Origin of the sequence: Pseudomonas syringae KCTC 12500, assembly GCF_000507185.2 — a bacterium.
Taxonomy (GTDB): Bacteria; Pseudomonadota; Gammaproteobacteria; order Pseudomonadales; family Pseudomonadaceae; genus Aquipseudomonas; species Aquipseudomonas syringae.
The window spans coordinates 950612-1007760 of sequence record NZ_AYTM02000002.1 but is presented as its reverse complement, the minus strand read 5'-3'; the positions used below and the strand labels follow the sequence as shown (position 1 = coordinate 1007760).

The following is a 57149-nucleotide window of genomic DNA, read 5'->3' as shown; positions in this document are numbered from 1 at the left end:
AGATAACTCGTCCCTCAGGGCTTGCGCCCCACGATCACCGCACGCATGGGGGCAGGCAGGCCCTCGACTGTCTTGCTGTGGTCGGTGGGGTCCAGATAATCGCTCAGGGACTGGAAGCGCATCCACTCGGTGCTGCGTTGTTCGTCGACCGTCGTGTGGCTGACGTCGACGCAACGCACATCGGTGAAGCCGGCACGGCGCATCCACAACTCCAGAGCAGGCACTGAAGGCAGGAACCAGACGTTGCGCATCTGCGCATAACGATCTTCCGGGACCAGCACCTGATGGACATCACCCGGCACTACCAGGGTTTCCATCACCAGCTCGCCGCCTTTTACCAGACAGTCTTTCAAGGCCAGCAGGTGGTCGATGGGGGATTTGCGGTGATACAGCACGCCCATCGAAAACACCGTGTCGAAACCTTCCAGGTTGGCGGGCAGGTCTTCCAGCGCGAACGGCAGGTGCCAGGCGGGCAGATCAGGCAGATAGCGCTGCATGGCCTGGAACTGACAGAAGAACAGCCAGTTGGGGTCGACCCCGATCACGCTATTGGCCCCGGCGCCAAGCATGCGCCATTGGTAATAACCGTTGCCGCAACCCACATCCAGAACGCGTTTGCCCTTCAGGTCCAGGTGTGGCGAAACCCGCGACCACTTCCAGTCCGAACGCCATTCAGTGTCGATATGCACGCCGAACACATTGAACGGCCCCTTGCGCCACGGTGACAGGCCCAGCAATGCCTTACGCAGGACGGTGCGGGTCTCGCCGTTGCAGTCGGCTTCCAGGGTAAAACTGTCGATCAGATCGATTCGCTCGGGCTGCAGGTCGGGCAAGGCATCCAGCGCACTTTGCCAGCGCTGCAGATCACCGTGACCCTTGGCCATCTTGGTATCGAGCTGGGCCTGCAGGCCATTGGCCCAATCGGCCAGAGGGGTTCCCGCCAGACGACGGACGAGGGGGGCGAGATCAATCATGGCAGGGCAATCAACGAGGTGAAGTTAAGGCATTGAAACCACGGCACCACCTTGGAAAAACCTGCGGCAAGCAAGCGTTGGCGGTGTTCTTCGAGGCTGTCGGGTTTCATGACGTTTTCGATGGCGCTGCGCTTTTGGGCAATTTCCAGGTCGCTGTAGCCGTTGGCGCGTTTGAAGGCGATGTGCAGGTCCGTCAACAGCGCATGTTCCTGCGGGTCGTCGAAGCGCAGTTTTTCCGAGAGGATCAGCGCGCCGCCGGGCACCAGTGCGTCACGAATGCGCCCGAGCAATGCCAGGCGCTGGTCGGGGGCGATGAATTGCAGGGTGAAGTTCAGCGCCACCACCGAGGCGGGTTTGAACGTCAGGGCGAGGATATCGCCTTCGAGGACCTGCACCGGCAACAACTCCTGAAACATGGAGTCCTGCGCGTTGAGGTATTCACGGCAACGCTCGACCATGGCACTGGAGTTGTCTATCGCGATGACCTCACAACCCTCGCCGCGTACATGACGGCGCAGGGCCTGGGTAACAGCGCCCAGAGAACTGCCAAGGTCATAGAGCACAGTATTGGGTTGCGCAAATTGCGCGGCCAGCACACCGAGGTTTTCGACAATCGTCGGATAGCCGGGCACCGAGCGTTTGATCATGTCCGGGAATACCCGCACCACGTCTTCGTTGAAGGCGAAGTCAGGCACCTGGGTCAGCGGCTGGGCGAAAATGCGGTCGGTTTCTTTGCTCACGGCGGTTCCGGCGAAGGCTTTGAAAAGCGGGCATTCTAGCCAACTTGCCGCCGGGATGCATGATGCAGTACGTGCAGTCGGACAAGCCGTGCGCAACGCCTCATTTCACGCTGATGGCGCACTCGAAGGTCTGCTCCGGGGCGACTTCGGGTGCCCAGGGTTGCTGATAGACCATCATCAGCCGGCCGGTCCCGGCATCGGTGGCCTTGAAGCGCCAGACCGATTGCCCGCCGTTGCCGACCATTTCCTTGCTCTCGGCGTTGGCATACACCTCAGGCCCCAGGCTGCGCAGGATATTCTGGGCCGGGTTCTGGGTCAGCCAGCGAAAGCCGGTGGTCGGGTTGCTGGGCAGTGTCAGGATCAGCGTCTGCCCGGACGTGAGTGTCAGCGGGCAATCGCTTTGCGTGTCGATGGATACAATGTTTTTCGGCGTCTGAGCGCACGCCGTCAGCAGCGCAAGGCTCAGCGGGGCAATGAAACGGGCAGGGGTCATGGCAAGTTCCGGTATCGCGATACGAAGCGCAAGGATAACTGATCGGAGTTTTGTGGGGGAGTACGACAGGTGTCGCGCTCTGGATCGGACGCAGAGCGTCCAGAACTGCATCCCCACGCTGGAGCGTGCGGCACGAGAGGCGCCCGATAGAACACCTCTTGTGCCCATTCAGCGTGGGGGCATGCGCAGTATCAAGCTCTAGAACAACACCTTCACCACGTCCGCAAAGCGTTTGGCGAAGTGCACGGTAATGCCTTCCTTCAGATAGTCCGGCAGCTCTTCGAAGTTGCCACGGTTAGGCTCCGGCAGGATCAGTTCGTGGATTTTCTGGCGCCGCGCGGCAATGACTTTTTCGCGGACGCCGCCGATAGGCAGTACATGCCCGGTCAGGGTCAGTTCGCCGGTCATGGCGACGCCTTTTTTCGGCGGCTGGTTGCGGGCCAGGGACAGCAAGGCGCTGGCCATGGTCACACCCGCACTCGGGCCGTCTTTCGGGGTGGCACCTTCGGGAACGTGTACGTGCACGAACGCCTCATCGAAGAACTTCGCGTCACCACCAAATTTCGACAGATTGGCGCTGACGTAGCTGTAGGCAATTTCGGCCGACTCCTTCATCACATCGCCCAATTGGCCGGTCAGCTTGAAGCCGCGATTAAGGGTATGAATGCGCGTCGCCTCGATCGGCAGGGTAGCGCCGCCCATACTGGTCCAGGCCAGACCGGTGATCACGCCAGTGCCGGACAGCACCTGCTCGCTGCGGAACACCGGCATGCCCAGCGACGCTTCGAGGTCTTTCGGTCCGATCTTGATCACCGAATCGGGCGCATCCAGCAGTTTGACCACCGCCTTGCGCACCAGCTTGCCAAGTTGCTTCTCCAGATGCCGCACACCGGCTTCGCGAGCGTAGCCCTCGATGACGGCGCGCAGGGCGCTGTCACTGATGCTCAGCTTGTTTTTCGCAACGCCGGCTTTCGCCAACTGCTTGGGCCACAAATGCCGCTTGGCAATCGCCAGTTTCTCTTCGGTGATATAGCCGGACAGGCGAATCACTTCCATCCGGTCAAGCAGCGGGCCGGGGATCGAGTCCAGCGTGTTGGCCGTGCACACGAACAGGACCTTGGAGAGGTCCAGACGCAAGTCCAGGTAGTGATCGAGAAACTCGACGTTCTGTTCCGGGTCCAGGGTTTCCAGCAGCGCGGATGCCGGGTCGCCCTGATAGCTCTGGCCCATCTTGTCGATTTCATCGAGCATGATGACCGGGTTCATGACTTCAACGTCTTTCAGCGCCTGCACCAGTTTGCCCGGTTGCGCACCGATGTAGGTACGGCGGTGGCCCTTGATTTCGGCCTCGTCGCGCATGCCGCCCACGCTCAGGCGATAGAACGGTCGCCCCAGCGACTCGGCAATCGAGCGCCCGACGCTGGTCTTGCCCACCCCCGGCGGACCGACCAGCAGCACGATCGAGCCGCTGATTTCACCTTTGTAGGCACCGACGGCGAGGAATTCCAGAATCCGCGCCTTGATGTCGTCAAGCCCGGCATGGTGCTGATCGAGCACCTTGCGCGCGTGTTTGAGGTCCAGCTTGTCGGCACCGTAGATGCCCCACGGCAGCGAGCTGGTCCAATCCAGGTAATTGCGAGTCACAGCGTATTCGGGCGAGCCGGTTTCCAGCACCTTGAGCTTGCCGATTTCTTCGTCGAACTTCTTGCGCGCCTGTGGCGGCAGGGTCTTGCCTTCCAGACGCTGCTCGAACTGTTCGATGTCGGCGCTGCGATCGTCCTTGCTCAGGCCCAGTTCCTGCTGAATGACCTTGAGCTGTTCCTTGAGGAAGAACTGCCGCTGATGCTCGCCGATCTTGCGGTTCACCTCGGCAGAGATTTCCTTCTGCAGGCGTGCAACCTCGACTTCCTTGCGCAGCATCGGCAGGACCTTCTCCATGCGCCTGAGCATCGGCACACAATCGAGTACTTCCTGCAATTCGACGCCGGTGGCGGAGGTCAGGGCAGCGGCAAAGTCGGTGAGCGGCGAGGGGTCATTGGGGCTGAAACGGTTGAGATAATTCTTCAGCTCTTCGCTGTACAGCGGGTTGAGCGGCAGCAGTTCCTTGATCGCGTTGATCAGGGCCATGCCGTAGGCCTTCACTTCATCGGTCGGCTCATTGGGCTGCTGCGGGTATTCAACTTCTACCAGATACGGCGGGCGATGATGCTTGAGCCAAGTACGGATGCGCACCCGGCTCAGGCCCTGCGCGACGAACTGTAAACGACCATTTTCACGACTGGCGTGGTGAACCTTGACCAGAGTGCCATACTCGGGGAGTGCGTCAGTCTTGAAGTGGCGTGGATCTTCCTGCGGAGTGTCCATGAAGAACAGCGCCAGCGAATGATGCTCTGACTTGCTGACCAGCTCCAGCGTTTCGGCCCACGGCTCTTCATTGACGATGACAGGCAGCACCTGCGCCGGAAAGAACGGACGGTTGTGGATCGGAATGATGTAAACCTTGTCGGGCAGGTTCTGGCCGGGCAAGGCAAGCGAGGTGCTGTCGGAACTCAGAGACACATCGTGCTCGTCTGCGTCGTTGGGCAAATCTGGCGAGTCTGTCTGCTGGTCGTTCATGGGGCACCTGAGAAGTTGAACATGGCTCTTAGATGGGGCGGTGGCTCTCAGGTTTCAATAGTCTTGGTCGATAGTCTGTAAAGCGATTGGAAAACCGCTATTTATGAGTGGTGGAGCCTGTCAGGTAGAAAAGAGCGGGCTTATTTCATTTACGGCGCTGCCGTTATGGGTTGAATCAGGTATGACCAACGTATTTATATCGGCATTACTGGCCGGACTGTGCGTAGCCTCGGCTGCGAGCGCATCGGCTTCTACCTTTACCGCGCAGGTGATGGACAAGGAGGGCAAGCCCCTTGCGGATGCGGTGGTCACCCTCAAAGGGCCGCCCGATCCGTCACCCGTTGCGTTGAAGGCATCAATGGACCAGCGTGATCAGGAATTCGCGCCACATGTACTGGCCATCCACACCGGCACTCAGGTCAAGTTTCCCAACAGCGACAACATCCGCCATCAGGTCTACTCCTTTTCGCCGGCCAAGCGCTTCGAGTTGCGACTTTACGAGGGCACGCCCTCGGATCCGCTGTTGTTCGACAAACCCGGCGTGGTGGTGCTGGGCTGCAACATCCACGACTGGATGGTCGGTTACATCTACGTCACCGACGATTCATGGTTCGGCGTGACCGACAGCAACGGCCAGCTCAAGCTCGATCAGATGCCTGCCGGGCACTACAATGCCACCCTCTGGCACCCGCAGATCGCGGACATGCAGCCGGTATCGGGCGGCGAGTTCGAGGTGCCTGCCGCCGGCCTTACCCAGCGTTTCAACCTCGCGGTTGAAATGCAAGCTGATGACAAACCCGGCAAGCCCGCACCAGGCGGCTTCGGTGACGCTTTCCACAAGGCCACGCATTAATGAAATTTAAAGCCAGCTTTCAGGCGCGCATCGCCGGGGTGCTGATTGTTCTGTTGCTGATTGTCGTGAGTGCGGTCTATCTCGCCGTCAAGGTTGCAACAGAGGAGGCGGTACGCACTCAGGCTCAGGCGCAACTGGAGGTGGGCAGTCGTGTGTTCGAACGGCTGATCGATCTGCGCGGCAAACGTCTGCGTGACACCGTGCAATTGGTTGCAGCCGATTTCGGCTTTCGCGACGCGGTGGCCAGTGCCGACTCCTCGACCATTCGCTCGGTGTTGCTCAACCATGGCAAACGCATCAATGCCAGCGACATGTTCCTGTTGGGCATGGATGGCACAGTGATTGCCAGCACCGTACAGAAAGTTCCCGAGGGTTCCAGGTTTGTCTATGACCAGGCCTTGCGCAACGCCAAACGTGCCGGTCAGTCAGTGCTCATCGTGCCCGGCAGCGGAGACCCGCATTTGCTGGTGGAGAGCACCGTTCTCGCGCCATTGCCGATCGGCCGCGTGGTCATGGGCTTTACCATCGACAGCGATATCGCCGAAGAGCTGCGTTCGCTCAGCGGCCTGGAAGTGTCTTTTCTCACTGTAGAAGACGGCAAGAACGGCGATCTGATCAGTACCCAGCCGGAGGCCCTGCACGTGGGCCTGATCGAGCTGATGCGCAGTTCCTCGGAAGGCCAGATGCTGCTCACCGAGCAATCGAACCTTAACTTTCTCAGCCAGACGCTGATGCTCGCCAACACCAGCAATGGCGGCGACGGGCAGGTCATCGCGCTGTTGCAGAGCCCTCTGGACAAGGCCTATCAGGCATTCGCGCCACTGAATCAAAAGATCTTCTGGATTTCCATGGCCGCCCTGGTGGCTTCGCTGATCGGCACCCTGGCGCTGGCGCGAAGCGTCTCGCTGCCGGTTCAGGTCCTGGCCACGGCGGCCAAGCGTATTGGTGATGGCGACTATAAAACCCCGGTCACCTTGGTCCGCAGTGATGAACTGGGCATGCTCGCCGACGCGATCAACACCATGCAGCAAGGCATTGCGGTGCGCGAGGGACAATTGGCCCACAACGCTTTGCACGACAACCTGACCGGGCTGCCCAACCGGGCGCTGGTGATGGAGCGTCTGGGCAGTTCGATTGCCGCAGATCGTGCAGTTGCCCTGCTATCTCTGAGTGTCGAGAACCTCGCCACGATCAGCGAAAGCGTGAGCGCTGAAGGCTTGGACCAGTTGTTGCGACAGGTGGGCCAGCGCCTGCAAAGTAATCTGCGCGCTGGCGATACCGTGGCGCGACTGGGGGCCAATGAGTTTCTGCTGTTGCTGGACAACACGGCCAGCGCTGGCGCGGTGGGCATGGCTGACGCTGTGCAGCGGCTGCTGAGTGAGCCGCAGCGTATCGACAATCATGAGCTGGAGCTTGAATGCTGCATTGGTATCACGGTGTACCCGGAGCACGGTGACTCCGCCCAGGAATTGCTCAACCGTGCGGTAATTGCCCGCAAGGACGCCGCGTTCCTCCCCGGTCGCCTGCAGATCTATCAGGATGGCCGCGACCTGGCTCACCAGCGACAGATCACGCTTATTCGTGACCTGCGCAAGGCCGCGCAGAATGGCGAATTGATGCTGCATTACCAGCCCAAGCTGGATATCCGCCAGGGCTATGTGCGTCAGGCCGAAGCGCTATTGCGCTGGGCTCATCCGCAGTTCGGCAGTGTCTCGCCCGCCGAATTCATCGTCCTCGCCGAGCGCACCGGGAGCATTTACCTGCTGACCAACTGGGTGATCGAAGAGGCGATGCGCCAACTGGCCGAATGGCGTAAGCGCGGGCTGGTCCTGCAGGTGTCGGTAAACATTTCTGCTGACGACCTGCTAGGTGATGATCTGGTCGGCTATGTCGTGAAACTGCTCAAGCAATACGCCGTACCTGCCGAACAACTGTTATTCGAGATCACCGAAAGCGCCGTCATGAGCGAACCGGAAAAGGCACTGATCGTCCTGCATCGCCTGCGCGATTGCGGCATCAGCCTGTCGATCGACGATTTCGGCACCGGTTACTCGTCACTGGCTCACTTGAAGCGTCTGCCCGTGCAGGAGCTGAAGATCGATCAGTCTTTTGTGCGCAACCTGGATGAAACCAGTGAAGACGCAGTGATCGTGCGGTCGACCATTGAAATGAGCCACAACCTTGGATTGAAGGTGGTGGCAGAAGGTGTCGAGTATCAACACAGCCTGGACCTGCTCCGGCGTTGGCACTGCGATACGGCCCAGGGTTACCTGATCAGCCGACCGCTGACCGCATCGGCGTTCGAGGCATGGATTGCCACGTACCAGGCCTCACCCGGTCTTATGGTGAATTAGCACATGTTGCATAAAACATCGCTGCTGTTGGGGTCTTTGCTGGTGGGCATGGCGGGCGCTGCTCCGACGTCCGCTCTGGGCGACAACGGCCGGTTGATTGCCACGGGCGGCGCGACCAGCATTGAAGGCAGCGCCGGCGGTGGCATAACCCCGTGGGCGGTGATCACCGGGTACAGCGAGCAAGGCGAGTGGGGCGCTACCACCTTCGCCACGCACGTGAATCTGCCGGACTACAACCTCGATGTGGCAGGCCTGGCGTTCGCCTATGGCAATCGCGTGGAGTTGTCCTACGCCCATCAGCGTTTCGATATCAGCAACCTGCAGCACAGGCTCAGCCTGCCTGACGATAACCTCAGTCAGGACGTGTTCGGCGTCAAAGTGCGGCTGTTCGGCGACCTGATTTACGAAAGCCTGCCGCAGGTTTCTCTGGGTGTGCAGTACAAGCATCAGAACGATTTCCTGATTCCCAGCCTGGTCGGCGCCCGGCGTGACTCGGATGTCGAAGGCTACCTGACGGCCAGTCGGTTGTTCATGGGCGCGGCGTTCGGCTACAACGTCGTGGTCAACGGCGGCGTGCGTTACAGCCGCGCCAACGAAACCGGACTGTTGGGGTTCGGCGGCGATCGGCGCGACAGCCGCAGCCTGCTCAAGGAGGGTTCGGTAGCCGTGCTGTTCAATCCGCGCTGGGCGCTGGGCGTCGAATATCGCGAGAAGCCGGACAACCTTTCGTTTGCGGGCGAAAGTGACTGGGCCGATGTTTTTCTCGGCTATTTCCCCAACAAGCACGTGTCCGTGGTCCTGGCTTACGCCCGCCTTGGTGAAATCGCCACCCTGGACAACCAGAACGGCACCTATCTGTCTGTGCAGGGGAGTTTTTGATGAGGCGTCTGCTGATAGCCATGATGCTGACGCTGCTGGCCGGTTGCGCGCAGCAGCAACAGCCACCCAAGGATGACAGCCTCTACCACGACCTGGGCCAGCGTGCCGGTATCCAGCGCATCGTCGAAGGCATGCTGATAAACGTGGCCAAGGATCAGCGGATCGTCGAGCACTTCAAGAAAGTGGACATCGTGCGTCTGCGCGACAAGCTGGTCGAACAACTCTGCGTCGAGTCCGGCGGCCCGTGTCGCTATAGCGGCGACAGCATGGCCGAGGCGCACAAGGGGCAGAACCTGACCCCCAGCGATTTTAACGCGCTGGTCGAAGACCTCATCGCCTCGATGGACACCGAAAAGGTCCCGGTCCCCGTACAAAACCGCCTCATCGCCCGCCTGGCACCGATGCGTGGCGAAGTGATCGGCAAGTAAGTCGTAGCCTGGATCTTAAGAAATAGAACGCTCGTGTAGGAGCGAACTTGTTCGCGAAGAGGGCGTTTGGGCAGCAGAAATGTTGTGAATGTACAGGCCCTTTCGCGGACAAGTCCGCTCCTACAGAAACCGGGTTTCACACCGAGTGCGAGTTGACTCGTTTATATAGCGTGGCAGCGAGAGTGATCCAGCCCATCTCAACTCAACCGCGTCAGATACCCCGGCACTTCCTGCTCCGGCAATACCGACAGGACTTTCAGGCGTTGCAGCATGCGCTGCCGGGCGCGTAGCAGGTGTTCCTTGAGGTTCAGGGCAGCAGCGTCGAAGGCACCGTGCAGCAGCAATTCGATGATCAGCCGGTGTTCGGCCAGCATCGCTTCATCGGCGCCAATGCTCAGCAGGCGGTAGAAAATCCGGTTGATGATCATCGGGCTCTGCGCCTGGCTGATCAGCGTGGCGATCTTGCGGTTTTGCAGGCCGCCCAGGCATTGCTGATGCAGATCATCCTCAAGGCGCTCGATTTCCTCAAGGCTGCACTGTTCGGCGTCTTGCGCCTCGATGACCCTGGCCAGCATTGCTTCGAGGGTTTCGCGGCTCAGCTGTGGCGCAGTCTGGCGCAAGGCTTCGGGCTCGAGGCAGGCACGCAGTTCGTAGTCTTCAGTGATTTCCCGGGCCGTCAGCGGCCCCGCCAGCCATTGCGAGTAAGGCTCTTTTTCCACCAGGCCGCGATCGCGCAGACGCATCAGCGCCTCACGAACCACTGCGCGGCTTACTCCATAATGCTGCGCGGCGCTTTGCTCATCGAGCCGGTAGTGACCAAAGGCGATACAGGCCGACAGTGCCGCACCGATCTCGTCATGAATACGTTCGCCGAGCGGGCGGGTGTCGACCAGTTCTTCACTGCTGTCCAGCCCGAACTGCTTGTGGCTCAGGCTCAGGCGCAGCGGCTCGACTTCCCGCGCGTCAGGATTGACCAGATAGCCCCGGCCGTCGAAGCGGCTGATCAAGCCTTCTTCATGCAGCAGGTTGAGCGCCTTGCGCACCGGCACCCGGCTGGTGCCGAACAGTTCTGCCAGCGGTGCTTCAAGCAGCACCAGTCCGTTGGCGGCCGCGCCCGAGACGATAGCGTTACGCAACACCTCGCGGATCATGGCGTAGCGCGACGCGGTGCGCGAGTCCTCTTCTGACATCGGTTTCATACACTTCTGGCGGTTGACGGACGATTCTCGCACAGAAGCGTTGTTGTCACCTTGGCACACGTCCTTATGCTCGCTCATGGGGCCACCGTTACTTTTTTGCACCGAAATGTACCTTTTATAAAAGATACATTATTTCTTTATGACGATCTTGTGAGCTGGCGAAGCGTTGTCGCAACTGACTGATGCCTTTGCAAAAAGGTTTCTAGCACGGCTGTTCCAGCGCTAAAGGGCTATCAGCCCGATCGGGTCAGGGCGTCGCGACGTGCAGATTGGCATGGAACCTGCCTTTATTAAATGTACATTTTATTAATAAGTACATTTTTTAAGGGTGTGATGTCCATGACCGATACCGGGAGTCACAGCGTTACCCGTGATGCCTGCGCACTGGCCGAGGATTTTGCTCAGGGGTGCAGCGACCCTGTGCAGGCTCTGGACAAGGCTCTGCAACAGGCAGAAACCGCCGATCATGTGTTTATTTCCATGAGTATCGAACGGGCACGCCGGGAAGCCGAAGCGTCTGCGGCCCGCTGGCAACAAGGGCAGCCATTGAGCCCTTTCGACGGCGTGCCTATCGCCTGGAAAGATCTCTTCGACGTGGCAGGCAGCGTCACAACCGCGGGTGCCGCGGTGCGCACCAGCCTTTCGCCGGCGCTGCTGGATGCGCCGACTGTCGGGCTGCTGGCACGGTCCGGGATGGTCAGCCTGGGCAAGACCAACCTCAGTGAATTCGCTTATTCAGGGCTGGGCCTGAACCCGCATTTCGGCACGCCGGTCAACCCCAGTAGCGACAGCTCGCCACGCGTTCCTGGCGGCTCCTCTTCGGGTTCGGCAGTCGCCGTAGCCAACGGAACCGTACCAATCGCGATGGGCACCGATACCGCCGGTTCTATTCGTGTGCCGGCAGCGCTCAACGGTCTGGTGGGGTTTCGAAGCACCAGCCGCCGCTATAGCCGCGACGGCGTTTTCCCGCTGGCGCTGACGCTGGACAGCGTCGGGCCGCTGACCCGCAGCGTGCGTGACGCTCTGGTGATCGACGATCTGCTCTGTGCGCGCAGCAAACCGTCATCGTTGATACCACGCAGCCTGGCCGGTCAACGTTTTCTGCTCGATCAGGCGGTGCTGGAAGACGAGCGCGTCACGCCGGCCGTTCGCGACAACCTGTTGCGTGCCGTCGAAGCCCTGCGTGCAAGTGGTGCGCTGATCGAGGTCAAGCTTTGCCAGGCATTTCAGGCCACCTTGCTGTTGATCCAGCAACAGGGCTGGCTTGGTGCAGCCGAAGCGTTCGCGCTGCATCAGGCGTTGCTCGACAGCAACGCCGCCAGCCAGCTTGACCCCAGAGTTCGCAAGCGCCTGGAGGCAGCCCGTTCCATGCCGGCCAGCCTGCTGGTCAATCTGTATGCCGCGCGCGAGCGCCTGCAGGAGCAGTTGACCCTCGAACTGGACGGCGCGCTGCTGATTACCCCGACCGTGGCCCATGTGGCGCCGCCGCTTGCACCGCTGCTGACGGACGACGATCTGTTCGTTCAAACCAACCTCGCCACGCTGCGCCTGACCATGCCCGGCAGCCTGCTGAACATGCCCGGCGTGTCACTGCCCAGCGGCCGCGATGCCTCGGGCTTGCCCACCGGGCTGTTGCTCAGTGCACCGGCAGGCGAAGACGCACGGCTGCTGCGTGCGGCGCTGGCTGTGGAGTCACTGATCGCAGCCCCTTGAACACGTTTTGCAGTGCCAACCGGCCCGCGTGCCGTACAGCGCGAAGCCGATCTGATTAACCCGTGGGAGAACAACGATGGCCAAAGAAATTCTGTGTGCGTTTGGTGTGGATGTGGATGCCGTTGCCGGCTGGCTGGGCTCCTATGGTGGCGAGGATTCGCCGGACGACATTTCCCGCGGCCTGTTCGCCGGTGAAGTCGGCGCGCCACGTCTGCTCAAGTTGTTCGAGCGTTACGGTCTGCGCACCACCTGGTTCATCCCGGGGCACTCCATGGAGACCTTTCCCGAGCAGATGAAAGCCGTGGCGGATGCCGGGCATGAAATCGGTGTGCATGGTTACAGCCATGAAAACCCGATTGCCATGACCCCGGAGCAAGAGGAGATCGTCCTCGACAAGTCCATCGACCTGATCACCCAAATGACCGGCAAACGTCCGACCGGCTATGTCGCGCCATGGTGGGAGTTCAGCAACGTCACCAACGAGCTGCTGCTCAAGAAAGGCATCAAGTACGACCACAGCCTCATGCACAACGACTTCCACCCTTACTACGTTCGGGTGGGCGACAAGTGGACCAAAATCGATTACAGCCAGCACCCGGATACCTGGATGAAGCCTCTGGTGCGTGGCGAAGAAACCGATCTGGTGGAAATCCCGGCCAACTGGTACCTGGACGATCTGCCGCCAATGATGTTCATCAAGAAGGCGCCGAACAGCCACGGTTTCGTCAACCCTCGGCACCTGGAAGAAATGTGGCGCGACCAGTTCGACTGGGTCTATCGCGAACACGAACACGCTGTATTCACCATGACCATTCACCCGGACGTGTCTGGTCGCCCGCAAGTGCTGCTGATGCTGGAGCGCTTGATCGAGCACATTCAAAGCCATGCTGGCGTCAAGTTCGTCACTTTCGACGAGATTGCCGACGACTTCGTGCGTCGCAACCCCCGTACCCGCTGATTCATTGCCCTGTCCGAGGCGTCACTCATGTCCATTTACAATAAGCTCGACCTGACCGGCTGGAAACCTGAGCAACTGACTCCGGAGCAAGTACGGTTCGCCACATGGATTGCGTTTTTCGCGTGGGTGTTTGCGGTATATGACTTCATTCTGTTTGGCACGCTGTTACCGGAAATCGGTCGGCATTTCAGCTGGAGTGAGGTCGAACAGGCCGAAATCGCGACCTGGGTCGCGGTCGGCACCGCGGTGGTGGCTCTGGCCATCGGCCCGCTGGTAGATCGCCTGGGACGGCGCGTGGGTATCATTTTCACCGTGAGTGGCTCGGCGATCTGCTCGGCGCTCACGGCCATCGGCGGAGCGTGGGGCAAGTCGCCCCTGATCCTCATTCGTTCGCTGGGCGGTCTGGGTTATGCAGAGGAAACGGTCAACGCGACCTATCTGAGCGAAATCTACGCTGCGTCCGACGACCCGCGACTGACCAAGCGCCGTGGCTTCATCTATAGCCTGGTGCAAGGCGGCTGGCCGGTCGGTGCGCTGATCGCGGCCGGTTTGACGGCGGTGCTGTTGCCGGTTATCGGCTGGCAGGGTTGTTTCGTGTTTGCAGCGATCCCGGCCATCGTCATCGCGATCCTGGCGCGCAAGCTCAAGGAAAGTCCGCAGTTTCAGATCCACCAGCGCATTACCCAATTGCGCAAAAAGGGCGACCTCAGCCAGGCGAAGGCCGTGGCGCAGACGTACGGGGTGGATTACGAAGAACACAGCAAGGCCGGTATCGGCGCTGCTTTTCGCGGTTCTTCGCGCCGCGCGACCCTGGTGATCGGTGCTGCGATCCTGCTCAACTGGGCGGCCATTCAGGTGTTCAGTGTGCTGGGTACGACGGTGATCGTCAGCGTCCACCACATCTCGTTCGAGAACTCGCTGATCATTCTGGTGCTGTCCAACCTGGTGGGCTATTGCGGCTACCTGTGTCACGGCTGGATGGGTGACCGGATCGGTCGCCGCAATGTCATCGGCCTTGGCTGGATGCTCGGCGGCCTGGCGTTTGCCGGCATGCTTTACGGGCCAAGCAACATGGTGACGGTGGTCGGCTTGTACAGCCTGGGGCTGTTCTTCCTGATCGGCCCGTACTCGGCGGCATTATTCTTCATCAGCGAAAGCTTCCCGACCAGCATTCGTGCCACGGGCGGCGCAATCATCCATGCCATGGGCCCGCTCGGTGCCGTGGTCGCAGGCTTCGGTGCCACATCGGTACTGAGCGCAGGCGGCGACTGGCAGACCTCGGCGTTGTACTTTGGCGCAGTGCCTTGCTTCCTGTCGGGTGCGCTGATGTTCGCCGCTAAACACGTGCGACCTGAAACGGTGAAATGAGGAGCAGCACATGACGCGTAAAGTTGCAGTGATAACCGGTGCCGCCAGCGGCATCGGTCAGGCCCTGGCAGTGGCTTTTGCCCGCCAGGGTGTGGCGGTGGCAGGGGGGTTCTATCCGGCTGACCCGCATGATCCGGACGAAACCCGCAGGCTGGTGGCGGAGGCGGGCGGCGAATGCCTGATGCTGCCACTGGACGTGACCTTCACCGAGTCGGTCGATGACCTGGCCGCGCAGGCGGTCAAGTTGTTCGGCCGCATCGACTACGCAGTCGCCAATGCCGGGCTGTTGCGCCGCGCGCCGTTGCTGGAAATGACCGACGAGCGCTGGAACGAGATGCTCGACGTCGACCTGACCGGCGTAATGCGTACCTTCCGCGCCGCCGTCCGGCATATGGGTGAGGGCGGGGCGCTGGTGGCGATTTCCTCGATTGCCGGTGGTGTGTATGGCTGGCAGGACCATTCCCATTACGCAGCGGCCAAGGCCGGCGTACCAGGGCTGTGTCGGTCACTGGCGGTGGAGCTCGCCCCGAAGGGCATACGTTGCAACGCGGTGATTCCCGGCCTGATCGAGACGCCGCAATCGCTGGACAGCAAGAACTCGCTGGGGCCCGAAGGTTTGGCGCAGGCGGCCAAAGCGATCCCCTTGGGCCGGGTCGGCCGAGCGGATGAAGTCGCTGCGCTGGTGCGTTTTCTGTGCAGCGATGATGCTAGTTACCTGACCGGGCAAAGCATCGTGATCGACGGCGGCCTGACCGTGCGCTGGCCCGAGTAGATCGATTCGGATCGGCAGCGAGCCTGCTCGCGAAGCGTTCAGTGCAGGCGCGTGCCAGTGCCTGAGCGTTCGCGAGCCATACGCCGTGATCCCCAAATCAACCAAGGAATCCGACCCATGCAGCAACTCAAACAAAAGCGGGCAGTGATCACCGGAGCAGGCAGTGGCATTGGCGCAGCCATCGCCCGTGCCTATGCGGCTGAAGGCGCGCGTCTGGTGCTGGGCGACCGAGACGCCGACAGCCTGGCGAAGATCGCTGCAGAGTGCCGCCAACTGGGCGCGCAGGTTCAGGAGTGCGTGGCCGATGTCGGCAGTGTCGACGGCGCGCAAGCCAGCGTCGATGCCTGTGTCGAGCAGTTCGGTGGCATCGACATTCTGGTCAACAACGCGGGCATGCTGACCCAGGCGCGTTGCGTCGACCTGACCCTCGACATGTGGAACGACATGCTGCGCATTGACCTGACCAGCGTGTTCGTGGCCAGTCAGCGGGCATTGCCGCACATGATTGCCCAGCGCTGGGGGCGCATCATCAATGTCGCTTCGCAACTGGGCATCAAGGGCGGTGCCGAACTGACCCATTACGCCGCCGCCAAGGCCGGGGTGATCGGTTTCAGCAAGTCCCTGGCGCTGGAAGTCGCCAAGGACAACGTGCTGGTCAACGCCATCGCGCCCGGTCCTATCGAAACCCCATTGGTCGCCGGGATCAGCAGCGCCTGGAAAGCCGCCAAGGCTGCCGAGTTGCCACTGGGCCGCTTCGGTCTGGCCGAGGAGGTTGCCCCGGTGGCGGTGCTACTGGCCAGCGAGCCGGGTGGCAACCTGTTCGTCGGTCAGACACTGGGCCCCAATTCCGGCGACGTCATGCCATGAGCAAACAGCTGGAGAACGCCTGATGTGTGGATTGTGCGGGCTGTTGGGTGAAGACGTGCACTGGAGCGATCCGCTGGCTGCAGAACTGCCCCGGCGGCGTGAGCGCTTGCGGCGTATTGCTGCAATCAATAAGGTGGTCGCGCCGTTTCGTCTGAAGGTCGAAGATTTTCAAGGCGTTTCCTACCTCCTGCTCGGAGCCACCGGCAAGCAGGAGCTGGCGACCGGGCTGGAGCAGCTCTGGCAGAAAGCCGAGTTGCTGATCGGCCGGCCGCTGGACCCGCTTGATTCAGGTCTGCTCGATCATCTGCAGAGGTCATCATGAGCATTGCCCTGAACGTGATTACCGGCTTCCTCGGCAGCGGCAAGACCACGCTGCTCAAACGCCTGCTGGCCGATGAAAACATGGGCGACACCGCGCTGCTGATCAACGAATTCGGCGACGTGGGTATCGATCATCTGCTGGTTGAAGAGGTCGCACCGGATACCGTGCTGCTGCCCAGCGGTTGTGTCTGCTGCACCGTCCGCGGTGAGTTGAAAGACGCGCTGCTCGGTCTTCTGGAGCGGCGTAATCGAGGTGAAATTCCTGCGTTTCGGCGGGTGATTCTGGAGACCACCGGCCTGGCCGATCCGGCACCGATTCTCACCACGCTGAGCAATGACCCGCAACTTCGTGGGCGTTTTCATATCGGTCTGATCGTCACGCTGGTGGATGCCTGTCACGCGACGCTGCAGGAGCGTCTGCATCCGGAGTGGCTGGCGCAGGTCGCGGCGGCGGACCGGCTGCTGTTGAGCAAGACCGATCTGGTCGACGAGTCGGTGCTGGATGGCCTGCGCGAGCATCTGCAAGCGCTGAATTTTTCTGCGCCACTGCTGGATACGGCGGATGTCCACAGCGGCGATCAGTTGCTGCTGGGCGAGGGTATGCGCAGCGAAGAACCGGCCGCTGAAGTGACCCGCTGGCAACTGCATCGTGTGCTGTCGACTTCCGCGCGGCATGGTGATGCGCAGGTCTGTTGCCTGACGTTCGAGCGGCCTCTGGACTGGGTCGGCTTCGGGGTGTGGCTGTCGATGCTGTTAAGATGCCACGGCGAACGAATCCTCCGCGTCAAAGGGCTGCTCAACGTGAACGACAATCAGGCTCCCATCGTGATTCATGGTGTGCAGCATTGCCTGCATGCGCCGCTGCACCTTGCCGCCTGGCCAGGCGAGGATCGCACCTCGCGGCTGGTGTTCATCCTGCGCGGTCTCGATCCCGATCTGCTGCGTCGTTCGTTCGAAGTCTTCTCCAGCAGTTTCGCGCCTCCGCTCAACGAGTCCGCAGCATGACCATCACCTTGCGCGTACTGGGCACCTCCGTGACCCTGCTGGAGTCTTTGCGTGAGCGGGCCGAGCAGGAACTGGGGATCAAACTGGTCTACCAGATTCATGACGTGCAAACCGCGCAACGTATCGCGGTCATGCAACCAGACAGCTACGACCTCTACGACCAGTGGTTTCATAACGTCGATTTCGTCTGGCCAGCCCGGGCGATTCAACCCATCGACACGCGGCGCATTGCGCTGTGGCACGAAATCAACGACTTGCCCAAGCAGGGCCGGCTGCGGCCTACCGACCAGCCAGGCAGCGGCAGTGTGCCGAGCGAGCGTTTGTTCGTGCAGCACGATGGCAGCCTGGGCAGCGCGGTGACCGAGCGCATCAGCATGCTGCCGCTGACCCATAACGCCGACAGCTTCGCCTATCGCCCCGAGCGCTTGCCGGAGGGCTTGAGCTCTGCGGACGAAAGCTGGGGATGGTTACTCGACCCTGTCTGGGGCGGGCGCATCGCCTTGCAGAGTGACGCGGCCATCGGCGCACTGGATGCCGCGCTGGCGGTGCAGGGGGCAGGGCTGGCGAGCTTCAAGGACATCGGCAACATGAGCATCGAAGAGATCGATCGGCTCGCTGATGTGCTGGTGCGTAAACAGCAGCAAGGGCATTTTGCTGCGTTCTGGTCAGGCGACGAAGAAGCCGCCGAACTGATGCTCAGCCCTGACATCGACATTCAGAGCCTCTGGTCACCGACCCTGGTCAGGCTGCACCGTGCCGGTGTGAAGTATCGCGTCGCGGTGCCCAAAGAGGGCTATCGCGGCTGGTTTGGCGGGCTTTCCCTGTCACGCCACGCCAAGGGGCCGGTGCTGGATGCGGCCTATGCGTACCTGAACTGGTGGCTGTCGGGCTGGCCCGGCGCAGTGATGGCGCGGCAGGGCTATTACATCGGTAATCCGGCACGCAGCCGTGATCACCTCAGCGCTGCCGAATGGGATTACTGGTACGCCGGCCTGCCTGCCCGCGAACAACTGCTCGGCAGCGACGGCTTGCCGCTGATCGACGCCGGGGAAGTCCGTGACGGCGGCGCTTACGAAGAACGCATGGGCCATATTGCCGTGTGGAACTCGGTCATGAACGAGCACAACTACCTGGTCCGCCGCTGGAACGACATCCTGCGCGCCAGTGACAAAAGCAGCGCCAAAGCGCGCTAGTCATTCGCACTGATAGAAGCCCTCAAGAGAGGACGCAGAGCGTCCAGAACGGCGTTCACACGCTGGAGCGTAAGGAACGATAATCGTCTGGCAGCGCTCACAGATCCGCAGCCCTGCCCGGTAACTAGATCAACCGGGATCCGGCTTCAGTGGCGACAAAAAAAAGCGGCTACCTCTCGGTAGCCGCTTTTCATTGACCTCAGCAACGCCTTACTTCGGCAGTTTGAACGCCATCACGTAGTCACCCTGTTTGGTGCCCAGTGAGCCGTGACCGCCCGCAACGACCAGCACGTATTGCTGACCGTCCTTGCCGGTGTAGGTCATCGGGGTGGTTTGCGCACCTGCTGGCAGGCGGGCTTCCCACAACTGCTTGCCGTTACGCACGTCATAAGCACGCAGGTACTGGTCAAGCGTAGCGCTCATGAACGCCAGGCCGCTGGCGGTGGTGAACGTACCACCCAGACTTGGAACACCCATGGTCAGCGGGAGCGGGATCGGCGAGCTGTCGCGTACAGTGCCGTTCTTGTGCATCCAGATGGTTTTTTGCGTGGTCAGGTCGACCGCCGCTACGTAACCCCATGCTGGCGCCTGGCAAGGCAGGCCCATCGGCGACAGCAGTGCTTCCAGGATCACACCATAAGGCGCGCCCTTGTTCGGCTGTACGCCTTCGGTTTCGCTCTTGCGACCCGGGCCGCCTTCAACTTCGGCAGACGGTACCAGCTTCGAACGGAAAGCCATGTAGTTAGGATTGACGAAGGCGATCTGACGCACCGGGTCGACGGAAATACCGCCCCAGTCGAACACACCGAAGTTACCCGGATAAACGATCGAACCTTGCAGCGAAGGTGGCGTGAACGGACCATCGTAGCGCAGCGACTTGAAGTCGATCCGGCACATCATCTGGTCAAACGGCGTCACGCCCCACATGTCGCGCTCCTTGAGCGGCGGCGGCATGAAGTTCAGGTCGGACTTGGGCTGGGTTGGCGAGGTGTGATCGCCAGCGACAGCACCTTGCGGAACCGGTACTTCATTGATCGGCACGATCGGTTTGCCGGTGCTGCGATCCAGCACGTAGATGCTGCCCTGCTTGGTCGATGCCAGCACTGCAGGCTTGACGCCATCGGCTGTTTTCATGTCCAGCAGCGTCGGCTGACCACCGACGTCCATGTCCCACAGGTCATGGTGAGTGAACTGGAAGTCCCAGCGTACACGACCGGTCGCGATGTCCAGTGCAACTAGGCCCGCGCTGTACTTCTCGGACTCTGGCGTACGGTCGCCGCCCCACTGGTCCGGCGTCTGGTTGCCCATCGGCAGGTAGATCAAGCCGAGCTTTTCATCGACGCTGAACATGGACCACATGTTCGGCGAGTTGCGCGTGTAGATCTTGCCTTCGGCAATCGGCGCAGTCTCTTCCGGATTGCCGCTGTCCCAGTTCCACACCAGACGGCCGGTGTGCACGTCATAGGCACGGATCACGCCGGACGGCTCGTCCATGGAGACGTTGTCAGTAACGTGACCACCGATAATCACCAGGTCCTTGGTGACCGCGGGTGGCGACGTGGAGTAGTAGCCGCCCGGAGCGAAGGTGCCCATGTTGGCGGTCAGGTCGACCGAACCCTTGTTGCCGAAGTCTTCGCACATCTTGCCGGTGTCGGCGTTCAGCGCGATCAGACGAGTGTCGGCAGTCGGCAGGAAGATTCTGCGCGGGCAGGCAGCACTGGCAGTGGCAGTACCGTCAGCAGCCGGGACCGTCGGGCTTTGCGCCGGGGCACTGGCGGCGTAGGCAGCGTCGTCATGATAGGTGACGCCACGGCAGGTCATGTGCGCCCAACCCTTGAAGTTGGCAGCGTTCTGAGTGCTGAGCTTCGGGTCGAAGCGCCAGATTTCCTTGCCCGAATCCGGGTCAAGTGCGATCACCTGACTGTGCGGCGTGCACACGTAGAGCATGCCGTTGACCTTGAGCGGGGTGTTCTCGGCAGTGGTTTCACCCGGGTCATTCGGCCCCGGAATGTCACCGGTGCGATAGGTCCAGGCCGGCTCCAGCTTGTTGACGTTTTCCGGCGTGATCTGCGCCAGTGGCGAGTAGCGGTCACCGAAGGCGGTGCGGCCGTAGGACTGCCAGTCGCCGTCAGGCATGGCCGGGGCGGTGTTGGTCGTGCCAGCCGTCTCGCGGTCCAGCTGGCCTTCGATACGGCCCGGGTTGGTGAACTGGCTTGCCAGCGCGGTCAGGCCGGCCAGCACCACAGCGATGCTCAGTGCACCGGTGCCCATGCGTGCCGGACCGTTGCGCAGCAGCGGCTTGCGGAACCATGGCAGCAGCAACACGATACCCAGTGCGAACCACAGCGCCAGGCGTGGCACCAATTGCCACCAATCAAGGCCGACTTCCCACAACGACCACACGGTGCTCGCGAACAGCAGCAGTGCATAAAGGCCCAGCGCAGCCGCACGACCCGTGATCAGCAGCACGCCAGTTACGGCGAAGCCGATACCGGCCAGCAGGTAATACAGCGAGCCATCCAGTTGCAGCAGTCGGGCACCACCGACCAGCAAGGCCAGCCCCATCAACAGGATCACCAGCCCGAGCAGGGTCGGTAACAGGCGATTTCTATTTGAAGCACCGTCAGTGCTCATAATGCGAATCTCCGCGAGAAGTAAGTAATTGACATCTTGTTTTAAGCATCGCCTGCCTTGGCGCCATTCCTTGAAGCTGCTTGTTGAGACGAATCGCCGACGGTGGAATTAAACCGTCAGGCAGAGCGCGGTTGCACGTTTGGTCGTCGCGGTCATTGAGTCGTAGACCATCACCGCCCGAATTCGTGCATAGGCTTTTGTCCGAAGGAACATCTGCAGAAGGGGGAATCTTCAATCCTTAACCCGGCAATGATAGGGCGCTAACAATTTTTCTAAAAGCGAAAAACCTGACATGGATCATTGCGAGGCCGGCAACAGTGCTGCAGGTCGACGGTGTTTTATCAAGGCGTGGGGCTTACAATGGCAGACTTTCGGGAAGTACCTGCTTACTCCAGAGATCCGTTCAGGTTCGTCTCCTCTTCATCCGTTGCAAGGCTCATCATGACAACACCCAACTCCGACCCATTGCACGGCGTCACGCTGGAGCAGATCCTCAGGGCGCTGGTCGAACATTACGAATGGTCCGGCCTTGCCGAGCGCGTCGATATTCGCTGCTTCAAAAGCGATCCGAGCATCAAGTCCAGTCTGACCTTCCTGCGCAAGACCCCTTGGGCGCGGGAAAAGATCGAAGCGCTGTATGTGAAATTGCATCGCAGCAAGGGCTGGTAACAGGCTCGCCAGAATAGCTCGGCATGGAGGCCGGCACTCAAGGATACCGATTGATGCTCAGCGAACATCTACAACCTGCGCAGGGACAGCGCTATTACGCCCTCGTGGCCGCTTGCCTCGGCTGGTCTGGACTGGTGATTCAGCTTTACCTGATCCTGATTGGCCGTTATTCCGATCACGCCAGTCTGCTGGGCGGGCTGGTACGGTTTTCAAGTTTCTTCACTGTACTGACCAACATGCTTGTAGCGGTCGCGCTGAGTTGCGCGCTGACGACACAGCAGTCGGCAGGCCACCGGTTCTTCCGCCATCCAGTCGTGTGTGGCGGCATTGCGGTGAGCATTGCGCTGGTGGGCATCGCCTACAACATCCTGTTGCGCCACTTGTGGCACCCGGAAGGCTGGCAGTGGGTGGCCGATGAACTGCTGCACGACATAATGCCGCTGGCGTTCGTGCTTTATTGGTGGTTGTACGTGCCCAAGGGCACGCTGCGTCTGAGCCATATACCGCTCTGGGCGATCTATCCGCTTGTCTACTTCGCCTATGTCCTGCTGCGTGGCCACATGTTCGGTGATTACCTGTACCCGTTCATCGATGTCGGCACGCTCGGTTTTCCGAAGGCATTCATCAACGCGCTGGGCGTGCTGCTGGGTTTCGTGCTGATCGCATTGGTGCTGCTGGGAGTCGATAAACGGGCGTCTCGTCGTTCGCGGTGAGTCGCCCGGTCCTGCTCATTCTGCAGTGCTGTCCAGCTTCCAGTAACCGGCGGCCTTGACGAAGTCTTCTTCCAGGCCGAACTCGTCGAGCAGCACACGACGTAGCTTGCGTGACAGCGCGGATTCAGTCGCGACCCAGGCGTACAGCTTGCCCTCGGGCATCTCCAGGCGACGCGTGACGTCCAGCAGATTCTGTTCGCCGCGTACGATCCAGATCAAGTCGACCTGCGCGGCGCTATCGAACACCTGCTGTTCCTGCGGGTTGGCCACTTCGACCACCACCAGCGCAGCACGGTTGGCGGGCAGCGATTCGAGGCGTCGGGCGATGGCGGGAATGGCTGTTTCGTCGCCGATCAGCAGGTAGCTGTCGAACATGTCCGGCACCACCATCGAACCCTTCGGCCCTGCGATGTGCAGAAATTGCCCGGGCGCTGCCTGAGCGGCCCAGGTGGCCGCCGGGCCTTCGCCGTGCAGAACGAAATCGATATCCAGTTCCCCGGTTTTTTCGTCGTAGCGACGCGGCGTGTAATCGCGCATCGGCGGTCGCGGCGTGTCCTTGTCGCCGGCAGGGTTGAGGTTTTCCAAGGCTGCCTGTTCTTCTGCCGTTTGCGGGAAGAACAGTTTGACGTGGTCGTCGGTGCCCAGGCTGATGAAACCCGCCAGCTCCGGGCCCTGCAAGGTAATGCGGCGCATCAGGGGCGTCAGTTCCGTGACCCTCACCACCCGCAGCTTGCGTCGCTTGATTTCATGCATGACGCGATGGATTGACTGGGGCGAATTCATACCGACTCCTCTGAGGCAGGTTGAGGCCCATCGACGACAGCCTTGGCCGTGCTATTGAGTAGTTCGCTGACGCGCAGAATCTCTTCCGGACTCCAGCGGCCATGGTGCATCTGCAGCGCGTGGCGCAGATTGTGCACCGCTTCATGGATTTCCGGCGGACGATCATGGCCGCGCAATGAGCGCTTGCTGACATCGATGCGCATGCGCACACCTTCCAGTGCCACGGCCTGATCTTCCAAGGATTGGCGACCCGCATCGGTGACGGTGTAGAGCTTCTTGCCGGCCTGTGCATCGCCGACCACCATTTCGCTTTCTTCAAGGAACGTCAGGGTGGGGTAGATCACGCCGGGGCTGGGGCAGTACGCACCCTCGAACAGACCTTCGATCTTGCGGATCAGGTCGTAACCGTGGGCAGGCTGTTCGGCGATCAACGCCAGCAACAGCAATTTCAGATCGCCAGGGGCGAAAACCCGAGGGCCACGTCCACCGCGTTCGCGGCCTGGGCGTTTTTCAAAACCGTCGCGATCTTTACCTGCTTCACGAAGATGCGGCGGACGGTGGTGGGGTGGGTGTTTATCTTCACGCATGTTTTTGCTCTCTGGTTACAAGTTAGATATAACTTAAGATATATCTTATTGTAATCACAGAGCTGGCAGACGAGCGGTCATTGCCGGTCAGACCCCCTTGGGCGCATCGGCAAGCGGGGCGTTGCACATAGCTTGTCCGTGGTTTTCCAGGTACGGCGTCAGAATCGGCGCCATGCCTTTGAGCACCTGCACCGGCAACGCCGAGGTGAAGCGAAAGCCCTCGGCAGCGCGTCCCGGCACGAACGCCGTCAGCGCGCCGAAGTGGTTGTCGCCGATATAAAACACAAAAGTCGCCGTGCGGTTGATCGCCCTTGAACTGAGAATGCGCCCGCCGGCACCGACGCTTTCGATCCTGTTGTCGCCGGTGCCGGTCTTGCCACCCATCGCCAGCACACTGCCGTCCTGCATCTTGAAAGTGCCTTGCACGCGTTTGGCCGTGCCGCCGTCCACCACTTGCGACAAGGCCTCGCGCATTGCCGCTGCGACTTCCGATGGCAACACACGCTTGCCCAGCTCCGGGTTGATGCTCAGTTGGGTGTCATAAGGCGTATCGGCGGCAAAATGCAGACTGTCGATGCGCACCGCAGGCAGGCGGATCCCATCGTTCTGGATGATGCCGATCAGCTCGGCAAGCGCCGCGGGACGATCTCCCGAACTGCCGATAGCCGTCGCCAGCGAAGGCACCAGGTGGTCGAACGGATAACCCACACGCTGCCAGCGTTGCTCAATGTCCAGAAACGCTTCGACCTCCATCATGGTCCGCACCCGGCTGTCGCGAGCGCCTTTGTGGCGACTCTTGAACAGCCAGCCATAGACTTCCTGACGCTCGAAACGGCTGGCGGCCACTGCGTCCTTGAACTGTGCTTCCGGGTGCTTGAGCAGGTAGCCCACCAGCCACAGTTCCAGCGGATGGACGCGGGCGATGTAGCCTTGATCGGGCAGGTCATAACTGCCCGGACCGTAACTCTGGTACAGATCGGCAAGACGTTTGTCGGTGAGTTTCGCGCTTGCCCTGGGCTCGTCGAGGTGGGCGCGGATGAACGCATTGAAGGTGCCCTGATCAGCGCCCGGCAGCAGATAACGGTGCACCGCAGCGAGGCGAATAGCCGTCGGGTGAATGCCGTCCAGAAAGGTGTCGAGTCGCTCTTGGGTGGTCTTTTCCTTGTAGCGCTTCCAGAAGCGCAGCAGGAATACCGTGCCTTCGCGGTCGGCAAACTGCGCCAGGTATTCCTGACGGCGCGGGTTGTCGTCATCCTTGAGCAGCTCGGCGCTGTTGTTGGGCGCCTGATAGGTGCTGTAGCGCACGACATCGCGCATCAGACGAATGAACGGCAGGTTGATCGACTCACGCAGCGACTGGCGCAGGGTCGGAATCCGCGCGTTGTCCTCGCGCCGGAAATTATTGAAACGGTGCATGCCGCCACCGGTGAAGAACGCTTCTGCGGGGCTGGCCGAATAGGTGCGGTCGAGTGCGGCCGAAAGCATCTTCGCCAGGTCACGGTCCTTGTTGATCAGCAGATAATCCACTGCCCAGCGGGTCAGCCGATCCGGTTCCTCGACAGGGACTTTGCGCAATTGCGCAGGGCTCAAGCCTGCATAGCGCCCATGCAGCTCGGCGATGATCTCCAGATACGTCGTCAGCACGCGCATCTTCGCCGTCGAGCCCAGCTCCAGTTTGCTGCCTTCGTTGATGTCGAAAGGCTGATCGGTGCTGTCGGTCTGGACCCTGACCCGCGAGCCATCCACGCCGCGTTCAAACAGCGTGAAGCTGTAGCGCACCTGCGTTGTGCTGGCCGGGGTCAACAGGCGCTCGCCCATCAAACCGGTCTTTGCCGCAAATTCAGGGTTGGCCAGGTCACGCAGGTACTGGCTGACGCTGCGCTGCAATTCGCCATGCAGAGTGCTGGTGGCGGACAGGTCAAGACGGTCCAGGTCATAAAGCGGGCGGTTGAGCAGATTCGACAGGCGAGTGCGCGCGACACTGATGCCCTTGTTGGTTTCGATGGGCTGCAGGGTCGGTTGCTGCGCCCAGTCGCGGTAGGTGACCTGGGCTGCCAGCGCGGCCTCGGCCAGCGGTCGGTCGATGACGTTGGCCTGGGCCAGCAAGCGAATGTGGCTGTCGGTCAACTCGGCGAGTTCAGAGCGGCCCTTGGCAAGATAGTGCGACGGACGACGTTGGGCGATCACCAGTGAGAGCACTTCACGCAGCGCCAGCGCCTTGTCGGCCAGCGCCTGTTTATTGCCTGGATTCGACGCCAGTATCTCGTTGGTTTTGGCGAAGTCTGCGCCGAACCATACCCTCAGTCCTTCAGCCAGACCATGCACCTCGCCATGCCCCGGCACCGCAGACAGCGGCACGCTGTTCAGGTAGTCACGCACCACTCGCTGGCGCACGGCGAGTGTCTCGGTCCCCGGCTGATAGGCGCGAACGCTGGCGGAAATCATCTGCCGCAGCTTTTCCGAACCCGACAGCGTCAGCCCGTCTGGGGAATGACGGTATTTTTCCAGCTGAGTAGCCAGCGTGCTGCCCCCAGCCGACTGGCCGGGGAGGGCAAACATCTTCGCCAGTTGCGACCAGGCGGCTTTGACAAAACGTGGCCAGTCCACCGCAGGGTTGGCCATGGGCTGCTGCGGATCGAGCAGGTCGCGGTTTTCGATAAACAGCAGGCTGTTCACCAGCATCGGCGGAATGGCAGCAAAGGTCGGGTAAAACTGCTGCGGGTACTTGAACTCGTACAGCGGCTCGTTCCGGCAATCGGTGATCGACAGCCCGGCCTGGGTCTTTTCCTCGTAAGGCACGAAAAAACCATGCCGGACGTAACGCAGCAGTTCCGGGGAAAACCGGGTCTGGCGCGTAATCACATAATCGCGCTTGAGCAGGCGCGACAGGAATTCATCCATGGATGAATAGCCCAGGCGTCTGTCGAACGGCCCGTCACCGGGATACACCACGTCATGACTCGGCCCAGGCTGCATTGAATAACCCAGGCTCGCGGCAAAGCGGCTTAATTCCCGCGCCTGAAGCCTGGAGGTTCTGCTCTCCACGGCCACCGCCGCGCCCAATGCAACCCCTGCCAACACCACCACGACCCAGAACACCCGCCATCCGTATCGCTTGCGACGCGGATATTTGGGCGTACGAGGATCATCCTCACGATCAGCGGATAGCGTCTCTTGCTTGCTATCGGAATGCCGAAATGCGCCCATAGTCGATTGTCCGGTCATCCTGTCAAAGCACCTGACCCAAGCTTAGACGCTGGATGGGATTGTGGGAGGGAATTGTCTGGAGGTTTTCGAGGGCGGAAGGCGCGCAGTGGGGACGAGCGTCATGAACTAATCCCACTGCAGCTACACATGAACTGCAGTGGCGCTGGCTTGATCAGACGTGAAGATCAACCAACGGTTTGCGCTCTTCTTCACGCTTCGGCGCATTGCGCTCGATCTGGTAAATGATCGTGTCCATGAAGTTGCCAATGTGATTACGACTGAAGACCTGCCCGTAGTCGATAACCTTGCTGTAATTCTCAAGGTTGAGTGTGTGCTGGTTGCCGAATTTCTCCGTGTAGTGATCGAGTAACGTCATCACAATTTTTGCGTGCGCACGCAGATCCTCCTTCAGTTGTTGACGTTCGTTCAGCTTCTCGGTCAGGTACGCGAACTCTGCCGGGGTGAGCACATCGTCTGGGTCGGTCACCTGGATTTCCTGATTAAAACCCAGCGTGAAGCCGAAGTGCTTATTTGACAGCTCCGTATTAAGGTAAAAAAGCTGCTGCTTGAAATCGTGAAAATTGTCGTACATACGGCATAGGGTCTTATCAAAATCTTTAGTTAAGTCACCCAGGTATGTACTTCGGAGTAGGTTCGATATCTCTTCAGACATACTGTCCAGCATAACCCGTCCTGCCGCCGACGTTTTGTAGTCGGATAGCCAGGGTGTTTCCTCGGTGGTATAGAACTCAGCGTTCGGATCACGCACGTTATCACGCGCCTGAGGAATTTTGATTGGCGGAGCAGCAGGTGAGGTGAGGGAACTCGAGCCCGAGAGAGTGCGCTGTTGATTTTGTGATGCAGAAGCTAAAGGGTTGATATGCATGCTAAGCGCTCTTTGGTGTCAATGATAGCTATCTAGCGGCAGACCTTCGCAAAACTTTGCCTGATAAGTGTGTAGGATCTTTCCTAGGCTGTAGTGGTGGTTATTTTTTGTAGGAAGTTTCCTTGATTTTAATGTGAGGGTTGACTCGGCGCTTAACTTTCTATTGCGTCAATTTTGTCAGTGGCAACCTGCCTCTGCATAATCTGCGAGATTACCTATGAATACTTATGGAAGAAAATGTGTTGGTTTTTGCTTGTTGTCTATTTTCGTGATAATGGCATCGGCTTCCGGCGCTCATGCCAATACAGGTGCCGAGGACCCGGTCGGTGTATCAAGTCATGAAACCAACGAAGCCGTTGCGGCTGACGCTGTGCAAGAAATTTCCGAGCCAAGATTTACCGTCATGCTGGATAAACTACATTCGGTGGTCGATGTGTTGACAGATAAACACCCCGTTCACTACTACGGCTTTGTCTCGCATCGTGGGCAAGATGTATTGCTCTATACCCCTGTCGGTGATCCGGTCACTAACGAGTGGAAGACCGAGTATTACGAAAATGGTGAGTGGGTTGCTCAGACACTTGAGACCAAGGTTTTTAAAGATCTGACTCCTGGGGCTGAGGTGATCATCAGGGTCACACCAAGAAACTCGCTGGTAGGTGGCAGGCTTCCATACACTGTCAGATTGGGTTCCTATCCTGTTCTAAAAAACTATGAACTGCTCGACGAACCGGGAGTGATAAGGATTCCAAGTGGATATACTAACCCTGGCTGGTTGGCAACGCAGATTTATAAAGAAGCTCTGCTTGAGGTGAGGTTCAGCGATACTAAAGGTACGCCGTTGGAAGGCGGTATGGCTATTTTGGATCTGAGCTTTGGTGAAAAAGAAGCCTCGACCAGGCATATTCTGGTTAGCGGTGCTGATGGGTTCGCCTCTGAGCGCATTGAGTTCGGACGTTGCTATGGAGGTGCGGAGGCCCAAGATTTTGTTCATGCGCAAAGGGGGTTCAATACTTGGAGAAGTAACTATAGAGTGGCTCGCTACTTCATAAGTAATTTCTCTCTAGGGCCCATCACGGCAATGCCTCATATTTTTTACATGGGACACATCTGCACACAAACCGTTCTGCGAACTGTTGCTCCTCGCGGTTAACGTCTAACTCAGCCTGGCGAATCATTTGTCTCGCCAGGCTGATGTTTCATACCGACAACGAAATATATGAAAAATCTCGTTTCTCAGCATTGCTCTGGACTTGCTGTATCCATTCGTCCTGCATTTTTTGTACGCTGGTGTTCATGATTTTGCCATAGTCGATCACGTCCTGAAAATTGCTGATATTCAGTTTATATCGGCCGCCAAATGTTTCATGGTCATGGTCTACCAGGGTCATGATGGTCTTTGCGTGATGTTGGAGTTGTTCTTTGAATTCTCTGAAACCGTTGAGGGCGTGGGTAAGAACTGATGTGTCGTTTTCAGTCAGGCTGTTATCGTAGTCAATTATCTTGATGGATGCACTTTCGGCCAGTGTGAAGCCGAAGTTTTTACGTGCAATGTCGGGGTGGGTTTCTTGCAGTTGTTTTCGAAAGCTATCATAGGTCACATTTACCAGCGCAAGTTCCAGTACGTCGAGTCTCTTTTTGTGAGCTACGTAGTCAAGCCTGTTTGTGATGTGTTCGTTGATCGGTTCCAACAACCACGGCTCTTTCTGATATTCGTAAAATACATTTTTTTCTGTCGTTTTGACTTCAGATGCAATGGCCTCTTGAAGGCTGACGTCTTCTGTCGGTTCAACATGTTTAGCACCGTTTACCAACCCCATCTGTTGCGGGATGTTTACCGGATTTGAAACTCCATTAATGTTCAAAGCGTTGCCCTCTCTTTGGCCTCATACCGGATAGCGGCCAGTTCCTGAAAAACTTGGCCTGACAAACCAGTAGGAAATCTCCGAGAGGGCATGCAAACGTGACGCTGTTCTCAAGTTGGCAATAGGTGCGGCGATGTCCCCAGGCGTTTATTCAACTCCAACCCGTTCGCCATCAGCATCATCAGCCCCAACCCGACAATCGCCGTGGTCACTTGCATGGGCCATGTATCGCCTGCCAGTGCATTGGCCATGTCTGCCAGTGGCGCGAGCAGGACGCCCAGGCAGAAGACTTCCAGTGAATAACGCCCCATGCGGGAGGTCTGGCGCGCAGGCCAGTTTTCCAGCCAGGTGCTTGAGGTTGGCAGCAGTCGGGCGACGACGTAGACCAGGGCAAGAAAGTGCAGTAGCCGGACGGGCGCAAGGTCGGTCTTGCTGATCGGGTAAAGGCTTTCAAGGTGCAGGCTGGAGACCAGCGCAGCGTGCAGACCGGGCCATTTTTCGCTGAAGGTCAGTATGCCTGCGACCATCACGTAGACGGCGGCGACCATGAACAAGGGTTGTTGGCGCAACGGAGGGCGCGCAGCTGTTGTGGCTGTTTCGCTGCGCAACGCGCACGCACCGCCGAGCACGAACAGCAACTGCCAGGCGACCGGGTTGAAGTACCAGACACCGCCGCCTTCGTAGGCGCGCAGGTTCCAGCCGAATAGCGGCACCATCAGGTACAGGGCAATCGACAGGCCGACGGCCACTTCGAGTTTGCGCAGCATCAATGGCAAGGTCAGCGGCAAGGTCAGCAACAGCACGATATACAACGGCAACGGGTCGGTCAGGTTCGGCTTGAAGCGCAGCAGCAGTTCATCGGCCAATGCCTGTTGCGGGTTGCCGACGAAGTATTCAAGGCCCATCTGCTGGACCATGTCGCGCGTCTCGACGTGATTGTTGGCGACGAAGACGATGCCCATCAGCAGGGTCAGCAGAAAGATATGCACCACATACAGCACCCAGGTCCGGCGCAGGATACGCACGCCAGCCACCAGCATGCCGTCACGTCGGGCGATGCGCCCGTAGGCCAGTATGGATGCGTAACCGGCGAGGAAAACGAAGATTTCCGCTGCGTCGCTGAAGCCGAAGTTGCGTACGGTCAGTTGCGCTAGGGGATTGTCCGGCACGTGATCCCAGAATATGAAGATCAGCGCCAGGCCGCGAAAGAAGTCGATTCGATGATCGCGTCCGTTATTCATAACGGTGGACTCTTGAAAGTGCTAATGAGTAAAGATAGGCCACAGAGGCTCAGGTTCCAGGCCAGCGACCAGTGACGTTCGGCGGCGCGGCAGGGTGCCGCTAATCGAGGGCAATTGCAAAGCCGCGCTATTACAGAATGTCTCTGGCCCACGTGGCTCGGCGGCTTCACGCCGACATCGGCGCCGTGTGAGTGTTCGATCAACCTCACCAATGATGGCAATCAATAGCAATCATTCTCATCTTCGGTTATGTTACTGTATAACTATTCCACTCAACTCACCGGAGAGATCACGATGAAACCCGATATCCATCCTCAATACCGCACCGTGCTGTTCCACGACACTGCTGCCGATGCTTACTTTCTGATCGGCTCCACCGTAGACACAGACCGCACGCAACAGCACACCGACGGCACTACCTATCCTTATGTTGCGCTCGATGTTTCCAGTGCCTCGCACCCGATGTACACCGGGCAGCAGCGCAAAACCACCACCGAAGGCCGGATCGCGGGTTTCAACAAGCGTTTCGCCGCCTTTGGCTCGGCTGGCAAGAAAGAAACCGCAGCCGCTCAATGAGCGGTCTGACCTCCCGGTCGTGGGCATTTCGCATGGATTGCCCACGACCGGGTTTTTTTGTCTGAATTTCAGGCCTGCGGCTAATCATCTACTGGACTAACAGCCGACATTGCTTTTATCTTCGCGGCCTGAAAAACAGGAGTAACCGCTTTGAAAAAGTCAGTCGCCATCGTTTTCGGTGGGCAATCCAGCGAGCATGAGGTTTCGTTGCAGTCGGCACGCAACGTGATCAATGCGATTGATCGTGAGCGCTATGCGCTGACCCTGATTGGCGTCGACAAGCTGGGCCGCTGGCTGCATTTCGACGAGGCCGATTACCTGCTCAATGCCACTGATCCCGCACGGATCAAACTGAGTGCATCAGGCAAGCCGTTGTCCTTGCTGCCGGGCAGCATCGGCGGGCAGTTTGTCGAAGTCGAGTCAGGCCAGCCACTGGCAGCCATCGATGTGGTATTCCCGCTGACCCACGGCGCGTTTGGCGAAGACGGTGCATTGCAGGGCGTGCTGCGCATGCTGGCCGTGCCCTTTGTCGGCGCCGATGTGCTGTCCTCTGCAGTTTGCATGGACAAGGACGTGACCAAGCGCCTGCTGCGCGATGCGGGCATTGCCGTCGCGCCGTTCAGGGTCCTGTCGCGTGGAGAGAGTCTTTCTTTCACGGAGGCTGCCGACCAATTGGGGCTGCCGATGTTCATCAAGCCGGCCAACCAGGGTTCATCGGTGGGCGTGAGCAAGGTGTCTGACGAGGCTGGTTTCGCGGCGGCACTGGCGCTGGGTTTCGAGTTCGATCACAAGCTGCTGATCGAGCAGGGCATCGTCGGCCGGGAAGTGGAGTGCGCCGTACTGGGTAACGTCGATGTGCAGGTCAGTGTCTGCGGCGAAGTGATTGCCAACGATGAATTCTATGCCTACGACACCAAGTACCTGAATGGCGATCAGGCACGCATCGCCATCCCCGCCGAGCTGCCGGCCGATCTGAGCGATCAGGTGCGTGAGGTCGCGTTGCAAGCGTACAAGGTGCTGGGCTGTGCAGGGCTCTCGCGGGTCGATTTCTTCGTCACCGAAGGGCGCGACATCATCATCAACGAAGTCAACACACTGCCGGGTTTCACCTCGATCAGCATGTACCCCAAGCTCTGGCAGGCCAGCGGTCTGTCGTATGCCGAACTGATCCATCGCCTGATCGTTCTGGCGCTGGAGCGGGCTGATCAGGCGCGGCTGCTGAAAACGGAGATCTTCGCATGAAGATCATCCGCATCGCGGCGGCGCTGCTGATCGGCGCGGACGGCCGGACTCTGCTGGTGCGCAAGCGCGGTACTCAGGCCTTCATGCAGCCGGGCGGCAAGATCGAGCCCGGTGAACCGGCACCGCAGGCGCTGGCCAGAGAACTCGAAGAAGAGCTCGGGCTGATCGTCGATCCGGCGCAGGCGGTATTTCTCGGTGAGTTCACGGCACCCGCCGCCAACGAGCCCGGTTTCGAAGTCAACTGCCAGTTGTATGAGGTCAGGACCGACGCTCAGGCAGTGCCTGCCGCCGAGATTGAAGAAGTGCTGTGGGTTGACGCGGACAGTCATGCGGGTTTGCAGCTGGCGCCGTTGACCCGCGATCTGATTCTGCCGCTGTATCTCAAGCGGCAGGCAGCACGTAGCTGAATGGCGCAGTCGTCCTGCATCGCGGTGCAGGACGGCACTGTCAACAAACCCTATGTCAGCGAACCACACTTACCCCGTCGAGCGTCGAAAACGAGGTGTCCTTGGCGGTCAGCAGGAAATCGCGCATGTACGGTGCGTCAAGCATGTCGGCGCGGATACCGGCGTAGAGCGTCGCGAACAGTCCTTTCTCGCCAAGCCGCTTGGCCTTCACATAGCCGCGTGAGCTGTATTCATGCAGCGCCCAGTGCGGCATACCGCAGACCCCGCGCCCGCTGGCGACCAGTTGCATCATCATCACCGTCAGTTCCGATGTTCGTACCTGTGCCGGTTCGATGTCGGCGGGTTCCAGAAAGCGCGTGAAGATGTCCAGCCGGTCGCGTTCCACCGGGTAAGTGATCAGCGTTTCAGCCAGCAAGTCTTCCGGAACGACATACGGCCTGGTTGCCAGCGCATGTTGGTTGGCCACTGCCAGCATCGCTTCATAGGTAAACAGCGGCACATAGGTGATGCCGGGCAATTCCAGCGGATCTGAGGTCACCACCAGGTCCAGATCGCCGCGCGCCAGGGCTGGCAAGGGCGCGAACGAGAAGCCGGAAGACAAGTCGAGTTCGACCTCGGGCCAGGCATCGCGGAACTGGTCGATCGTCGGCATCAGCCACTGAAAACAGCTGTGGCACTCAATTGCCATGTGCAGCCGTCCCGCCGTGCCACCCGCCAGTCGGGCGATGTCGCGCTCGGCACTGCGCAGTTGCGGCAGCATGGAGTCGGCCAGTTGCAGCAGGCGCAAACCTGCGCTGGTAAAGCGCACCGGTTTAGTCTTGCGCACAAACAGCGGCATACCCATGCGCTCTTCCAGCTCCTTGAACTGATGGGACAGTGCCGACTGCGTCAAATGCAGGCGCTCGGCTGCCTCCACAAGGCTGTCGGCCTCGCGCAGGGCATGCAGGGTTTTGAGGTGGCGTATTTCAAGCACGGTCAGTGCTCCATGAGCAGTATTTGTGATCAACACGAAAAAAATGAGTTTGTCTCATGTTGTGTCAGCTGTCGACAATAGTCCCATCTTTTATGGAGGACGCATCGTGGCCCTGACTCAACACCCTGACTATTTTCCCATTGGCGCGGACCGTGAATTGCAGCACGCTCTGCAGGCTTTCTGGAAACAGCATCAGGGGAGTACGACCACGGGTGCCGAACTGCGCACTTGGTTGATGGCGCGTCATCCGCAGCAGGTACCACACCTGAAACGCGACCAGCGTTTTCAGCCCGATTGGGCGCCGCTGCTGGCGAGCGTCGGTGAAGCAGGCGAGCAAGGCCGCAAAACCGCGTTGATCGGTCCTCTGACACTGCTCTGGCTAAGTAACGTTCAGGGTGACGAGGTAGATCGCCTCGACCTGCTGGAGCATCTGCTGCCGGTGTATGGCGAGATTTTCGGGCGGCTGGCAGCGCGCGGTGTCGAGTGGATTCAGATCGACGAACCGATTCTGGCGCTCGACCTGCCGCTGGCATGGAGCAACGCCTTCGAGCGTGCCTATCACATTCTCCAGTATTCGCCGTTGAAGAAGCTTATCGGCCTCTATCACGGTGACCTGCGGCCCAACCTGGGTGTCGCGGCCCTGCTGCCAGTTGCAGGGTTGCATCTGGACAACGTGACCGAACCGGAGCTGCTGGCCCCGGTGTTTGATCGTCTGCCGGTTTACAAGGTTCTGTCCCTGGGCGAGTGCGATACGCATTCGAACTGGCATCAGGAATCGTTGCTCGAAGCGCGCGCCCGTTTTGGGGAAAACCTGATGGTGGCGGATCAGGTCGCTGCCTAACGCAAACCCCGATTAACGACCGCTCAGCGCCATTCATCAAACTGTCACGCAAGTGTGGCAGCGCGCTTGGAAAAACATCATCAGACTCGCGGCCTACTGGGGTTCTGTTTTTTGGTGTTTTTCATGCGGGTTTTAATTTTTCTGGCCGCGCTTCTGTGCGGCTTGCCGTCTTTTGCGGCCGATCGTTGTGATACCGATGTTCCTGTACAGATGGCTGACCTCAAGGACGTGCGGATTGCCTACCAGAGTATTGGTAGCGAGTCCGACCCTGCCTTGTTGTTGGTGATGGGGCTGGGTGGGCAGTTGATTCACTGGCCGGATGAGGTCGTGGTCGCGTTATGTCAGCAGGGTTATCGGGTGATTCGCTACGACAATCGCGATGTGGGTCTGTCGTCGTGGGTGCAACAGCCAGCGGATGCCAATCTGACGTTCGAAGTGCTGCGTTACAAACTTGGACTGCCTGTCTCGGCACCGTATTCTTTGACTGATATGGCCGACGATGCGCTGGGTCTGATGGATGCATTGCAGATTCGTCAGTTCCACGTATTGGGCGCGAGCATGGGCGGCATGATTGCCCAGCATCTGGCTGATCTGGCGCCGTCGCGGGTCGAAAGCCTGACGCTGATCATGACCAGTTCCGGTGCGCAGGGTTTGCCTATGCCCAGTACCGCGCTCATGCAACTGTTGGCGCGTCGCGGCGCGCCCAATCGGGAAGTGGCGATCGAGCAGCAGGCCGATTTGCTTGCGGCGCTGGGCAGCCCGCAGGTCAAGGATGATCGCCAGCAGCTGCTGCATCAGGCGGCTGTTTCCTATGACCGGGCGTTCAATCCTGAGGGCGTGAAACGCCAGATCATGGCGATTCTGGCCGAGCCCAGCCGCGTGGAACTGCTGAACCGCCTGCGTCTGCCGGTACTGGTGGTTCACGGCACGGCCGACCCGCTGTTGCCGGTCATGCACGGTGTGCATGTGGCCGCGCACATTCAGGGCAGCCAGCTGCGCCTGATTCCGGGGCTGGCGCACCGTTTTCAGGAGGCCTTCAAGGCCCCGTTGCTCGGTGCAGTGCTGCCGTACCTGAAAGCCCAGCATGAAGACGGTCGCAACCTGGCTCAGTTGTAAGCCGGCCCGGTTGTCAGGCATGGACAGAGGTGTATCGTGTGACCTTTGCTTCCAAACTGTGTAAAAACTACTACGCTTGGCAATACTGCGTTAAAAACAGGCGGAAAATGCTCATTTAGAACACCTAAACTCCGCTTTTTCGCCTGTTTTTGCCTTGTCTTGTCTTGCCTTCGCTCGTGACGTTTTTACACACTCTGTACCGAAAAGGGCCGACATGACAACTGCACTGAAGATCGACTTCATCTCCGATGTTTCCTGCCCCTGGTGCGTCATTGGTCTGCGCGCGCTGGATCAGGCGCTGGAGGCATTGGGTGATGAGGTGCAAGCGCACATTCACTTTCAGCCTTTCGAGCTGAACCCTAACATGCCTGCCGAAGGGCAGGACATCAAAGAACACATCGCCGAAAAGTACGGCTCCACGCCGGAACAGATCGAAGGTATTCACCAGACCATTCGTGAACGCGGTGCTGAACTCGGCTTCACCTTTGCCAGCGGCGAGCGGCGTATCTACAACACGTTCGATGCCCATCGCCTGCTGCACTGGGCCGAGCAGCAAGGCAAGCAGCATGCGTTGAAGCAGGCGCTGTTCGAGGCGTATTTCAGCGACCTGAAAGACCCGTCCAGTCACCAGACTCTGGCAGATGTGGCGCAGAAGGTCGGCCTGGATCGTCTGCGTGCTCAGGCGATTCTGGATGGCGACGAGTACACCACTGAGGTTCGCGAGGCAGAGCAGCTCTGGACGTCTCGCGGTATCACCTCCGTGCCGACCATGGTCTTCAACGACCAGTACGCCGTCTCGGGCGGTCAGCCGGTCGAGGTATTCGTCAGCGCAATCCGCCAGATTGTCGGTGAATCGAAGTAACGTACTGTCTGTGCGGGATAGCACGCAGAGCATGGGCACGATAGGTGTCTTGCGGACGCCTATCATTCCTCGCGCTCCAGCGTTGTCTGCGTCACAGATCAGCGCTACACCGCACCCTCAAGATCGGGCGCAGTGCTCAAAGCCCATATTTCTTGACCTTGTCAAACAGCGTGGTCTTGGCCATGCCCAGTTCCTGGCTGGCCTGGCTGAGGTTGCCGCCGCTGCGTTGCAAGGCGTCGCCGAGCAATGAGCGCTCGAAGGCTTCGACTGCTTCCGCAAACCCAAGACTCTGGTTTTCACTGACCGTGCCTGACTGCTTGAATGCTGGCAGGCCCAAGGCAAAGCGTTCGGCCACGTTGCGCAGTTCGCGTACATTGCCCGGCCAGTCGTGGCTCATCAGGTTCGAGCTGGTTTGCCGATCCAGCACGGGCGGTTCGCGGTCGAAGCGTAACGACGACAACTGCAGGAAGTGTTCAAACAGCTGCAGAATGTCTTCGCGGCGCTCACGCAAGGGTGGCAGTTCGAGCGTGACGACGTTCAGGCGGTAATACAGGTCGCTGCGGAACTGATTGGTCTTGCCCAAGGCATTCAAGTCGGACTTGGTCGCCGCTATGACCCGGCAATCCACCGCGACGCTCTGGTTGGAACCCAGCCGCTCGAGGGTTCGCTCCTGCAGGACGCGCAACAGCTTGATCTGCAGATTGACCGGCATGCTTTCCACTTCATCGAGAAACAGCGTGCCGTTGTGCGCGTGTTCGATCTTGCCGATGCGCCGCTTGCCCGCGCCGGTAAAGGCGTTGGCTTCGTGGCCGAAGATTTCCGACTCGAAAAGGCTTTCCGCCAGCCCGCCACAGTTGAGCGCCACGAACTGGCTGTCCTTGCGCCGACTGAAATCGTGCAGGCAGCGCGCGACCAGCTCCTTGCCCGTGCCGGTTTCGCCTTCTATCAATACGTTGGCCGAGGTGTCGGCGACGTTGGCAATCAACGCACGCAGGTTTTGCATGGCCGGGGAGCGGCCGATGATCCGGCCTTCCAGCGAATCGCGCTCGGCCAGCTGCTTGCGCAACGCCCACACTTCACGGGCCAGCCCGCGTTGTTCCAGTGCGCGCCGGGTGACGTCTACCAAGCGCTCGGGAGAAAAGGGTTTCTCCATGAAGTCGTAGGCGCCATCGCGCATTGCGTTGACGGCCATGGTGATGTCGCCATGGCCAGTGATCAGCACCACCGGCAGGCTGCTGTCACGTGCCTTGAGACGGCTCAGCAACTCCAGCCCGTCGATGCCCGGTAAGCGAATGTCACTGATGACGATACCGGCGAAGTTGTCACCGATGCGCTTCAAGGCCTCTTCAGCGTTGGAAACGCCCTCGCTGGCGATGTCTTCCAGCGCGAGGGCCTGCTGGCAGCCGAGCAGTACATGCGGATCGTCTTCGACGATCAGGACGGTCAGGTCGCTGTTTATGCTCATGGATGTCGTCTCATGTCGGGCTGTCCGGGTGGCGGGCATCGGGGATGAACGGCAGGCTCAGGACAAACGTCGTACCGCCGTCCTGCGGATGCTCTGCGCTCAGGCTGCCCCCGGCTGCGGCGGCAAGGCTCGCCGACAGCGTCAGGCCCAGCCCCAGGCCTTGTTCGCCCGGTTTGGTGGTGAAGAAAGGTTCAAACAGATGCTTGCGCGCCTCGGCGTCGACGCCGTGCCCGTTATCACGTACCCGCAGACGGTATCGGCCGTCGACAACCGACCCGGTGAGCCATAATTCCGGTTGCGGCAGGTCGAACATGGCGTCCAGTGCGTTGCCGATCAGGTTGACCAGAATCTGTTCCAGGCGGGTCTGGTCGATGGTCAGCGTGGCGTCGACGAAGTCGCGATGCACTATCAGGCCGGACTGCTCCAGACGCACGCCCAGCAACTGCGCCGCCGCATCGACAGCCTTGCTCAGTTGCGCCTGGCCCTGATCGTCGCCGCGTCTGGCGAATGCGCGCAGGCTGGCGGTGATGCGGCCCATGCGGTCGACCAGATCATTGATGGTACGCAGGTTGGTACTCGCGGTGTCCAGCGCGCCTCGTTCCAGAAAGCGCACGGTGGTGCCGGACAAGGTGCGCAGTGCGGCCAGAGGCTGGTTCAGCTCATGCGCGATGCTGGTCGACATCTGGCCGATGGCTGCCAGCTTTCCGGCCTGTACCAGCTCGTCCTGGGCTCTGCGCAAAGTGTCTTCAGCCTGCCTTCGCTCACGAATCTGCGCCTTGAGGCGTTCGTTGCTGGCCCGCAGGTGTTCGGTGCGTTCGGCGATCTTGCGTTCCAGCTCGTTGTTGGCAGCCTGCAGCGCTTCCCTGGCAGCAAGCCGGGTCGAGATCACCTTGCGCCGCTCGTTCCAGGCGATCAGCAGAAAGGTCACCAGCGCGCAAGCCACGGCCACCAGCATGCCCTGATTGGCTGCTTCACGGCGCAGATCTTCCAGCGGGGTAAGCAGTGTCAGGTGCCAGGCGGTGTCACTCAGCGGGCGGCTCTGGGCCAGATAACTGACCTTTTTGTGTTCGCGGTCGACACTGATGTTGGCGGGAAAAACCAGTGTTTCGACGCCCTCAGACAAGGTTTCCCGTTCCAGTGGCACCAGTTCGTTGAGCGGCCACCAGTAATATTGCAGGCTGCGAGCCAGACGCTCCTTGACCTCAGCCGTGAGCGGACGCACTGATTTCAGACGCCGGGCCGGATCGCTGGAGAGGATGATGATGCCATTCTCGTCGCTGACAAACGCCTCCAGCCGTGCTCGCTGCCAGCGTTCTTCAAGTGCTTCGAGGCGTACCTTGATCACCGCAACGCCGATGATGCGGCCTTTGTCTTCCAGCCCATGCGCCAGGTAATAGCCCGACTCACCTGTGGTGGTGCCGATGCCGTAAAAGCGCCCGGGCAGGCCGCGCACGGCGTCCTGAAAGTAGGCACGGAAAGACAGGTCTTCACCCTGATAACTGTCGGGATCACGCCAGTTGCTGGTGGCCAGCACGCGTCCGGTGGTGTCCATCACGTAAATGGCACGGCTGCGGCTGCGTCGATTCAGCCCTTCGAGGTAGCGGTTGACCTGCTGCTGAAGTTCGGGTCCCGGTTCGTTCAGCAACTGCGACACGCTGGATTCCAGCTCCAGCACGCTGGGCAGGTAGGTGTATTTGCTGATTTCGCTCTCCACCGTGCGCGCGTGCAGCTCGAGCTGGCGCTCGCCGGTTTCGCGCAGGCTCTTGATGCCGCTATGTTCACTGACCAGATAGGCGATATAGCCCAGCCCGATCATCAGCATGAGGATCAGCGGTGGCAGAAACAGTTGACGGATCAGGCGGGGTTTCACGGCGAGTGATGGCGGCGCGGCGCGATAAAGAGTGGGGTCGCATTTCATCACAGTCGTCCTGGACCGAACAGCTGCCCGCTGATAGGCGGACAGCCGTCAAGCTATTGCCTAGTGCTGAAGGATCTTGGCGAGGAATTGCTGGGCGCGTTCCGAGCGTGCGCTGACGTCACCGAAAAACTCTTCCTTGGCGCAGTCTTCGACGATCTGTCCCTTGTCCATGAAAATCACTCGGTTGGCGACTTTGCGGGCGAAACCCATCTCGTGGGTCACGCACATCATGGTCATGCCTTCCTGGGCCAGTTGCACCATCACATCGAGCACTTCATTGACCATTTCCGGGTCGAGTGCGGAAGTGGGCTCGTCGAACAGCATGACCACCGGGTCCATCGCCAGCGCGCGCGCGATGGCGACACGCTGTTGCTGCCCACCGGAAAGCTGCCCGGGATGCTTGTGCGCATGCTCGGAAAGGCCGACGCGCTCAAGCAGCTTCAGACCCTTCTCGGTGGCTTCGGCCTTGCTGCGGCCCAGCACCTTGATCTGCGCGATGGTCAGGTTTTCGACAATGCTCAGGTGCGGGAACAGTTCGAAGTGCTGAAACACCATGCCGACCCGCGAGCGCAGCTTGGGCAGGTTGGTCTTCGAATCGGATATTGATGTGCCGTCGACAACGATATCGCCTTTCTGAAACGGTTCCAGTGCGTTCACGCATTTGATCAGGGTCGATTTGCCGGAGCCGGACGGGCCGCACACCACAACTACTTCGCCCTTGCTGACCTCGGTGCTGCAATCGGTCAGTACCTGGAAGTCCCCATACCACTTGTTGACGTTTTTGATGGAAATCATACGGCAAACCTTTTTTGCAGACGCTTCACCAGCAGCGAGGCGGCAAAGCTGATCGTGAAATACACCAGACCGGCAATGATCAGGAACTCGTTGGCGCGCCCGATGATGTCGCCACTGGAGCGCGATGCGTTGAGAAAATCGACGAGGCCGACGGTGTACACCAGAGAGGTGTCCTGAAACAGAATGATGCTCTGTTGCAGCAGCAGTGGGGTCATCTTGCGAAACGCCTGGGGCAGGATGATCAGTCGCATCATCTGCGAGTAGTTCATGCCCAGCGCCTGAGCAGCGCCCATTTGCCCCTTGGAGATCGACTGCACACCAGCACGGACGATTTCGCAGAAGTACGCGGCTTCGAACATCATGAAGGCCACAACGCAGGAGGCGAACGCGCCGATGGGCGTGTCTTCACCGGTAATCCAGCGCAGCACGAACGGCACGGCCAGATAGAACCAGGTGATCACCAGTAGCAGCGGGATCGAACGAAAGTAGTTCACGTAGGCACCGGCCACATTGGCCAGCAGCTTGTTCGATGACAGGCGCATCAATGCCAGCAGCGTGCCAAGCACCAGGCCGCCGACGACACCCATCGCCATCAGCTTGAGGGTCATGACCATGCCGTTCCACAGGCCGGGAATGGCCGGAACGATTCCAGTGAAGTCCATTTATTTGCCCCCCCAGTGAGATGAGGCCCGGTACGGCGACTTTCTTCTCGATCGCACGCATCAGCAGCATCAGGCTCATGTTCAGCGTGAAGTAGATGAGCGTCGCGAGGGTGAAGGCCTCGAACAGGTTGGCGGAGAACTCGGCGGTTTGTTTGGTCTGCGCGAGCAACTCCATCAGGCCGATCAGTGACGCTACCGATGAGTTCTTGAACACGTTCAGGAATTCAGAGGTGAGCGGCGGAATAATGATCCGGTAAGCCTGCGGCAACAGCACGTTCCAGTAGATATGTGGCAGCTTGAAGCCCATGGCGCGGGCGGCCGATTCCTGGCCCTTCGGCAGTGCTTCAATGCCGGTACGCACCTGTTCGCAGACCCGTGCAGCGGTGAACAGGCCAAGGCAGACCACGACGCTGAGGAACGCGGAGGTGGTCGGGTTCAGGTCTTGCTTGTACCACTCCTGCAGGTTTTCCGGCAGCAGGTCGGGCACCAGGAAGTACCAGATGAACAGCTGCACCAGCAGTGGCACGTTACGGAAGATTTCCACGTATACCGTGGCGATGCCCGACACCAGACGGTTTGGCACGGTGCGCATGACGCCCAGCACCGAACCCAGTATCAGGGCAATGATCCAGGCAATGACAGCAATGGCGATGGTCCAGCCCAGACCGGAGATGAACCAGTCCAGATAGGTCTCGCTGCCGACGCCGGTAGACTTGAAGAATACGCCCCAGTCCCAGTTGTAATTCATCAGGGTCTCCCCCTCTTTTTCTATTTATATCGAGATGCACGCACTGTCGGATGTCGAGAGTGAGGGGCCGGTCCCGAACAGTTTTGCCTGCTCGGGATGCGATCAGTTCAGGCTGGCTGAACCGGCTACTCAGGCTTTCTTGTCGCTAGCTTTGTCGTCAGCCGCTTTATCGTCAGCAGCTTTGTCGGTCGGGTTACCGATGAGCTCCTTGAACTCGTCGCTCATCTGGAAATTCAGGTTCAGACCTTTCGGAGGGACAGGAGACATGAACCATTTGCTGTAGATGTTGTTGATTTCGCCGGATTTGAAGGTGGCAACAATCGCGTCATCCACTGCCTTCTTGAACGGGGCATCGCCCTTGCGGACCATGCAGCCGTATATTTCGTAGGATTGTGCCGTGCCGGTCACTGCCCAGTCGTCCGGCTTCTTGGCCTTGGCCATTTCGCCTGCCAGCAGCGCGTCGTCCATCATGAAGGCGACTGCACGGCCGGACTCGAGCATCTGGAAGGATTCACCGTGGTCTTTGGCGGAGATCACGTTCATGCCCATCTGCTTGTCAGCGTTCATCGCCTTGAGGATGCGCTCGGAAGTGGTGCCAGCCGTGGTGACGACGTTCTTGCCTTTCAGGTCGTCGAAATCCTTGTAGCTGGAATCCTTTTTCGACAGCAGGCGCGTGCCGACTTCAAAGATGCCGACGGAGAAATCGACCTGCTGCTGACGCTCGACATTGTTGGTGGTCGAGCCACACTCCACATCGACGGTGCCGTTCTGAACCAGCGGGATACGGGTCTGCGAAGTCACCAGGTTGTACTTGACCTTGAGGTCAGGCATGTCCAGGTCTTTTTTGATGGCTTCGACGATTTTCAGCTGGATGTCGTGGGAGTAGCCCATCGGCACACCAGAGGCATCAGCGATGTAGGAAAACGGGATAGAGGCGTCACGATGGCCCAGCGTGATGGTGCCGGATTCCTTGATCTTCTTCAGGGTGCCAGTGAGTTCGGCGGCGAAAACCGGCGTGCTGATCAGAGCGGCAGCGATGGCTGCGCCCAACAGGTGGGGAACGATGCGCATGGTTGAGTCCTTGATTTCATTTTTATTGATGGGGCCGTAATCAGAGTCGGCCCGCTTCTTGGCGAATGCTTCAACGGCGTCCACATCCAGACACACGCCCTCGTCGAAACGCTCGGTTCAGAATGTAGAGCATGAGTCGTGCCAAGCAGTTTTAGTAATTCAAGCAACTGAATTTAAAAGGTTTTTTAAAGTTGGCTGTGGCGCCGCGGACCGAGGCGTCCGGGAAACCGAATAAGGCGGGGTAGACTGTTCGGGAAACCGAATGGAATGGGTTATGCGGGAGTAGGGGAGCAAGGAGAGAAGCCTGTTCACCGCACAATGGGTGAACAGGTTGCGGGCGGATTGTCAGGCCGCTTCGAAAGAGGCTTTGTTGCGCACCACTGTTTCTAGGTAGCCGCTCACGGCGGCCTGCTCCTCAGGCGTCGTAAACAAGCCGAGCTTGGTGCGACGCCACAGGATATCTTCGATGCTGGTGGCCCATTCCTGGTCGCACAGGTAATCGACCTCGCGGGTATACAGGCCTGCACCCAAATGCTGACCAAGGTCTTCCAGGCTTTGCGCGCCCTCCAGCAAGCGCCAGCTGCGGCTGCCGTAGGTGATCGACCAGCGCTTGGCGATAGGCGCGGGCAGCCAGCTGCAGCGACGGGTCATTTCTGTTGCCAGTGCTTCGGCGGTGGTCATGTCTTCGCCACCCGGCAGGGCAGCCTTGGCCGTCCAGCTCGGTTTCATCTGTTTGAAGAACGGTGCCAACTGCGCCATCGCCGACTCGGCCAGTTTGCGGTAGGTGGTCAGCTTACCGCCGAACACCGACAGAATCGGCGCTTCGTCAGCGCCGCCTGACAAGGAAAGTGTGTAATCACGGGTAATGGCGGACGGATTATCGGACTCGTCGTTGCACAGCGGGCGTACGCCAGAAAACGTGTGGAGCACGTCTGCGCGACTCAACTGTTTCTTGAAGTGGTCGTTGGCCACTTTCAGCACGTAATCCATCTCGCCTTCAGTGATATCCACCTTGTTCGGATCGCCCTGATACTCACGGTCGGTGGTGCCGACGATGGTGAAGTGCTCCAGGTACGGAATCGTGAACACGATGCGCTTGTCTTCGTTCTGCAGAATAAACGCGTGCTCACCTTCGTACAGTTTCGGCACGATCAGGTGGCTGCCTTGAATCAGGCGGATGCCGTAAGCCGAGTCGAGTTTCAGGTCTTCACGTATGAACTTGGCCACCCATGGGCCTGCCGCATTGACCAATGCCTTGGCATGGATCGAAAACAGGCTGCCGTCGCTGCGCTCCAGATGCAGATGCCACAGGCCCTTGATACGACGGGCGCTGACACAACGAGTCTGAGTATGAATATGCGCACCGTTTTCACGAGCGGACATGGCGTTGAGCACGACCAGGCGCGCGTCATCGACCCAGCAGTCGGAATATTCGAAACCGCGGGTGATGCTCGAGTTGAGCGGGCTGTCTGCACCGAAATGGATGGTTCGGGATGCTGGCAGTTTTTCGCGCTTGCCGAGGTTGTCATAAAGGAACATCCCGGCACGAATCATCCAGGCCGGACGCAGGTGCGGACGGTGAGGCAGCACAAAGCGCATTGGCTTGACGATGTGCGGTGCTTTGGCAAGCAGCACTTCACGTTCTGCCAAGGCTTCACGCACCAGGCGGAACTCGTAGTGCTCAAGGTAGCGCAGGCCCCCATGAATCAGCTTGCTGCTGGCCGAGGACGTGTGGCTGGCCAGGTCGTCCTTTTCGCACAGAAAAACCGAAAGGCCGCGACCGGAGGCATCCGCTGCGATACCGACACCGTTGATGCCACCGCCAATAACGGCAATGTCGTAGACCTCTGAGAGGGGCGGGGTTGGCACATTGGTGTGGGGCATTGGTGGCCTCCTGGACAATTCGTGAGCAGTGCTCGAAAGGCGAATCTGAACATTAATGTTCACTTTCGAAAATAATAGCTCAATAAAATGACCCTTGCTAGCACGTATCGATTGAAAATACTGATGATGGAGTCAGTAAAAGAACAAATATGAACATTGTAGGGCGGGATTCTTTGCCAGGAGGATGGATGCACAGCCTGCACTGAATTGCTCTGACGCACAGATTTGCGCCACATCGCTGAAGCAGGAGAGGACGCAGAGCGTCCAGAACGCCATACCCACGCGGAGCATGGGCACGATAGTGTTCTTCAGGACATCTATCGTTCCTCACGCTCCAGCGTGGAAATGCCTTGGGTGCCGCTCCGCGTCACAGATGCGTGCTGCGCCATACATACACAAGTCTTGTGGGAGCCAACTGCTCGCGAAGAGGCCGGTACAGACTCCAGAAAATAGGGCGCTCGATGCACCGTCTTCACGAGCACTGCGGACCGCCGCGCGAACACCGCTCGCGTCTGACAATCACACCACTTCCAGACGAATCTTGTGCTGATTCAGCAACTGCTGCAGCGCGGGTACCGGTGGCTGATCGGTGACCAGGCAATCGATGAGGGTGATCGGCCCCAGGCGGACCATGGCGTTGCGTCCGAACTTGCTGGAATCAGCCGCCAGCAGCACTTTGCGAGCGTTGGCGATGATCGCTTGGGACACCCTCACTTCCTGGTAATCGAAATCCAGCAGGCTGCCGTCTTCGTCGATACCACTGATGCCCACCAAGGCAAAGTCCACTTTGAACTGGGTGATGAAGTCGATGCTGCCCTGGCCCACAACGCCGCCGTCACGCCGCACATTGCCGCCAGCTATCAGCACCTCGAAATCATCCTTGGTGCTGAGGATCGACGCCACATGCAGGTTATTGGTGATGATCTTCAGGTTGTTGTGGTTGAGCAAAGCACGTGCGATGGATTCGGTGGTGGTACCGATATTGATGAACAACGAGGCGTTGTCCGGGATCTGCGCGGCGATGGCCTCGGCGATCCGTTGTTTTTCGTCGCGCATCTGGTCCGCACGCATGGCGTAGGCGGTATTTTCGATGCTGGAGTCATAGGCTGCGCCGCCGTGGTAGCGGCGCAACAGATTCATTTCCGCCAATTGATTGATATCACGGCGAATGGTTTGTGGGGTCACGACGAACAGCGTCGCCATCTCCTCGATGCTGACATAACCACGGTCACGGACCAGTTCGAGGATCTGTTGTTGGCGGGGAGGCAGGTTCATTGTTTTTCCTTGGGCGCCCTCTACAAATGGCGCCCATCATGCCGCAGGAAAGTGCAACCTGTCAGCCGGAATCCTGCTCCCCTCCTTACAACAGCGCTGTCACTCTTCGTTTTCGTGCGGTTCCCAGTCACGGGTACGCGCGACTGCTTTCTGCCAGCCTGCGTAAAGTTTTTCGCGATGCGCTTCTTCACACGATGGCTCGAACACACGCTCGATCACGGCCTTGTTACGCAACTCGTCCAGGCTGCTCCAGAAACCAATCGCCAGACCGGCCAGGAAGGCTGCACCCAGTGCCGTGGTTTCACGCATCTGCGGACGCTCGACGTGGGTGCCGAGGATGTCTGCCTGGAACTGCATCAGGAAGTTGTTGGCCACTGCACCACCGTCCACACGCAGCGACTTGAGGCGTTCGCCGGAGTCCTGCTGCATGGCATCGAGCACGTCGCGGGTTTGATAGGCGATGGATTCCAGCGCTGCACGAATGATGTGATCGACTTTCACGCCACGGGTCAGACCGAACAATGCGCCTCGTGCGTAGGGGTCCCAATAAGGTGCGCCCAGACCCGTGAACGCCGGCACCAGGTATACGCCGTTGCTGTCCTTGACCTTGCCGGCGAAGTATTCGGTGTCCAGCGCGTCGTTGATGAGCTTGAGTTCGTCGCGCAGCCACTGCACGGTCGAGCCACCGTTGAAGACCGCGCCTTCCAGCGCATAGGCCACTTCACCACGCGGGCCGCAACCGATGGTGGTGAGCATGCCGTGCGCCGATTTCACGGCTTTCTTGCCGGTGTTCATCAGCAGGAAGCAGCCAGTGCCATAGGTGTTCTTGGCCTGGCCGGGTTCGACACACATCTGGCCGAACAACGCTGCCTGCTGGTCGCCGGCAATACCGGCGATCGGGATGCCGCTCTTGCTGTGGCCGTAAACTTCGGAGGAGGCTTTGACCTCAGGGAGCATCTCGCGCGGGATGTCCAGCACGTCGAGCATGCGCTGATCCCATTCCAGCGTATGGATGTTGAACAGCATGGTCCGCGAGGCATTGGTGTAGTCGGTGACGTGAACCTTGCCGCCGGTGAATTTCCAGATCAGCCAGGTATCGATGGTGCCGAACATCAGCTCGCCTTTACGGGCGCGCTCGCGGCTGCCTTCGACGTTGTCCAGGATCCACTTGACCTTGGAGCCGGAGAAGTACGGGTCAATCACCAGACCCGTGGTGTCCTTGATGTACTCCTCAAGGCCGTCACGCTTGAGCTGCTGGCAGATCTCGGTGCTGCGGCGGCACTGCCAGACGATTGCGTTGTAGATAGGGCGGCCGGTGTCGCGCTCCCAGATGACCGTGGTTTCACGCTGGTTGGTGATGCCGATGGCGGCAATCTGGTTGTGGTGCAGATCGGCCTGCGCCAGTGCCTTGGTCATGCAGGCAGTCTGGGTGGCGAAGATTTCCATCGGGTCGTGTTCGACCCAGCCTGCCTGCGGGTAATGCTGGACGAATTCGCTTTGGGCAGTGCTCACCACGTTGGCGTCGCGGTCGAAGATGATAGCGCGCGAGCTGGTGGTGCCCTGGTCAAGAGCAATGATGTAGTTCTTGTTCTGTGTGTCAGTCATTTCGATTGCCTTGCATTATTGGGTGGGATTCAGTTGTGTGAGATTCAAATTGAGTGACATTCAAGATGAAACCTGAACTTTGCCGCGAACCACAGGAGCCTCTTTTTCATGTTCAACAGGAGCGGCACTTGGCAGATGACGCGCGATCAGCGCGCGGTAGCCAGCAGCACCAAGGCAGGCACCCAGAATGGGCGCAAAAATCGGAACCAGGAAATAAGGAATGTCGCGACCGCCGGTGAAGGCCATTTCACCCCAGCCAGCGAAGAACGTCATCAGCTTCGGACCGAAGTCGCGCGCCGGGTTCATGGCGAAACCGGTCAGCGGCCCCATCGAACTACCGATCACGGCTACCAGCAGGCCGATCAGCAAGGGTGCCAGCGGGCCGCGCGGCAAACCATTGCTGTCATCGCCCAAGGCCATGATCACACCCATCAGAATGGTAGTGATGACCACTTCGACCAGAAAGGCCTGACCGACTGAAATGGCCGGGTTCGGGTACGTCGAGAACACCGACGCCAGTTCAAGACTCTGCTCGCTGCCGCGAATGATGTGGTGAGCATGTTCGAAGTCGAAAAAAAGACTGATGTACAGCAGGTACACCAAACCCGCTCCGCAGAACGCGCCTGCGATTTGCGCGGAGATATAAAAGGGCAATTTACGTTTTTCAAAACCGGCGAACAGACTCAGCGCGATGCTGACAGCCGGGTTGAGATGCGCACCTGAAATGCCGGCGCTGAGGTAGATCCCCATGCTGACGGCCATACCCCAGATGATGCAGATTTCCCAAAGACCGAAAGTGGCGCCCGCGACCTTGAGCGCTGCAACACATCCAGTGCCGAAAAAAATCATCAGGGCGGTGCCAAGAAATTCAGCCACACATTGCCCGGTGAGCGTCGGTTGTTTTAGTGCGATGGACATGGATACCTCATTTTTTGTTTTTGTCTCGGCACCCTGAGACAGGCGTGGGTGCTCGTTATTCGTGCGTCTCAGAAAAAACCCCATTTCTGATCGCCGTTGCGAGTTATACCGAAAAATCGCTTTCGATAATATTCGTAAACGAAAAAATATAGGCAAGAAACACCGCTGTCAAAGGTCGGAACCGAACGGTCAGTAAATCGCCAGCACCCCGCAAGGACCCGGCAAGACCGCTTTATACCGGGGAATTCAGGCTGTTGCCAAAAGGCCATCAGTGTCGCAGGTGGCGTGAATCAAGGCATGTTCACTTTACTTCGCTTAAAGTGGTGGGCATTCGGAACCTTTTGGAGCGTTGCATGACACCCGCACTGGATTTGCTGAAAAAAAATCGCGCCGAACATCGCATCCACAGTTATGAACATGATCCGAAAGCGCCGTCATATGGGCTGGAGGCAGCGGAAAAGCTGGGTCTGGAGCCTGCACAGGTTTTCAAGACGCTGCTCGCCAGTACCGAAAAAGGCGAGTTACTGGTCGCCGTGGTGCCAGTCGTCGGAACACTTGATCTAAAGGCTCTGGCGCAGGCTGCCGGGGCAAAAAAAACCGAAATGGCCGACCCTGCGGCGGCGCAACGTTCGACCGGTTACCTGTTGGGGGGCATCAGTCCCTTGGGCCAGAAAAAGCGTCTGCGCACCTTTATCGACGAAACTGCGCAGCGCTTTGCAAGCATTTACGTCAGTGCCGGGAGGAGGGGGCTTGAGGTCGAGCTTTCGCCAGCGGTGCTGGCTGAACATACCCAGGCCAGGTTTGCCCCTATCGGCAGGGAATGATTCGCGCCTCAGCTATTGAGCGTATGCACGGCCACACTGCCGGGCGCCGGGAACAGCACCAGATGGTCGGCAGCCACACGAATACCGACTTCCTCACCCTGGCCATGGTCGGCATGGCTGGGGAAAATGGCTTCCAGTTGACTGCCGGTCGACAGTTGCAGGCGGTACAGCGTCGAGGCGCCCTGAAACGTTCGGCCGATGACCCGTGCTTTCAGGTCGCTGTGCGGCGCGTAGACGATATCGTCAGGGCGTAACAAGACATCCACAGCGGCGCCACTGACGCCCGGGTATGCCCGGTTGCCGCGCAATACGCCGAGTTCGGTATGCACCGATTGCGGGTCCATCATCTGCCCGCGAATGAAATAGCCTTGGCCGATGAAGCTGGCAACGAATGGCGTGCGCGGCTCGTGATAGAGATTGTAAGTCGTGTCCCACTGTTCCAGGCGTCCCTCCTTGAATACGCCTACGTGATCGCTGACGGCAAAAGCCTCTTCCTGATCATGAGTCACCAGAATCGCGCTGGTGCCACGCGCCTTGAGAATATCGCGCACCTCATGGCTCAGGCGCCGACGCAGCTCGCCGTCCAGGTTGGAGAAGGGCTCATCGAGCAGCAGCAGTTGCGGCTCGGGTGCCAAGGCTCTGGCCAGCGCCACTCGCTGTTGCTGCCCACCGGACAGCTCGTGAGGATAGCGCTTGCCCAGCGCGCCGAGGTTGACCAGTTCAAGCAGCTCGGCGATCACCTGATCCAGGCGCGGGTGGTTGCGAATGCCGAATGCGATGTTTTCGGCGACGCTTAAGTGCGGGAACAGCGCGTAATCCTGAAACACCATGCCGATGCGGCGTTTCTCCGGCGGCAGGGTCCAGCCCGGACGGGAGATCACTTCGCCCGCCAGGGTGATCTCGCCTGCATGGATCGGTTCGAAACCGGCAATGGCGCGCAGTGTGGTGGTCTTGCCGCAGCCCGACGAGCCCAGCAGGCAGCCGATATCACCCGCGTTGAGGTGCAGGTTCAAGTCCTGCACCACGCGCTGGTTCTGGTAGCCGCAAACGAGGTTGCGCAGGTTCAGCAGCAACGGGTTCATGCGGGCTGGCAGGACGGCGCGACGAGAAACTCCAGCAGCGCTTTCTGCGCGTGCAAGCGATTTTCTGCCTGATCCCAGGCGACCGAGCGTGCATCATCCAGCAGGTCGACACTGATTTCTTCGCCGCGATGAGCTGGCAGGCAGTGCATGAACAGCACGTCCTTGTCAGCCAGGTCGAGCAGGGCGCGCGTGACCTGAAACGGCGCGAACAATTTCTTGCGCCGAGCGGTTTCCTCTTCCTGACCCATGGAGGTCCACACGTCGGTGCTGACCAGATGGGCGCCCTCAACTGCGGCTTTTGGATCGCGGACCACGGTGACACGCTCGCCAGCCAATGCCAGGAACTCGGCGTTTGGCTCGTAGCCGGCAGGGCAGGCCACACGCAACTGGAAGTCGAATTGAATCGCCGCTTCTATATAGCTGTTGCACATGTTGTTGCCATCGCCTATCCAGGCAACGGTCTTGCCCTGGATCGAGCCGCGATGCTCCAGGAAAGTCTGCATGTCGGCGAGCAACTGGCACGGGTGCAGATCATCGGACAGACCGTTGATGACCGGCACGCGTGAATTGGCCGCGAATTCGGTCAGATTGCTGTGCGCATAAGTACGGATCATGACTGCATCCAGCATGCGCGACATCACTTTCGCGCTGTCGGCAATCGGCTCGCCGCGGCCCAACTGGGTGTCTCGATGCGACAAAAAGATGGCCTGGCCACCGAGCTGAATCATCCCTGCTTCAAAAGAAAGACGGGTACGTGTCGAGGATTTCTCGAAAATCATCCCCAATACCCGGTTCTTCAGCGGTTCAAAAAGTACACCGCGATTTCGCAGGTCTTTAAGCTCTACGCCACGACGGATCAAGCCCAAGAGTTCATCCGGGGTGTAATCCATCATCGAGAGAAAGTGCCTGGCGTTCATGATTAACTACCTTTTCTGCAACAGACCGCAGGTTATCAAAGCCGGTTTTTATCGATAAAACGGGCGAGACCTGCGGCGGAAGCCGCACGGGGCGACGAATAAGAAAGGCGCGATAGTATAAAAAAATGTCGCGTCTTACCAATAGCATGCGTTTTTCTGAAACATGGTTACTACTGGCGTCCCGTATAGAAGGGGCGCCGTTATTCTGTGTTGACGGGGCAAAAACTGGCTACGCTGTGAGGGTTGACAGCCATCTGCACGTTTTCCGAAGGCAGCATTTGTACACTGCCCAAATAGCGCTTGGCAATTAGTACCAATCCTGTAACAGTCCACGTTTGCGCGGCCGTCGCCTGATGGGATGCGCCTCACGGGCTTGAAACAGGGACCGTTTCTTTAATCTCGGGCGTGGGTTATAAATCGTTGCCGATACATTACTGATCAAGGGGTGGGGGAATGGACTCAAAAGAGCATCAATTAACGGAGTTGCTCGGGCTCACCGCCCGCACGCTTACCCATCTGACAGCCTCGATGACCTCGATGTCTTTCGAACTGCTGCGCAGCGAGGACGAAGTCACGCGTACCGCGGGGCGGCGCATGATTGATCGCATGGCCACCATCAGCTCAGGCCTCGACGAGCACTGGCGCTTGATCGGCGATCTGACCGGCGTCCACCTGGCGCAGGAACAGGTCGAAACCGTGGCTGAAATCCAGCAACAGCGCAAGGTCGTGACGCCTATCGGCGGTTGATTCGGCCAACTCATCCGCGCGCCTGATGCCCCTCGATTCACGGGCCGAACATCAGTGGCGCGGGGCATGGCAAGGCAGCATAGTGAGTGTTCGGCAATCAACCGGATTGCCATGACAAGATCTGAGGCTGTGATGACCCGGACTGAACACTACCGAGCCTGCCACCTGTGCGAGGCCATTTGCGGTCTTGTGATCGAGACCGTCGTGGAGGCGGATTCTGCGCCGCGTATTACCTCGATCAAGGGCGACCCGCTGGACACGTTCAGCCGCGGTCATATCTGCCCCAAGGCGGTTGCGCTGCAGGACATCCAGAACGACCCTGATCGCTTGCGACAGCCGATGCTGCGCAGCGGTGATCAATGGCAGCCGATTGCCTGGCAGCAGGCCTTCGATCTGGTGGCGGAGCGGCTTTACGCCATTCAGCAGCGCCATGGGCAAAACGCGGTGGCGGTCTATCAGGGCAACCCCAGCGTGCATAACTACGGGTTGATGACGCACAGCAATTACTTTCTCGGCCTGCTCAAGACCCGCAATCGTTTTTCGGCGACGTCGGTCGATCAGTTGCCGCATCACCTCACCAGTTTCCTGATGTATGGCCACGGCATGCTGTTGCCGATTCCGGATATTGATCACACCGACTTCATGCTGATTCTCGGCGGCAATCCGTTGGCGTCCAACGGCAGCATCATGACGGTACCGGATGTCGAAAAACGTCTGAAAGCAATCCAGCAGCGCGGCGGCAAACTGGTGGTCATCGACCCGCGCCGCAGTGAGACGGCTGCCATCGCTGACCAGCATCTGTTCGTACGCCCGGGCGGTGATGCGGCGTTGCTGTTCGGGCTGCTCAATACGCTGTTCGAGGAGGGGCTGCCCCGCGAGAGCCATTTGCCTGTCGATGGCCTGGAGCAGGTTCGCCACGCCATTGCCGGTTTTACTGCCGAGGCCATGAGCCCGCGCTGCGGTATTGCTGCCGAGCAGATCCGGCAACTGGCGCGGGACTTCGCGGCCGCTGACAAGGCGGTGTGCTATGGGCGAATGGGCGTGTCGACGCAGACCTTCGGCACGCTGTGCCATTGGCTGGCACAACTGATCAATCTGGTGACTGGCAACCTGGACCGTGTGGGTGGCGCACTCTGTACAGAGCCCGCCGTCGACCTCGTCAGCTCGACATCCGGCGGTCATTTCAATCTGTGGCAAAGTAGGGTGTCCGGCCTGCCGGAGTATGGCGGGGAGTTGCCGGTCTCGGCGCTGGCCGAGGAAATGCTAGTGGACGGGGAGGGGCAGGTTCGCGCGTTGGTGACCGTTGCGGGTAACCCGGTTCTGTCGACGCCGAACGGCCGTCAGCTGGAGCAGGCGCTCGAAGGGCTTGAGTTCATGCTCAGCATCGATCTTTACATCAACGAGACCACTCGCCACGCCGACTTGATCCTGCCGTCCACCTCGGCACTGGAAAATGATCACTACGACACCACCTTCAACACCCTGGCAGTGCGTAACGTCACGCGCTTCAATCGGGCCATTTTCGACAAGCCCGAAGGTGCGCTGCACGACTGGGAGATTTTCGTCGGGCTGGCCAGCGCCTTTGCCGCCAAGGCCGAGCGGGCGCTGAAACCCACGTTGCCGCCTGCGCAGATGATCGATCGCGGGCTGCGTGCAGGCTTCTATGGCGACGCATCACCCCATAAGCTGTCACTGGAGACACTGGACAGTCATCCGCACGGTCTTGATCTGGGGGCTTTGAAGGCCAATCTTGCACAGCGTCTGAAGACCGCCAATGGCCGCATTCAGGCCGCGCCGGAGGTGATCATGGCCGACCTGGCGCGCTTTGCAGCAGAGCCTGCTCCCCAGACCGGCGAGTTACTGCTGATTGGCCGCCGGCATGTGCGCAGTAACAACTCATGGATGCACAACTACCATCGGCTGGTGAAGGGCAAACCCCGGCATCAACTGTTGATGCATCCTGACGATTTCGCGTGCCGTGGTCTGAGTGACGGCCAGCAGGTCCGGGTCAGCTCCCGGGTCGGGATGATCGAGGTTCAGGTGCTGGGCAGTCTGGACATGATGCCCGGGGTGGTCAGCCTGCCGCACGGTTGGGGGCATTCACGTGCAGGAGTAAAAATGGCGATCGCGCAGAGCCTGCCCGGCGTCAGTGCCAATGACCTGACCGACGAACGGCAACTCGACGCGCTGTCCGGCAACGCGGCGTTGAACGGCGTACCGGTGCAGGTAGTGGCGTGTTAAGCCTCAAGACAGAGCGTCATGCTCGGGATTTCGTTACAATGCGCCACCGTGCCGACAACTGAGTCGGATATTTCAGCCGAGGTGCTCCATGGATATCATCGAAACGATCAAAGAGCAGATTGCCAACAACACCATTCTGCTTTACATGAAAGGCGCTCCGAACGCTCCGCAATGCGGCTTTTCGGCCAAGGCTTCCCAGGCATTGATGGCGTGTGGCGAAAAGTTTGCCTACGTCGACATTCTGCAAAACCCTGAAATCCGCGCCAACCTGCCAAAGTACGCCAACTGGCCGACTTTCCCGCAACTGTGGGTTGCCGGTGAGCTGGTCGGTGGTAGCGACATCATCACCGAGATGATGGCTGACGGTTCGCTGCAGACGTTGGTCAAGGAAGCATCCGCCGCCAAGGCCGAGTAAAGCCTCGCGCAGAGCGTCGCACGATAGTCGCGATTATCGCCTCATACGCTCCAGCAAGGTTTTACGCACAAGAAAAAGCCCGCTCTCGATTGAGGCGGGCTTTTTCATTGTGGCGCGATGGGGGAATCAGTCACCCATCTGCGACTGCAGGTAGTTCTCGATACCGACCTTGACGATCAGACCCAACTGAGTCTCCAGCCAGTCGATTTGCTCTTCCTTGGGCTCAAGGATGTCTTCCAGCAACTCACGGCTGCCGAAGTCACCGACTGTCTCAAAGTGAGCGATCGCGGCTTTCAGATCGGCCAGACCTTTTTGCTCGATCTTCAGGTCGCACTCCAGCATTTCCTTGGTGTGCTCACCGATGAGAATCTTGCCCAGGTCCTGCAGGTTGGGCAGCCCTTCCAGAAACAATGTGCGCTTGATCAGCTTGTCAGCGTACTTCATCGCATGGATGGACTCTTTATATTCGTGGCCACCCAGCTTTTTCAGACCCCAGTCTTCGTACATGCGCGCATGCAGGAAATACTGATTGATAGCGACCAGCTCGTTCCCGAGGATCTTGTTGAGATGCTGGATGACGGTAATGTCGCCTTTCATGTTCGAGGTCCTGCCAGTGGCTTGTGTATATAAGTGCCGAGTGTGAGCTGCGCTTAAACGCCTGTCAAACCTAAGTTGTTGAATAATAAGTGAAATTAAATAGGAATAAGAATGTTTGAGTTCCGCATCTTGACGCTAAGCGCTTGAATTACAGGCATAAAAAAACCGGACGTGGTGTCCGGTTCTTTAAAAGAGGGGGTTCAGGCAGCTGAAAATTTTGCCGGATAGGCCAGCAGTGCATGGCTGGTTTGCAGCTCGGTCAGCGTATCACGCACCACTTCCTTTGCCAGGCAGGCGCATTTCCCACATTTACTCGCAACGCCGAGTGTTTCACGGACTTCACGATAACTGCAGCAGCCTTCCAGAATTGCATCCCGGATTTGACCGTCGGTGACACCTTGGCAGAGGCAAACATACATAAGCTATGGACCGTCGCTGGTTTATTGCTTGGTGCCGAGGAGCTTAATGTTAATGAGAATGCTTGTCAAAACTGTTTTGGGTTGTATTCAGGTCGAGCGATGAGCGGTTGCTTTCGCAGGAAACGCGTCATGAGTATGCCCTCAGGTTCATCCCGCTGCAGACATGAAAAAACCGGCACAAGGCCGGTCCATTCACAGACGTAACGTCCTCAGTCGTCGAAATCTTCCCAG

The 57149-nt window shown here is 59.2% G+C and carries 53 protein-coding genes and 1 pseudogene (2 of these 54 running past the window's edge); 26 read left to right on the top strand and 28 right to left on the bottom strand.

The genetic code is table 11. The features are described from left to right. On the top strand, window positions 1–6 hold the final stretch of the coding sequence (gene pdxJ / locus V476_RS04945) for a pyridoxine 5'-phosphate synthase (RefSeq protein WP_003425294.1). It extends 735 nt beyond the left edge of the window; 6 of the gene's 741 nt are visible here — the last part of the coding sequence; its start codon lies beyond the left edge, outside the window; its stop codon occupies window positions 4–6. Window positions 7–14: 8 nt separating this feature from the next. On the opposite strand, the gene cmoB is transcribed toward pdxJ, so the two are convergent. The 4 genes from cmoB to lon all read right to left on the bottom strand — a co-directional run bounded on the left by cmoB (window position 15) and on the right by lon (window position 4823). After that, a complete protein-coding gene (gene cmoB / locus V476_RS04940; RefSeq protein ID WP_024960431.1) occupies window positions 15–974 on the bottom strand; it encodes a tRNA 5-methoxyuridine(34)/uridine 5-oxyacetic acid(34) synthase CmoB in 960 nt (319 codons plus the stop codon). After that, the gene (gene cmoA / locus V476_RS04935; RefSeq protein ID WP_024662641.1) at window positions 971–1714 is read right to left on the bottom strand and encodes a carboxy-S-adenosyl-L-methionine synthase CmoA; all 744 of its coding nucleotides are present in this window, start codon (window positions 1712–1714) and stop codon (window positions 971–973) included. Before cmoA ends, cmoB begins: the two co-directional genes overlap by 4 nt. A 100-nt stretch (window positions 1715–1814) precedes the next feature. After that, window positions 1815–2207, bottom strand: coding sequence for a protease inhibitor I42 family protein (locus tag V476_RS04930; RefSeq protein ID WP_003405351.1), 393 nt, complete (start codon window positions 2205–2207; stop codon window positions 1815–1817). Between the two features lie 198 nt (window positions 2208–2405). Further along, window positions 2406–4823, bottom strand: coding sequence for an endopeptidase La (lon, locus tag V476_RS04920; protein ID WP_003412995.1), 2418 nt, complete (start codon window positions 4821–4823; stop codon window positions 2406–2408). Between the two features lie 181 nt (window positions 4824–5004). Between lon and V476_RS04915 the strand changes: the two genes are divergently transcribed. From V476_RS04915 to V476_RS04900, 4 genes are read left to right on the top strand one after another with little or no spacing between them, the layout of a single operon-like run. Then, window positions 5005–5676: a hypothetical protein gene (locus tag V476_RS04915; protein ID WP_024960430.1), complete on the top strand. Its 672-nt coding sequence runs from the start codon at window positions 5005–5007 to the stop codon at window positions 5674–5676. Further along, on the top strand, window positions 5676–8030 hold the full coding sequence (locus V476_RS04910) for a bifunctional diguanylate cyclase/phosphodiesterase (protein WP_024960429.1): 2355 nt from the start codon (window positions 5676–5678) through the stop codon (window positions 8028–8030). Before V476_RS04915 ends, V476_RS04910 begins: the two co-directional genes overlap by 1 nt. 3 nt (window positions 8031–8033) lie before the next feature. Further along, window positions 8034–8909: a DUF3034 family protein gene (locus V476_RS04905; RefSeq protein WP_024960428.1), complete on the top strand. Its 876-nt coding sequence runs from the start codon at window positions 8034–8036 to the stop codon at window positions 8907–8909. Next, entirely contained in the window at window positions 8909–9337 is a 429-nt protein-coding gene (locus V476_RS04900; RefSeq protein ID WP_024664231.1) for a group I truncated hemoglobin, read from the top strand. The genes V476_RS04905 and V476_RS04900 overlap by 1 nt, the downstream gene beginning before the upstream one ends. A 197-nt stretch (window positions 9338–9534) precedes the next feature. Here the strand turns inward: V476_RS04900 and V476_RS04895 are convergent, their stop codons facing one another. Further along, window positions 9535–10527: a GntR family transcriptional regulator gene (locus tag V476_RS04895; RefSeq protein ID WP_161780160.1), complete on the bottom strand. Its 993-nt coding sequence runs from the start codon at window positions 10525–10527 to the stop codon at window positions 9535–9537. 348 nt (window positions 10528–10875) lie between these two features. On the opposite strand from V476_RS04895, the gene V476_RS04890 reads away from it, so the two are divergent. The 8 genes from V476_RS04890 to V476_RS04855 all read left to right on the top strand — a co-directional run bounded on the left by V476_RS04890 (window position 10876) and on the right by V476_RS04855 (window position 18733). After that, a complete protein-coding gene (locus V476_RS04890) occupies window positions 10876–12249 on the top strand; it encodes an amidase (RefSeq protein ID WP_024960426.1) in 1374 nt (457 codons plus the stop codon). Between the two features lie 76 nt (window positions 12250–12325). After that, window positions 12326–13207, top strand: coding sequence for a polysaccharide deacetylase family protein (locus V476_RS04885; RefSeq protein WP_002554892.1), 882 nt, complete (start codon window positions 12326–12328; stop codon window positions 13205–13207). A 27-nt stretch (window positions 13208–13234) separates the two neighbouring features. Continuing rightward, window positions 13235–14575, top strand: coding sequence for an MFS transporter (locus V476_RS04880; RefSeq protein ID WP_003412976.1), 1341 nt, complete (start codon window positions 13235–13237; stop codon window positions 14573–14575). A gap of 10 nt (window positions 14576–14585) precedes the next feature. After that, window positions 14586–15347, top strand: a complete 762-nt coding sequence (locus V476_RS04875; RefSeq protein ID WP_004393769.1) for an SDR family NAD(P)-dependent oxidoreductase — start codon at window positions 14586–14588, stop codon at window positions 15345–15347. Between the two features lie 117 nt (window positions 15348–15464). Further along, window positions 15465–16214: an SDR family NAD(P)-dependent oxidoreductase gene (locus V476_RS04870; RefSeq protein WP_024960425.1), complete on the top strand. Its 750-nt coding sequence runs from the start codon at window positions 15465–15467 to the stop codon at window positions 16212–16214. Between the two features lie 22 nt (window positions 16215–16236). After that, a complete protein-coding gene (locus V476_RS04865) occupies window positions 16237–16536 on the top strand; it encodes a hypothetical protein (RefSeq protein ID WP_003405362.1) in 300 nt (99 codons plus the stop codon). Further along, complete coding sequence (locus V476_RS04860) at window positions 16533–17540, top strand: CobW family GTP-binding protein (RefSeq protein ID WP_024960424.1); 1008 nt, start codon at window positions 16533–16535, stop codon at window positions 17538–17540. Before V476_RS04865 ends, V476_RS04860 begins: the two co-directional genes overlap by 4 nt. Beyond that, complete coding sequence (locus tag V476_RS04855) at window positions 17537–18733, top strand: ABC transporter substrate-binding protein (protein WP_024683868.1); 1197 nt, start codon at window positions 17537–17539, stop codon at window positions 18731–18733. Before V476_RS04860 ends, V476_RS04855 begins: the two co-directional genes overlap by 4 nt. Window positions 18734–18943: 210 nt before the next feature. On the opposite strand, the gene V476_RS04850 is transcribed toward V476_RS04855, so the two are convergent. Further along, complete coding sequence (locus tag V476_RS04850; protein WP_024649167.1) at window positions 18944–21367, bottom strand: glucose/quinate/shikimate family membrane-bound PQQ-dependent dehydrogenase; 2424 nt, start codon at window positions 21365–21367, stop codon at window positions 18944–18946. 441 nt (window positions 21368–21808) lie between these two features. On the opposite strand from V476_RS04850, the gene V476_RS04845 reads away from it, so the two are divergent. Both V476_RS04845 and V476_RS04840 read left to right on the top strand, forming a co-directional pair. Continuing rightward, window positions 21809–22036 (top strand): VF530 family protein, encoded by a 228-nt coding sequence (locus V476_RS04845; protein WP_024960423.1) that lies wholly within the window; start codon window positions 21809–21811, stop codon window positions 22034–22036. A 53-nt stretch (window positions 22037–22089) separates the two neighbouring features. Further along, the gene (locus V476_RS04840) at window positions 22090–22749 is read left to right on the top strand and encodes a Pr6Pr family membrane protein (protein ID WP_024960422.1); all 660 of its coding nucleotides are present in this window, start codon (window positions 22090–22092) and stop codon (window positions 22747–22749) included. Window positions 22750–22764: 15 nt separating this feature from the next. Here the strand turns inward: V476_RS04840 and V476_RS04835 are convergent, their stop codons facing one another. The 4 genes from V476_RS04835 to V476_RS26665 form a co-directional block, all read right to left on the bottom strand. Then, complete coding sequence (locus tag V476_RS04835) at window positions 22765–23532, bottom strand: siderophore-interacting protein (RefSeq protein WP_024960421.1); 768 nt, start codon at window positions 23530–23532, stop codon at window positions 22765–22767. Continuing rightward, entirely contained in the window at window positions 23529–24119 is a 591-nt protein-coding gene (locus V476_RS04830; RefSeq protein ID WP_024960420.1) for a PadR family transcriptional regulator, read from the bottom strand. The genes V476_RS04835 and V476_RS04830 overlap by 4 nt, the downstream gene beginning before the upstream one ends. 87 nt (window positions 24120–24206) lie before the next feature. Next, window positions 24207–27326, bottom strand: coding sequence for a transglycosylase domain-containing protein (locus V476_RS04825; RefSeq protein WP_024960419.1), 3120 nt, complete (start codon window positions 27324–27326; stop codon window positions 24207–24209). Between the two features lie 172 nt (window positions 27327–27498). Further along, complete coding sequence (locus V476_RS26665; RefSeq protein ID WP_080115827.1) at window positions 27499–28212, bottom strand: hypothetical protein; 714 nt, start codon at window positions 28210–28212, stop codon at window positions 27499–27501. A gap of 403 nt (window positions 28213–28615) precedes the next feature. On the opposite strand from V476_RS26665, the gene V476_RS04815 reads away from it, so the two are divergent. Further along, window positions 28616–29365, top strand: coding sequence for a hypothetical protein (locus V476_RS04815; RefSeq protein WP_024682614.1), 750 nt, complete (start codon window positions 28616–28618; stop codon window positions 29363–29365). A gap of 46 nt (window positions 29366–29411) precedes the next feature. Here the strand turns inward: V476_RS04815 and V476_RS04810 are convergent, their stop codons facing one another. Both V476_RS04810 and V476_RS04805 read right to left on the bottom strand, forming a co-directional pair. Next, the gene (locus V476_RS04810; protein WP_050428340.1) at window positions 29412–30032 is read right to left on the bottom strand and encodes a hypothetical protein; all 621 of its coding nucleotides are present in this window, start codon (window positions 30030–30032) and stop codon (window positions 29412–29414) included. Window positions 30033–30187: 155 nt separating this feature from the next. Continuing rightward, entirely contained in the window at window positions 30188–31318 is a 1131-nt protein-coding gene (locus tag V476_RS04805; protein ID WP_017279641.1) for an OpgC domain-containing protein, read from the bottom strand. Window positions 31319–31612: 294 nt separating this feature from the next. Between V476_RS04805 and V476_RS04800 the strand changes: the two genes are divergently transcribed. From V476_RS04800 to V476_RS04790, 3 genes are all read left to right on the top strand, one after another. Continuing rightward, the gene (locus tag V476_RS04800; RefSeq protein ID WP_003383662.1) at window positions 31613–31894 is read left to right on the top strand and encodes a type B 50S ribosomal protein L31; all 282 of its coding nucleotides are present in this window, start codon (window positions 31613–31615) and stop codon (window positions 31892–31894) included. A gap of 150 nt (window positions 31895–32044) precedes the next feature. Continuing rightward, a complete protein-coding gene (ddlA, locus tag V476_RS04795; protein WP_024960417.1) occupies window positions 32045–33136 on the top strand; it encodes a D-alanine--D-alanine ligase in 1092 nt (363 codons plus the stop codon). Beyond that, window positions 33133–33543, top strand: coding sequence for an NUDIX hydrolase (locus tag V476_RS04790; RefSeq protein WP_003425349.1), 411 nt, complete (start codon window positions 33133–33135; stop codon window positions 33541–33543). The genes ddlA and V476_RS04790 overlap by 4 nt, the downstream gene beginning before the upstream one ends. Window positions 33544–33598: 55 nt before the next feature. Here V476_RS04790 and metR read toward each other — a convergent pair whose 3' ends face one another. Continuing rightward, entirely contained in the window at window positions 33599–34516 is a 918-nt protein-coding gene (metR, locus tag V476_RS04785; protein WP_003425350.1) for a transcriptional regulator MetR, read from the bottom strand. A gap of 106 nt (window positions 34517–34622) precedes the next feature. On the opposite strand from metR, the gene V476_RS04780 reads away from it, so the two are divergent. The 3 genes from V476_RS04780 (at window position 34623) to V476_RS04770 (ending at window position 37335) form a co-directional block, all read left to right on the top strand. Then, window positions 34623–35357 carry a 5-methyltetrahydropteroyltriglutamate--homocysteine methyltransferase gene (locus V476_RS04780; RefSeq protein WP_024960416.1) on the top strand — a complete coding sequence of 245 codons (735 nt, stop codon included), beginning with the start codon at window positions 34623–34625 and terminating at the stop codon, window positions 35355–35357. 123 nt (window positions 35358–35480) lie between these two features. Continuing rightward, the gene (locus tag V476_RS04775; protein ID WP_004416438.1) at window positions 35481–36473 is read left to right on the top strand and encodes an alpha/beta fold hydrolase; all 993 of its coding nucleotides are present in this window, start codon (window positions 35481–35483) and stop codon (window positions 36471–36473) included. Window positions 36474–36687: 214 nt separating this feature from the next. Next, the gene (locus V476_RS04770) at window positions 36688–37335 is read left to right on the top strand and encodes a DsbA family oxidoreductase (protein WP_004404250.1); all 648 of its coding nucleotides are present in this window, start codon (window positions 36688–36690) and stop codon (window positions 37333–37335) included. 136 nt (window positions 37336–37471) lie between these two features. On the opposite strand, the gene aauR is transcribed toward V476_RS04770, so the two are convergent. The 10 genes and pseudogenes from aauR to V476_RS04720 form a co-directional block, all read right to left on the bottom strand. Further along, window positions 37472–38800 (bottom strand): two-component response regulator AauR, encoded by a 1329-nt coding sequence (aauR, locus tag V476_RS04765; RefSeq protein ID WP_003428833.1) that lies wholly within the window; start codon window positions 38798–38800, stop codon window positions 37472–37474. Between the two features lie 10 nt (window positions 38801–38810). Next, window positions 38811–40718: a two-component sensor histidine kinase AauS gene (gene aauS, locus V476_RS04760; protein WP_027902958.1), complete on the bottom strand. Its 1908-nt coding sequence runs from the start codon at window positions 40716–40718 to the stop codon at window positions 38811–38813. Between the two features lie 60 nt (window positions 40719–40778). Beyond that, window positions 40779–41513, bottom strand: a complete 735-nt coding sequence (locus V476_RS04755) for an amino acid ABC transporter ATP-binding protein (protein ID WP_003363626.1) — start codon at window positions 41511–41513, stop codon at window positions 40779–40781. Next, window positions 41510–42175 (bottom strand): amino acid ABC transporter permease, encoded by a 666-nt coding sequence (locus tag V476_RS04750; RefSeq protein WP_002554865.1) that lies wholly within the window; start codon window positions 42173–42175, stop codon window positions 41510–41512. The genes V476_RS04755 and V476_RS04750 overlap by 4 nt, the downstream gene beginning before the upstream one ends. Before the next feature lie 4 nt (window positions 42176–42179). Continuing rightward, window positions 42180–42923: pseudogene (locus tag V476_RS04745) on the bottom strand (amino acid ABC transporter permease); the annotation flags it as partial. Window positions 42924–43052: 129 nt separating this feature from the next. Beyond that, a complete protein-coding gene (locus V476_RS04740) occupies window positions 43053–43994 on the bottom strand; it encodes a glutamate/aspartate ABC transporter substrate-binding protein (protein ID WP_024960413.1) in 942 nt (313 codons plus the stop codon). A gap of 345 nt (window positions 43995–44339) precedes the next feature. Then, on the bottom strand, window positions 44340–45878 hold the full coding sequence (gene glpD, locus V476_RS04735; protein ID WP_024960412.1) for a glycerol-3-phosphate dehydrogenase: 1539 nt from the start codon (window positions 45876–45878) through the stop codon (window positions 44340–44342). A 519-nt stretch (window positions 45879–46397) separates the two neighbouring features. Beyond that, on the bottom strand, window positions 46398–47153 hold the full coding sequence (locus tag V476_RS04730) for a DeoR/GlpR family transcriptional regulator (RefSeq protein WP_003363617.1): 756 nt from the start codon (window positions 47151–47153) through the stop codon (window positions 46398–46400). 99 nt (window positions 47154–47252) lie between these two features. Beyond that, the gene (glpK, locus tag V476_RS04725) at window positions 47253–48758 is read right to left on the bottom strand and encodes a glycerol kinase GlpK (protein WP_003405430.1); all 1506 of its coding nucleotides are present in this window, start codon (window positions 48756–48758) and stop codon (window positions 47253–47255) included. A gap of 60 nt (window positions 48759–48818) precedes the next feature. After that, window positions 48819–49676 (bottom strand): MIP/aquaporin family protein, encoded by an 858-nt coding sequence (locus V476_RS04720; RefSeq protein ID WP_004389876.1) that lies wholly within the window; start codon window positions 49674–49676, stop codon window positions 48819–48821. A 353-nt stretch (window positions 49677–50029) separates the two neighbouring features. Here V476_RS04720 and ybaK point away from each other — a divergent pair, with 353 nt between their 5' ends. Further along, window positions 50030–50500: a Cys-tRNA(Pro) deacylase gene (gene ybaK / locus V476_RS04715; RefSeq protein ID WP_003405434.1), complete on the top strand. Its 471-nt coding sequence runs from the start codon at window positions 50030–50032 to the stop codon at window positions 50498–50500. Window positions 50501–50508: 8 nt separating this feature from the next. Here the strand turns inward: ybaK and V476_RS04710 are convergent, their stop codons facing one another. Then, complete coding sequence (locus tag V476_RS04710) at window positions 50509–51582, bottom strand: ABC transporter ATP-binding protein (RefSeq protein ID WP_024960411.1); 1074 nt, start codon at window positions 51580–51582, stop codon at window positions 50509–50511. Next, a complete protein-coding gene (gene argF, locus V476_RS04705; protein ID WP_003428811.1) occupies window positions 51579–52499 on the bottom strand; it encodes an ornithine carbamoyltransferase in 921 nt (306 codons plus the stop codon). Before argF ends, V476_RS04710 begins: the two co-directional genes overlap by 4 nt. A gap of 453 nt (window positions 52500–52952) precedes the next feature. Between argF and V476_RS04700 the strand changes: the two genes are divergently transcribed. The 3 genes from V476_RS04700 (at window position 52953) to grxD (ending at window position 55902) form a co-directional block, all read left to right on the top strand. After that, window positions 52953–53246, top strand: coding sequence for a hypothetical protein (locus V476_RS04700; RefSeq protein ID WP_003428809.1), 294 nt, complete (start codon window positions 52953–52955; stop codon window positions 53244–53246). A gap of 132 nt (window positions 53247–53378) precedes the next feature. Then, window positions 53379–55487: a molybdopterin oxidoreductase family protein gene (locus tag V476_RS04695; protein WP_024960410.1), complete on the top strand. Its 2109-nt coding sequence runs from the start codon at window positions 53379–53381 to the stop codon at window positions 55485–55487. 88 nt (window positions 55488–55575) lie between these two features. Next, window positions 55576–55902 carry a Grx4 family monothiol glutaredoxin gene (gene grxD, locus V476_RS04690; protein ID WP_002554852.1) on the top strand — a complete coding sequence of 109 codons (327 nt, stop codon included), beginning with the start codon at window positions 55576–55578 and terminating at the stop codon, window positions 55900–55902. A 126-nt stretch (window positions 55903–56028) separates the two neighbouring features. On the opposite strand, the gene bfr is transcribed toward grxD, so the two are convergent. The 3 genes from bfr to rnt form a co-directional block, all read right to left on the bottom strand. Continuing rightward, window positions 56029–56499 carry a bacterioferritin gene (gene bfr / locus V476_RS04685; RefSeq protein WP_002554851.1) on the bottom strand — a complete coding sequence of 157 codons (471 nt, stop codon included), beginning with the start codon at window positions 56497–56499 and terminating at the stop codon, window positions 56029–56031. Between the two features lie 200 nt (window positions 56500–56699). Beyond that, a complete protein-coding gene (locus V476_RS04680; protein WP_003350768.1) occupies window positions 56700–56918 on the bottom strand; it encodes a bacterioferritin-associated ferredoxin in 219 nt (72 codons plus the stop codon). A gap of 209 nt (window positions 56919–57127) precedes the next feature. Then, on the bottom strand, window positions 57128–57149 hold the final stretch of the coding sequence (rnt, locus tag V476_RS04675) for a ribonuclease T (protein WP_003428806.1). Its footprint extends 656 nt past the window's final position; only the last 22 of its 678 coding nucleotides appear in the window; its start codon lies beyond the right edge, outside the window — the gene reads right to left on this strand; the stop codon is at window positions 57128–57130.

Bases quoted from the DNA above. Each gene is read 5' to 3' on its own strand.
- cmoB (WP_024960431.1), bottom strand. From the start codon at position 974: ATGATTGATCTCGCCCCCCTCGTCCGTCGTCTGGCGGGAACCCCTCTG.
- V476_RS04930 (WP_003405351.1), bottom strand. From the start codon at position 2,207: ATGACCCCTGCCCGTTTCATTGCCCCGCTGAGCCTTGCGCTGCTGACG.
- lon (WP_003412995.1), bottom strand. From the start codon at position 4,823: ATGAACGACCAGCAGACAGACTCGCCAGATTTGCCCAACGACGCAGAC.
- V476_RS04915 (WP_024960430.1), top strand. From the start codon at position 5,005: ATGACCAACGTATTTATATCGGCATTACTGGCCGGACTGTGCGTAGCC.
- V476_RS04910 (WP_024960429.1), top strand. From the start codon at position 5,676: ATGAAATTTAAAGCCAGCTTTCAGGCGCGCATCGCCGGGGTGCTGATT.
- V476_RS04905 (WP_024960428.1), top strand. From the start codon at position 8,034: ATGTTGCATAAAACATCGCTGCTGTTGGGGTCTTTGCTGGTGGGCATG.
- V476_RS04900 (WP_024664231.1), top strand. From the start codon at position 8,909: ATGAGGCGTCTGCTGATAGCCATGATGCTGACGCTGCTGGCCGGTTGC.
- V476_RS04895 (WP_161780160.1), bottom strand. From the start codon at position 10,527: ATGTCAGAAGAGGACTCGCGCACCGCGTCGCGCTACGCCATGATCCGC.
- V476_RS04890 (WP_024960426.1), top strand. From the start codon at position 10,876: ATGACCGATACCGGGAGTCACAGCGTTACCCGTGATGCCTGCGCACTG.
- V476_RS04885 (WP_002554892.1), top strand. From the start codon at position 12,326: ATGGCCAAAGAAATTCTGTGTGCGTTTGGTGTGGATGTGGATGCCGTT.
- V476_RS04880 (WP_003412976.1), top strand. From the start codon at position 13,235: ATGTCCATTTACAATAAGCTCGACCTGACCGGCTGGAAACCTGAGCAA.
- V476_RS04875 (WP_004393769.1), top strand. From the start codon at position 14,586: ATGACGCGTAAAGTTGCAGTGATAACCGGTGCCGCCAGCGGCATCGGT.
- V476_RS04870 (WP_024960425.1), top strand. From the start codon at position 15,465: ATGCAGCAACTCAAACAAAAGCGGGCAGTGATCACCGGAGCAGGCAGT.
- V476_RS04865 (WP_003405362.1), top strand. From the start codon at position 16,237: ATGTGTGGATTGTGCGGGCTGTTGGGTGAAGACGTGCACTGGAGCGAT.
- V476_RS04860 (WP_024960424.1), top strand. From the start codon at position 16,533: ATGAGCATTGCCCTGAACGTGATTACCGGCTTCCTCGGCAGCGGCAAG.
- V476_RS04855 (WP_024683868.1), top strand. From the start codon at position 17,537: ATGACCATCACCTTGCGCGTACTGGGCACCTCCGTGACCCTGCTGGAG.
- V476_RS04850 (WP_024649167.1), bottom strand. From the start codon at position 21,367: ATGAGCACTGACGGTGCTTCAAATAGAAATCGCCTGTTACCGACCCTG.
- V476_RS04845 (WP_024960423.1), top strand. From the start codon at position 21,809: ATGACAACACCCAACTCCGACCCATTGCACGGCGTCACGCTGGAGCAG.
- V476_RS04840 (WP_024960422.1), top strand. From the start codon at position 22,090: ATGCTCAGCGAACATCTACAACCTGCGCAGGGACAGCGCTATTACGCC.
- V476_RS04835 (WP_024960421.1), bottom strand. From the start codon at position 23,532: ATGAATTCGCCCCAGTCAATCCATCGCGTCATGCATGAAATCAAGCGA.
- V476_RS04830 (WP_024960420.1), bottom strand. From the start codon at position 24,119: ATGCGTGAAGATAAACACCCACCCCACCACCGTCCGCCGCATCTTCGT.
- V476_RS04825 (WP_024960419.1), bottom strand. From the start codon at position 27,326: ATGGGCGCATTTCGGCATTCCGATAGCAAGCAAGAGACGCTATCCGCT.
- V476_RS26665 (WP_080115827.1), bottom strand. From the start codon at position 28,212: ATGCATATCAACCCTTTAGCTTCTGCATCACAAAATCAACAGCGCACT.
- V476_RS04815 (WP_024682614.1), top strand. From the start codon at position 28,616: ATGCTGGATAAACTACATTCGGTGGTCGATGTGTTGACAGATAAACAC.
- V476_RS04810 (WP_050428340.1), bottom strand. From the start codon at position 30,032: ATGGGGTTGGTAAACGGTGCTAAACATGTTGAACCGACAGAAGACGTC.
- V476_RS04805 (WP_017279641.1), bottom strand. From the start codon at position 31,318: ATGAATAACGGACGCGATCATCGAATCGACTTCTTTCGCGGCCTGGCG.
- V476_RS04800 (WP_003383662.1), top strand. From the start codon at position 31,613: ATGAAACCCGATATCCATCCTCAATACCGCACCGTGCTGTTCCACGAC.
- V476_RS04790 (WP_003425349.1), top strand. From the start codon at position 33,133: ATGAAGATCATCCGCATCGCGGCGGCGCTGCTGATCGGCGCGGACGGC.
- V476_RS04775 (WP_004416438.1), top strand. From the start codon at position 35,481: ATGCGGGTTTTAATTTTTCTGGCCGCGCTTCTGTGCGGCTTGCCGTCT.
- V476_RS04770 (WP_004404250.1), top strand. From the start codon at position 36,688: ATGACAACTGCACTGAAGATCGACTTCATCTCCGATGTTTCCTGCCCC.
- aauR (WP_003428833.1), bottom strand. From the start codon at position 38,800: ATGAGCATAAACAGCGACCTGACCGTCCTGATCGTCGAAGACGATCCG.
- aauS (WP_027902958.1), bottom strand. From the start codon at position 40,718: ATGAAATGCGACCCCACTCTTTATCGCGCCGCGCCGCCATCACTCGCC.
- V476_RS04755 (WP_003363626.1), bottom strand. From the start codon at position 41,513: ATGATTTCCATCAAAAACGTCAACAAGTGGTATGGGGACTTCCAGGTA.
- V476_RS04750 (WP_002554865.1), bottom strand. From the start codon at position 42,175: ATGGACTTCACTGGAATCGTTCCGGCCATTCCCGGCCTGTGGAACGGC.
- V476_RS04740 (WP_024960413.1), bottom strand. From the start codon at position 43,994: ATGCGCATCGTTCCCCACCTGTTGGGCGCAGCCATCGCTGCCGCTCTG.
- glpD (WP_024960412.1), bottom strand. From the start codon at position 45,878: ATGCCCCACACCAATGTGCCAACCCCGCCCCTCTCAGAGGTCTACGAC.
- V476_RS04730 (WP_003363617.1), bottom strand. From the start codon at position 47,153: ATGAACCTGCCTCCCCGCCAACAACAGATCCTCGAACTGGTCCGTGAC.
- glpK (WP_003405430.1), bottom strand. From the start codon at position 48,758: ATGACTGACACACAGAACAAGAACTACATCATTGCTCTTGACCAGGGC.
- V476_RS04720 (WP_004389876.1), bottom strand. From the start codon at position 49,676: ATGTCCATCGCACTAAAACAACCGACGCTCACCGGGCAATGTGTGGCT.
- ybaK (WP_003405434.1), top strand. From the start codon at position 50,030: ATGACACCCGCACTGGATTTGCTGAAAAAAAATCGCGCCGAACATCGC.
- V476_RS04710 (WP_024960411.1), bottom strand. From the start codon at position 51,582: ATGAACCCGTTGCTGCTGAACCTGCGCAACCTCGTTTGCGGCTACCAG.
- argF (WP_003428811.1), bottom strand. From the start codon at position 52,499: ATGAACGCCAGGCACTTTCTCTCGATGATGGATTACACCCCGGATGAA.
- V476_RS04700 (WP_003428809.1), top strand. From the start codon at position 52,953: ATGGACTCAAAAGAGCATCAATTAACGGAGTTGCTCGGGCTCACCGCC.
- V476_RS04695 (WP_024960410.1), top strand. From the start codon at position 53,379: ATGACCCGGACTGAACACTACCGAGCCTGCCACCTGTGCGAGGCCATT.
- grxD (WP_002554852.1), top strand. From the start codon at position 55,576: ATGGATATCATCGAAACGATCAAAGAGCAGATTGCCAACAACACCATT.
- bfr (WP_002554851.1), bottom strand. From the start codon at position 56,499: ATGAAAGGCGACATTACCGTCATCCAGCATCTCAACAAGATCCTCGGG.
- V476_RS04680 (WP_003350768.1), bottom strand. From the start codon at position 56,918: ATGTATGTTTGCCTCTGCCAAGGTGTCACCGACGGTCAAATCCGGGAT.